Source organism: Yoonia sp. MH D7 (assembly GCF_054439475.1).
The window spans coordinates 1,434,599-1,492,269 of record NZ_JBTJCF010000001.1 but is presented as its reverse complement, the minus strand read 5'-3'; the positions used below and the strand labels follow the sequence as shown (position 1 = coordinate 1,492,269).

Annotated in this window: 46 protein-coding genes and 8 pseudogenes (2 of these 54 running past the window's edge); 36 read left to right on the top strand and 18 right to left on the bottom strand. The window is 52.9% G+C overall.

What is annotated here, in order from left to right; all coding sequences use genetic code 11:
- The 3 genes from tnpC to tnpA form a co-directional block, all read right to left on the bottom strand.
- On the bottom strand, window positions 1–206 hold the beginning of the coding sequence (tnpC, locus tag ACXLHR_RS07285) for an IS66 family transposase (RefSeq protein ID WP_458792488.1). Its footprint begins 1,408 nt before the window's first position; the window shows 206 of its 1,614 coding nt (coding positions 1–206); the start codon lies at window positions 204–206; its stop codon lies beyond the left edge, outside the window.
- Between the two features lie 62 nt (window positions 207–268).
- Entirely contained in the window at window positions 269–616 is a 348-nt protein-coding gene (gene tnpB, locus ACXLHR_RS07280; protein WP_458790695.1) for an IS66 family insertion sequence element accessory protein TnpB, read from the bottom strand.
- Window positions 613–993: an IS66-like element accessory protein TnpA gene (tnpA, locus tag ACXLHR_RS07275; RefSeq protein WP_458790694.1), complete on the bottom strand. Its 381-nt coding sequence runs from the start codon at window positions 991–993 to the stop codon at window positions 613–615. Before tnpA ends, tnpB begins: the two co-directional genes overlap by 4 nt.
- 115 nt (window positions 994–1,108) lie before the next feature.
- Between tnpA and ACXLHR_RS07270 the strand changes: the two are divergent.
- Both ACXLHR_RS07270 and ACXLHR_RS07265 read left to right on the top strand, forming a co-directional pair.
- Window positions 1,109–2,255, top strand: a pseudogene (locus ACXLHR_RS07270) (IS3 family transposase).
- A gap of 6 nt (window positions 2,256–2,261) precedes the next feature.
- A pseudogene (locus tag ACXLHR_RS07265) lies at window positions 2,262–3,071 on the top strand (IS3 family transposase); the annotation flags it as partial.
- Between the two features lie 540 nt (window positions 3,072–3,611).
- Here ACXLHR_RS07265 and ACXLHR_RS07260 read toward each other — a convergent pair.
- Together ACXLHR_RS07260 and ACXLHR_RS07255 are read right to left on the bottom strand one after the other, a co-directional pair.
- Window positions 3,612–3,816: pseudogene (locus ACXLHR_RS07260) on the bottom strand (hypothetical protein); the annotation flags it as partial.
- Window positions 3,762–4,246: pseudogene (locus ACXLHR_RS07255) on the bottom strand (RlmF-related methyltransferase). The pseudogenes ACXLHR_RS07260 and ACXLHR_RS07255, both read right to left, overlap by 55 nt.
- 305 nt (window positions 4,247–4,551) lie before the next feature.
- Here ACXLHR_RS07255 and ACXLHR_RS07250 point away from each other — a divergent pair.
- The 4 genes from ACXLHR_RS07250 (at window position 4,552) to ACXLHR_RS07235 (ending at window position 7,583) form a co-directional block, all read left to right on the top strand.
- Window positions 4,552–5,334, top strand: coding sequence for a transporter substrate-binding domain-containing protein (locus ACXLHR_RS07250; RefSeq protein ID WP_458790819.1), 783 nt, complete (start codon window positions 4,552–4,554; stop codon window positions 5,332–5,334).
- 137 nt (window positions 5,335–5,471) lie between these two features.
- Window positions 5,472–6,119, top strand: coding sequence for an amino acid ABC transporter permease (locus tag ACXLHR_RS07245; protein ID WP_458790818.1), 648 nt, complete (start codon window positions 5,472–5,474; stop codon window positions 6,117–6,119).
- A gap of 16 nt (window positions 6,120–6,135) precedes the next feature.
- Window positions 6,136–6,792, top strand: a complete 657-nt coding sequence (locus ACXLHR_RS07240) for an amino acid ABC transporter permease (protein WP_458790817.1) — start codon at window positions 6,136–6,138, stop codon at window positions 6,790–6,792.
- A gap of 17 nt (window positions 6,793–6,809) precedes the next feature.
- Complete coding sequence (locus ACXLHR_RS07235) at window positions 6,810–7,583, top strand: amino acid ABC transporter ATP-binding protein (protein WP_458790816.1); 774 nt, start codon at window positions 6,810–6,812, stop codon at window positions 7,581–7,583.
- Between the two features lie 5 nt (window positions 7,584–7,588).
- On the opposite strand, the gene ACXLHR_RS07230 is transcribed toward ACXLHR_RS07235, so the two are convergent.
- Window positions 7,589–8,557 (bottom strand): LysR family transcriptional regulator, encoded by a 969-nt coding sequence (locus ACXLHR_RS07230; RefSeq protein WP_458790815.1) that lies wholly within the window; start codon window positions 8,555–8,557, stop codon window positions 7,589–7,591.
- A gap of 123 nt (window positions 8,558–8,680) precedes the next feature.
- On the opposite strand from ACXLHR_RS07230, the gene ACXLHR_RS07225 reads away from it, so the two are divergent.
- The 6 genes and pseudogenes from ACXLHR_RS07225 to ACXLHR_RS07200 all read left to right on the top strand — a co-directional run.
- Complete coding sequence (locus ACXLHR_RS07225) at window positions 8,681–10,018, top strand: aminotransferase family protein (RefSeq protein WP_458790814.1); 1,338 nt, start codon at window positions 8,681–8,683, stop codon at window positions 10,016–10,018.
- 1 nt (window position 10,019) lies between these two features.
- On the top strand, window positions 10,020–10,946 hold the full coding sequence (locus tag ACXLHR_RS07220) for a beta-keto acid cleavage family enzyme (protein WP_458790813.1): 927 nt from the start codon (window positions 10,020–10,022) through the stop codon (window positions 10,944–10,946).
- A gap of 55 nt (window positions 10,947–11,001) precedes the next feature.
- Window positions 11,002–12,027, top strand: coding sequence for a histone deacetylase family protein (locus ACXLHR_RS07215; protein WP_458790812.1), 1,026 nt, complete (start codon window positions 11,002–11,004; stop codon window positions 12,025–12,027).
- 43 nt (window positions 12,028–12,070) lie between these two features.
- On the top strand, window positions 12,071–13,189 hold the full coding sequence (locus ACXLHR_RS07210) for an amidohydrolase (protein WP_458790811.1): 1,119 nt from the start codon (window positions 12,071–12,073) through the stop codon (window positions 13,187–13,189).
- A complete protein-coding gene (alr, locus tag ACXLHR_RS07205) occupies window positions 13,179–14,315 on the top strand; it encodes an alanine racemase (RefSeq protein ID WP_458790810.1) in 1,137 nt (378 codons plus the stop codon). Before ACXLHR_RS07210 ends, alr begins: the two co-directional genes overlap by 11 nt.
- A 211-nt stretch (window positions 14,316–14,526) precedes the next feature.
- Window positions 14,527–15,341, top strand: a pseudogene (locus tag ACXLHR_RS07200) (IS3 family transposase); the annotation flags it as partial.
- 261 nt (window positions 15,342–15,602) lie between these two features.
- Here ACXLHR_RS07200 and ACXLHR_RS07195 read toward each other — a convergent pair.
- Window positions 15,603–16,835: an IS110 family RNA-guided transposase gene (locus ACXLHR_RS07195; protein ID WP_458790809.1), complete on the bottom strand. Its 1,233-nt coding sequence runs from the start codon at window positions 16,833–16,835 to the stop codon at window positions 15,603–15,605.
- 133 nt (window positions 16,836–16,968) lie between these two features.
- Here ACXLHR_RS07195 and ACXLHR_RS07190 point away from each other — a divergent pair.
- The 4 genes and pseudogenes from ACXLHR_RS07190 to ACXLHR_RS07175 all read left to right on the top strand — a co-directional run.
- Window positions 16,969–17,169: pseudogene (locus ACXLHR_RS07190) on the top strand (integrase core domain-containing protein); the annotation flags it as partial.
- A 203-nt stretch (window positions 17,170–17,372) separates the two neighbouring features.
- Window positions 17,373–18,311 (top strand): IS110 family RNA-guided transposase, encoded by a 939-nt coding sequence (locus ACXLHR_RS07185; protein WP_458789636.1) that lies wholly within the window; start codon window positions 17,373–17,375, stop codon window positions 18,309–18,311.
- Between the two features lie 699 nt (window positions 18,312–19,010).
- Window positions 19,011–19,160, top strand: a complete 150-nt coding sequence (locus ACXLHR_RS07180; RefSeq protein WP_458790808.1) for a hypothetical protein — start codon at window positions 19,011–19,013, stop codon at window positions 19,158–19,160.
- Between the two features lie 368 nt (window positions 19,161–19,528).
- Window positions 19,529–20,362 carry an SH3 domain-containing protein gene (locus ACXLHR_RS07175; RefSeq protein ID WP_458790807.1) on the top strand — a complete coding sequence of 278 codons (834 nt, stop codon included), beginning with the start codon at window positions 19,529–19,531 and terminating at the stop codon, window positions 20,360–20,362.
- A gap of 380 nt (window positions 20,363–20,742) precedes the next feature.
- Here ACXLHR_RS07175 and ACXLHR_RS07170 read toward each other — a convergent pair whose 3' ends face one another.
- The 6 genes from ACXLHR_RS07170 to ACXLHR_RS07145 all read right to left on the bottom strand — a co-directional run bounded on the left by ACXLHR_RS07170 (window position 20,743) and on the right by ACXLHR_RS07145 (window position 26,485).
- A complete protein-coding gene (locus ACXLHR_RS07170) occupies window positions 20,743–22,224 on the bottom strand; it encodes a tripartite tricarboxylate transporter permease (protein WP_458790806.1) in 1,482 nt (493 codons plus the stop codon).
- Window positions 22,221–22,667 carry a tripartite tricarboxylate transporter TctB family protein gene (locus ACXLHR_RS07165; protein WP_458790805.1) on the bottom strand — a complete coding sequence of 149 codons (447 nt, stop codon included), beginning with the start codon at window positions 22,665–22,667 and terminating at the stop codon, window positions 22,221–22,223. Before ACXLHR_RS07165 ends, ACXLHR_RS07170 begins: the two co-directional genes overlap by 4 nt.
- Window positions 22,668–22,670: 3 nt before the next feature.
- Window positions 22,671–23,651 carry a Bug family tripartite tricarboxylate transporter substrate binding protein gene (locus ACXLHR_RS07160; RefSeq protein WP_458790804.1) on the bottom strand — a complete coding sequence of 327 codons (981 nt, stop codon included), beginning with the start codon at window positions 23,649–23,651 and terminating at the stop codon, window positions 22,671–22,673.
- 371 nt (window positions 23,652–24,022) lie between these two features.
- Complete coding sequence (locus tag ACXLHR_RS07155; RefSeq protein WP_458790803.1) at window positions 24,023–24,832, bottom strand: carbohydrate ABC transporter permease; 810 nt, start codon at window positions 24,830–24,832, stop codon at window positions 24,023–24,025.
- The gene (locus ACXLHR_RS07150) at window positions 24,829–25,695 is read right to left on the bottom strand and encodes a carbohydrate ABC transporter permease (RefSeq protein ID WP_458790802.1); all 867 of its coding nucleotides are present in this window, start codon (window positions 25,693–25,695) and stop codon (window positions 24,829–24,831) included. The genes ACXLHR_RS07155 and ACXLHR_RS07150 overlap by 4 nt, the downstream gene beginning before the upstream one ends.
- 31 nt (window positions 25,696–25,726) lie before the next feature.
- Window positions 25,727–26,485, bottom strand: a complete 759-nt coding sequence (locus ACXLHR_RS07145; RefSeq protein ID WP_458792496.1) for a DeoR/GlpR family DNA-binding transcription regulator — start codon at window positions 26,483–26,485, stop codon at window positions 25,727–25,729.
- A gap of 255 nt (window positions 26,486–26,740) precedes the next feature.
- Between ACXLHR_RS07145 and glpD the strand changes: the two genes are divergently transcribed.
- The 9 genes from glpD to ACXLHR_RS07100 all read left to right on the top strand — a co-directional run bounded on the left by glpD (window position 26,741) and on the right by ACXLHR_RS07100 (window position 37,666).
- Entirely contained in the window at window positions 26,741–28,351 is a 1,611-nt protein-coding gene (glpD, locus tag ACXLHR_RS07140; protein ID WP_458790801.1) for a glycerol-3-phosphate dehydrogenase, read from the top strand.
- Between the two features lie 40 nt (window positions 28,352–28,391).
- A complete protein-coding gene (locus tag ACXLHR_RS07135; protein WP_458790800.1) occupies window positions 28,392–29,483 on the top strand; it encodes an ABC transporter ATP-binding protein in 1,092 nt (363 codons plus the stop codon).
- A gap of 12 nt (window positions 29,484–29,495) precedes the next feature.
- Entirely contained in the window at window positions 29,496–30,575 is a 1,080-nt protein-coding gene (locus ACXLHR_RS07130) for an ABC transporter ATP-binding protein (RefSeq protein WP_458790799.1), read from the top strand.
- Between the two features lie 39 nt (window positions 30,576–30,614).
- A complete protein-coding gene (locus tag ACXLHR_RS07125) occupies window positions 30,615–31,487 on the top strand; it encodes a carbohydrate ABC transporter permease (protein WP_458790798.1) in 873 nt (290 codons plus the stop codon).
- Entirely contained in the window at window positions 31,487–32,335 is an 849-nt protein-coding gene (locus ACXLHR_RS07120; RefSeq protein WP_458790797.1) for a carbohydrate ABC transporter permease, read from the top strand. Before ACXLHR_RS07125 ends, ACXLHR_RS07120 begins: the two co-directional genes overlap by 1 nt.
- Window positions 32,336–32,357: 22 nt before the next feature.
- Entirely contained in the window at window positions 32,358–32,630 is a 273-nt protein-coding gene (locus tag ACXLHR_RS07115) for a DUF2160 domain-containing protein (protein WP_458790796.1), read from the top strand.
- A gap of 75 nt (window positions 32,631–32,705) precedes the next feature.
- The gene (locus ACXLHR_RS07110; RefSeq protein ID WP_458790795.1) at window positions 32,706–34,427 is read left to right on the top strand and encodes an ABC transporter substrate-binding protein; all 1,722 of its coding nucleotides are present in this window, start codon (window positions 32,706–32,708) and stop codon (window positions 34,425–34,427) included.
- A gap of 129 nt (window positions 34,428–34,556) precedes the next feature.
- Window positions 34,557–36,044, top strand: a complete 1,488-nt coding sequence (glpK, locus tag ACXLHR_RS07105) for a glycerol kinase GlpK (protein WP_458790794.1) — start codon at window positions 34,557–34,559, stop codon at window positions 36,042–36,044.
- Window positions 36,045–36,523: 479 nt separating this feature from the next.
- On the top strand, window positions 36,524–37,666 hold the full coding sequence (locus ACXLHR_RS07100) for an iron-containing alcohol dehydrogenase (protein ID WP_458790793.1): 1,143 nt from the start codon (window positions 36,524–36,526) through the stop codon (window positions 37,664–37,666).
- 285 nt (window positions 37,667–37,951) lie between these two features.
- Here ACXLHR_RS07100 and ACXLHR_RS07095 read toward each other — a convergent pair whose 3' ends face one another.
- Together ACXLHR_RS07095 and ACXLHR_RS07090 are read right to left on the bottom strand one after the other, a co-directional pair.
- Window positions 37,952–38,899 carry a mechanosensitive ion channel family protein gene (locus ACXLHR_RS07095; RefSeq protein WP_458790792.1) on the bottom strand — a complete coding sequence of 316 codons (948 nt, stop codon included), beginning with the start codon at window positions 38,897–38,899 and terminating at the stop codon, window positions 37,952–37,954.
- Window positions 38,900–39,141: 242 nt separating this feature from the next.
- Window positions 39,142–39,456, bottom strand: a complete 315-nt coding sequence (locus ACXLHR_RS07090; RefSeq protein ID WP_458790791.1) for a DUF1127 domain-containing protein — start codon at window positions 39,454–39,456, stop codon at window positions 39,142–39,144.
- Between the two features lie 534 nt (window positions 39,457–39,990).
- Here ACXLHR_RS07090 and ACXLHR_RS07085 point away from each other — a divergent pair.
- A pseudogene (locus tag ACXLHR_RS07085) lies at window positions 39,991–41,087 on the top strand (IS3 family transposase).
- 275 nt (window positions 41,088–41,362) lie between these two features.
- Here ACXLHR_RS07085 and rnk read toward each other — a convergent pair.
- Window positions 41,363–41,794: a nucleoside diphosphate kinase regulator gene (gene rnk, locus ACXLHR_RS07080; protein ID WP_458790790.1), complete on the bottom strand. Its 432-nt coding sequence runs from the start codon at window positions 41,792–41,794 to the stop codon at window positions 41,363–41,365.
- Between the two features lie 688 nt (window positions 41,795–42,482).
- Between rnk and ACXLHR_RS07075 the strand changes: the two genes are divergently transcribed.
- From ACXLHR_RS07075 to ACXLHR_RS07060, 4 genes are all read left to right on the top strand, one after another.
- Window positions 42,483–42,800, top strand: a complete 318-nt coding sequence (locus tag ACXLHR_RS07075) for a DUF1127 domain-containing protein (protein ID WP_458792495.1) — start codon at window positions 42,483–42,485, stop codon at window positions 42,798–42,800.
- A 530-nt stretch (window positions 42,801–43,330) separates the two neighbouring features.
- Entirely contained in the window at window positions 43,331–44,065 is a 735-nt protein-coding gene (locus ACXLHR_RS07070) for a 16S rRNA pseudouridine(516) synthase (protein ID WP_458790789.1), read from the top strand.
- An 845-nt stretch (window positions 44,066–44,910) separates the two neighbouring features.
- Complete coding sequence (locus ACXLHR_RS07065; RefSeq protein ID WP_458790788.1) at window positions 44,911–46,389, top strand: HYR domain-containing protein; 1,479 nt, start codon at window positions 44,911–44,913, stop codon at window positions 46,387–46,389.
- Window positions 46,390–46,533: 144 nt separating this feature from the next.
- Window positions 46,534–47,373: a hypothetical protein gene (locus ACXLHR_RS07060; RefSeq protein ID WP_458790787.1), complete on the top strand. Its 840-nt coding sequence runs from the start codon at window positions 46,534–46,536 to the stop codon at window positions 47,371–47,373.
- A 420-nt stretch (window positions 47,374–47,793) separates the two neighbouring features.
- On the opposite strand, the pseudogene ACXLHR_RS07055 reads toward ACXLHR_RS07060, so the two are convergent.
- Window positions 47,794–48,840: pseudogene (locus ACXLHR_RS07055) on the bottom strand (IS110 family RNA-guided transposase).
- A gap of 690 nt (window positions 48,841–49,530) precedes the next feature.
- Between ACXLHR_RS07055 and ACXLHR_RS07050 the strand changes: the two are divergent.
- From ACXLHR_RS07050 to ACXLHR_RS07025, 6 genes are all read left to right on the top strand, one after another.
- A complete protein-coding gene (locus tag ACXLHR_RS07050) occupies window positions 49,531–50,835 on the top strand; it encodes an extracellular solute-binding protein (RefSeq protein ID WP_458790786.1) in 1,305 nt (434 codons plus the stop codon).
- A gap of 67 nt (window positions 50,836–50,902) precedes the next feature.
- Window positions 50,903–51,784: an ABC transporter permease subunit gene (locus ACXLHR_RS07045; protein WP_458790785.1), complete on the top strand. Its 882-nt coding sequence runs from the start codon at window positions 50,903–50,905 to the stop codon at window positions 51,782–51,784.
- 8 nt (window positions 51,785–51,792) lie between these two features.
- Window positions 51,793–52,665 carry an ABC transporter permease subunit gene (locus ACXLHR_RS07040; RefSeq protein WP_458790784.1) on the top strand — a complete coding sequence of 291 codons (873 nt, stop codon included), beginning with the start codon at window positions 51,793–51,795 and terminating at the stop codon, window positions 52,663–52,665.
- 11 nt (window positions 52,666–52,676) lie between these two features.
- A complete protein-coding gene (locus ACXLHR_RS07035) occupies window positions 52,677–53,720 on the top strand; it encodes an ABC transporter ATP-binding protein (protein ID WP_458790783.1) in 1,044 nt (347 codons plus the stop codon).
- Complete coding sequence (locus ACXLHR_RS07030; RefSeq protein ID WP_458790782.1) at window positions 53,717–54,709, top strand: endonuclease/exonuclease/phosphatase family protein; 993 nt, start codon at window positions 53,717–53,719, stop codon at window positions 54,707–54,709. The genes ACXLHR_RS07035 and ACXLHR_RS07030 overlap by 4 nt, the downstream gene beginning before the upstream one ends.
- 78 nt (window positions 54,710–54,787) lie before the next feature.
- Window positions 54,788–56,938: an esterase-like activity of phytase family protein gene (locus ACXLHR_RS07025; RefSeq protein WP_458790781.1), complete on the top strand. Its 2,151-nt coding sequence runs from the start codon at window positions 54,788–54,790 to the stop codon at window positions 56,936–56,938.
- 255 nt (window positions 56,939–57,193) lie between these two features.
- On the opposite strand, the gene rlmF is transcribed toward ACXLHR_RS07025, so the two are convergent.
- Window positions 57,194–57,671: the 3' portion of a 23S rRNA (adenine(1618)-N(6))-methyltransferase RlmF gene (rlmF, locus tag ACXLHR_RS07020; RefSeq protein WP_458790780.1), read on the bottom strand. 449 nt of this gene lie beyond the right edge of the window; the window shows 478 of its 927 coding nt (coding positions 450–927); its start codon lies off the right edge, out of view — the gene reads right to left on this strand; it ends in the stop codon at window positions 57,194–57,196.

Here is a 57,671-nt window from a genome sequence, read left to right as displayed (position 1 = left end):
AACTGTTCAATCTCGCGCTCGATCTTTTCCGAAGATTTACCAAAAGCCAATTTCTGCAACTTGGCGATCCGCAAACGTAGCGCCTGAACAAGCTGGTCATGCACACGCAAGGTGGCCGATATTTTGGCATTCTCCACCTGCAAAGCAGCGATCATTGCCTTCAAAACGGCAGGGTCATCAGGGAGGTTTTGCACATCAATGGACATGCGCAAAACTACCATAGCAAGGGTATAGACGCCATAAAGACAACGCTAATCAGGCGAATAATTCACCCGACGCGAGCCGGTGGTGCGCCCCAGTCTGGCCTGCGCCAATCCATACCCTCCCACAGCATCGCAAGTTGCGCAGAGGTCAGCCGCGCCGCACCTTCTGTAGCCGTCGGCCAAGGAAAGCGACCGCGTTCAAGCACTTTGTAATAGAGGCAAAAGCCTGGGCCATCCCAGAACAGGAGCTTGATCCGGTCGCCACGCCGCCCACGGAATGCAAACACTGCACCCCCAGTGGGCTTCTGACGTAAAACTTCCTGCGTAAGTGCTGCCAAACCAGCAATGCCCTTCCTCATGTCCGTGACACCACACGCAAGATACACCCGAACGCCAGTCCCTGGGCCGATCATGCCGCTTCTACCGCTCGGACCAGCTGCGTCAGCGCCGCCGCATCCATGCTGCTATCAAAGCGTAGGCTGCGCCCGCCACGTAAACGCACTTCGACAGGCGTGGACTCCGATGGGCTGGACACCAGATCAGAGAGGGTGGGAACGCTGGGTTCAGACAAAACATTCAAAGGCATAAAAAGCGCCCCATTATCCGGGGACCACAGCCCCTTCTTCTTTAGGTCATGGCGCCAAGCATAGACCTGCTGCCGCGTCACATCGTGACGCTGTGCAACCTGTGTAACTGACGCGCCATCAACCCCAACTGACATGACAATCTCGAGCTTGTCGTCATCATGCCAGAAGCGCCGCCGCTCCATCCCAAGAATTTCACCACGCATACCAAATCCCACCTAAGACACGTCGTTAACGACGCCGTTAAACACGTACCTTAGATCAACAAGTTGAAATTCGGCAGGCGGTGGCAATGGAGCGGTTACGTTCAAACAGGACGCTGTGGCGCAGGTTGTTGAGCGTGGATATGCGGTCAGCGAAGTCGCCGAGCGGCTGGGGATAAGCACCAAGTCGCTGTACACTTGGAAGGCGCAATTTGCGAAGTCGCCACGTGTCAGATCGGAGGTTGCGGAGCAGGCTGCTGAGATCAGACGGTTGAAGCGAGAGCTGGCCCGCGTCACCGAGGAACGCACAATCTTAAAAAAGGGCGCAAATTGTCCGCCATTGGTCCGAGGACAATGCCGCGCGCGTACTTCGCGCGAGAGTCTCAGTGAGGTACGCGTTTATTGAGGCTCATCGTGCGGAGTTTTCGGTGCGGTCGATGTGTCGTGTGCTGGCTGTGCATTTCAGCGGGTTCTATGCATGGCTTAAAGAACCGTTAAGCGTACGCGCGCTTGAAGATGCGCGGCAGACAGAGCTGATCCACCAAGCATGGACAGATAGCGGGAAGGTCTATGGCTATCGGAAGCTGGCCGATGATCTACGTGATGCTGGCGAGACCTGCTCCGAGAACCGTGTGGCACGATTGGCTAGCTTTGCGGGCATCACAGCACAGATCGGATACAAGCGTCGGCCTGGTCGCTATGGCGGCAAACCTGCTGTTGTCGCTGACAACACGCTGGACAGACAGTTTGAGGTTGCGGCACCTGACGCGGCTTGGGTGACCGACATTACCTATATCAGAACCCATGAAGGCTGGTCATATCTCGCTGTGGTCATCGATCTGTTTTCACGACGTGACGTTGGTTGGTCGATGCAATCTCGCATGACAACTGACCTGGCCTTGCTAGCCTTGTTGGCTGCTGTTTGGCGGCGCAAACCAAAGCAAAAAGTCATGATCCATTCAGACCAAGGTTCATAGTTCACTGGCAAAGAGTGGCAGTCGTTCCTTAGCAAACACAATCTGGTTGCCAGCATGAGCAGACGTGGGAATTGTCATGACAACGCGGTCGCAGAAAGCTTCTTCCAGCTTTTGAAGCGGGAGCGCATTAGGCGGCGAACATACCTCACACGCGACGCCGCAAGGCAGGATGTGTTCGATTACATCGAGATGTTTTACAACCCTACACGCAAGCACACGAACAACGGCATGCTGTCACCGGTTGACTATGAAATGAAACAGCAGAAAATGAACGAGGCAGGCGTCTAGGAAGTTAGGGGCACCTCAGCCATGAAGGCAGTCGCGCGGGGTCGTGTCAGTGTCGCGTTGGCGTGCCGTGCGTTCGAGATTAGCGAGACTTGCTATCGTTACAGCCCTGCATTGAGTGGCGAGAACAAAGAGATCGCGGATTGGCTTGAACGCTTGACGGCCAACAAGCGGAACTGGGGCTTCGGCCTGTGCTTTTTGTACCTGCGCAACGTCCAGGGCTGTGGGTGGAACCACAAGCGCGTCTATCGGATCTACTGCGAGCTGGAACTGAACCTGCGGATCAAACCTAAGAAACGTTTGAAGCGAGACAACCCAGAACCACTGGCCGTGCCTGAGCAGCCAAATGAAACATGGTCCATGGACTTCATGGCGGATCAGCTTGCGGACGGTCGGTCGATCAGGACGTTGAACGTGCTGGACGACTTTAATCGCGAGGGATTGTGTATCGAGGTCAACTTCTCGCTGCCTGCTGAGAGGGTTGTCAGAAGCTTGAACCAGATCATTGAATGGCGCGGTCAGCCGCAGACAATTCGTGTAGATAATGGCCCGGAATATGTCAGTGGCAAATTGATGGAATGGGCTGAAAAGCGCAATGTTCGGCTGGAATACATCCAGCCCGGCAAGCCCCAGCAGAACGCCTATATCGAACGCTACAACCGCACGGTTCTGGGTGAGTGGTTGGGGCAATACATCTTTGAAACCATCGAGGAGGCGCAGGACCAAGCAACTGAATGGCTATCGACTTACAACAACGAGCGACCCAACATGGGCATCGGCGGCATCACACCCGCCATGAAACTGAAAACAGCCGCATGAATTCTACGGCTGGACCCCATTAAAAATGGGGGGATTACCTTGTCACGGTGGAACAACATTGGACAGCTACGTGACGAAATCAAAGCAAATTTCAAATCGACTTGCGACATGGCTTAGGCAAGCAGAGCTTACTCCTGAAGGTATAGCCCCAAATCATGCATGGCGGCATAGGTTTAAGATGCAGTGCATTGAACTTGGGGTTTCGGATAGGATCATGGACGCCATACAAAGGGCATGCAGGACGCACAGCTGGCTATGGCGATGTGACGCTAGTGGCGAAGCTGGGCGCTATTCGGAAATTACCCCATTTAATTTTAGAGTGTAAAAAATTAATTTTTGCAGGTTTGTGGATAATGGTGGTTAGAGTTAGATCAGTGCCTCAGAGATATTATTGTATTTGCGGTTGCTTCTCCTTCCAGCACATTGATGTTTTGCGCAGAGTTCATCATTCGAGCTGTGAGCAAGAGTAGTTTGACCTTCATCCTGCCGCCAGATTTGATCCGGCAGTCTTTCCATTTGAAGGCTACGGCGTCTGCATCGGCTCAGATAGGCCACCACGGCTTCGTGCGCGCCGAAGGGTTCTTTGGCATAAACCACCCAGTTGGTTTTGCTCAGCGGTGCAAGATATGTCGCGAAGGCATCGGGGGGGCAGGTTAGTCATTGCCGAGCCCCACGAATGTAGCACCGATGTCATGCCGATCTTTGCACCAAGATGTTTGGGTTCGGCTGCAATAGTCTGCAACGTCTAGGCCGACGCCTTAAAAAGAAAACCATAGTCCTACTCCTTATTTTGATACGCGATGTCAGCGATCTGTGGGCAGCGTAAACGAGGCTCGCACCGGTGCCGATATCTAACATTTTGATGTGCGCCCCATGTAGGATGTCTTGTTTATTGCTCTCAGCAAGCAAGTCCGCGAGATAGTGGATGTAGTCGACACGACGGAAATTGGTGGGAACAGATAGCCACTAGGGGCATCCCAAAAATCAACGTCATAATGTGGTTTTAGCAAAGCCCGATTTAGCATTCGGACAGCGCTCACGTCTTGCAAGTTGATCGTCGTTTGGCCGCGTGGGCTACTGATCGTGAAAGCTTCAAGTTCAGGTGTTTGTGCCACTAAACGGTGAGTTGATTTTTGGCCCTCATGCACAAATTGTAAAATTGGGAGCGGGTCCATATCCTTCGCTGACACCTTAAGTGCCCGGTATTAAGTGTTTGGTAACTCTCGGCCCAAAACCGTCACGGAACCTAAAAGAGTATAGCTGTGGTGCTGCGTTCCAAGGGAGATATCCAAGCAATAGGCTTTTCACCGCTTTTTTTGACCTGCTATCGCCGCTGAGTTCGGCAATATTGCATTCAAGCTATAGATTGAATGAATAGTAATAATATCCATTATCTATTTGTGCGATAACCTGCGCTGTGCGAGCATTTCAATAGTATCATGCAGGAAATACCCTGCACATGAGTCTATTGGAGAATATGATGACAACGCGCAGAACACTTTTACGGTCGGTTTTGGTCGCAGGCATTGCTACTGCCAGCCTTGGTTCAGCAAACATCGCAGCCGCAGATGAGCTTGCAGGTATTCAAGAGCGGGGCGTGCTTCGCATCGCGATGACGGGCGCGTATCCTCCATTCAACTTTGTGAATGACGCCAACGAAGTCGTAGGCTTTGACCCGTCCATTGGTATCGAGATTGCCAAACGCATGGGGCTCGAGGTGGAAATCATAACCACCGCTTGGGATGGTATTATCGGTGGTCTTCTTGCCAATAAATACGACGCGATTGTTGGCTCAATGTCGATCACCGCAGAACGTGACGAGGTTCTTGATTTCGTAGGCCCGTATTACACGACCAAACGCGCGATTTTTGCCAAGCCTGACAACGGCTTCACCTCTGGCGCGCAGCTGGCTGATGCCAGAGTTGGCCTCACACTAGGTGAAACGCACGAGGCTTGGGCGCGTGAACTTGGTTACGATGTGCATACATACAAGGGCCTGCCAGAGCTTCTTTTGGAGCTTGAAAACGGCCGCGTCGACGTGATCGTAAACGATAATATTGCGGCGATACTTGCTATGCAGGAAACTGGTCAACAATATGTTATAATTGATGACGTTGAAACCGAAGAGTTCGGCGCAGGTATTGCGATCCGCGAAAACAATCCAGAGCTCGGCGCCGCAATGCAGGCTGCACTTGACGAGATGATGGCCGACGGCACTTATCTTGAGATTGCCGATAAATGGGTTGGCGGCGACATCCGTTAAAATATCACTTTGTTGCCCCGCCTTCTACCTGTATCAGAGAACTGAGCAGGACGGCGGGGCAATTTTATTCCATGCTCGTCAATAGCTTACATAAATAAATAAAATAGATGTGAGTAAATACAGGAGAAAAGCCGAACGTGGATATTGAACTGATGCAGAAGGTCTTTCCGTTCTTCTTGGAAGCTGCCTGGATTACCGTTTTGTTATCGGTGCTGACGACTATTCTGGGGTTAATTCTCGGGGCTGTTGGCGCCTCTGCGCGCTTGTCGCGTTTTGCCCTCATTCGTTTTCTGGGCGCCGCCTACGTCAGCGTATTTCGAGGCACACCGGCCTTGATCCAACTTTTCATCCTCTATTTCGGCGGTCCTCAAATCGGCATTCAGTTGGATGCATTTCAGGCTGGGGTCATCGGGCTCGGCATCAATGCAGGTGCCTATATGACGGAAACCATGCGCGGTGCGATTATTGCCATCGACAAAGGGCAAATCGAGGCCGCACGCACGGTTGGCCTAAGCCGCTTTCAGACGATGCGCTATGTTGTGTTACCGCAAGCGATGCGCCTCATGATCCGGCCTCTTGGGGTGAATATCAACGCCATGATTAAGGCGACTGCACTGGTTGCGGCGATCTCGGTGGTGGAACTGACCTATACGGCGCAGCGCTTTATCGGATCAACCTACAAGCCGTTCGAGATGTTTCTGATCGCGGGCATTCTTTACATGATCATTATCTATATCACCGGCCAAGCTGTGTCTTGGCTCGATCGCAAAGCGCGCATTAGTTAACAGCCGAGAGGGTTCTATGGGACTGGATTTTACAGTTATACCGCAATATCTCGATATCATCCTTTGGGGTGCGCTCTGGACGATCCTCATCACGCTTGGGGCGGCCGCCGTCAGTTTCATTGGCGGGATGTTTTTGGCGGTCATCGCGCTATATGCGCCAAAGCTGGTCCGCCTTGTGTTTCGCGCATTTGCGTTTCTATTCATGGGCACGCCCCTGCTGTTACAGTTGTTTTTGATCTATTTCGGCCTTGTGCAAGTGGGCATCGACGTCCCCGCAGTTATGGCAGGGATCATCGGGCTTGGCCTGCACTTCGCCGTTTATAATTCCGAGCTGTTTCAAACGGGTATTCTGGCGGTGGACAAAGGACAGATTGAAGCGGCCCGAACTGTTGGACTGAGCCGGATGCAGGCGCTGCGAAAAGTTGTGGTGCCGCAAGCCATTCGCGATGTCATTCCACCCATTGGCAACAACATGATCGCCCTTTTGAAAGATAGCGCGCTGGTCTCTGTCATCGGGGTGTCTGAACTTACGCTTTCAGCACAGCGCGCCATTGGCAGCACATACCGGCCATTCGAGTTTTACGTTCTGGTGGCCGTCATTTACTATATTATCAACCTCTTCATGGAAGCGGCGCAACGTCGCGTTGAACGACGCGTTCAGGCTTCACGATGAATGATCAAGGGGATCACATGACCGATCAAAAGCCATTTGTAGATATCCGGCATGCGCAGAAAAGCTACGGTGCATTAGAGGTTCTTAAGGATATCAATCTTCAGGTTCATAAAGGGCAGATCGTGGCAATTATCGGCCCTTCCGGGTCCGGAAAAAGCACGCTCTTGCGCGCAATCAATGATCTGGATCCCTTGACTGGTGGCGAAATTTGGCTGGAGGATAAGCAGATCAACAAAAAACTGCCCCACCGCCAATATGAAAAGCACATCAACTTGGTGCGTCAAGAAATTGGCATGGTGTTTCAACATTTCAACTTGTTTCCACATCTGACCGTGCGTGGAAATGTGACGCTTGCCCCAAAGATGCTGAAGAAGCTTTCGGATGCTGACGCCAACAAACTCGCCGAAGAGCAGCTTGATAAGGTCGGCATGTTGGAGCGGATAGATTATTACCCGTCGCAGCTTTCGGGCGGACAAAAGCAACGTGTCGCAATTGCGCGCGCACTGGCGATGAACCCTAAAGTGATGCTGTTTGATGAAGCCACGTCTGCCCTCGATCCGGAACTGGTGGAAGAGGTGAACCTCGTGATGAAAAAGCTGGCCGAAGAGCATATGACCATGATCATCGTGACCCATGAAATGAGCTTTGCCGAGAGTGTTTGTGATCGGGTTTTGTTTATGGACCAAGGAGTAGTGGTCGAAGAAGGTCCCCCTGAAGTTATGTTTCGCAATCCGACAAATGATCGAACGAAAGAGTTTTTACGCAAACACCTCGCGGGACAGCGCCGCTAGACCTCTCAGGAATAGGTGCGTTCCTCTAATGGCGTCGTCTCGATTGCTGTGAGCAAATCTCTGAGCAAAAACTCTTCGGCGCGGTTTTTGTTGGCGCGGTCGTTCCATACCAAATGAACATCAATCGCAGGAAGCCCGTCATAGGGCGGGACCTGCCATAGTTGGCCATCTTTGACATCACGTGCAGCCACATGCATGGGCAAGGGACCGACACCGAGCCCCGCAACAACCATGCGGCGGACTTCCTCCAGATGGCTCGAAACACCGGTGACCTTTTGCTCTAATGCTGCGCGCGCGCGCAACAAGGTCACGGGCTTGAGGACATCCTCCAAATGGTCGGTTTCAAAGCTTACCGAGCCATGTCCGGCCAAATCTTCCAGCTTCAAGTCTTCGCGACCAAACATCGGATGCGGCGGACCACAAAACAACCCGAAGAACTCGCGATATACCTGACGATATTCAATGCTGGGTGATTGCGTCCCTACAAGGCAGATCGCGAATGACGCGCGTTTTGCAACAACCGCAGCTATGGCCTTTGCGCTCGATTGCACTTCAATATCAATGGTCACCTTCGGGTTGGATGCGTGGAATTCTGCGAGCACCCTGTCAATCAATTTGCACGACACATGGCTGGCCACCGAAATCTGGATATGGCCCCTCACATCATCGGTCATCTCACGCATCAAGGTCGAAAGGCGCAGCACTGATCCGTGAATTTCAAGCGCCTCGCGATACAAAATGCGCCCCGCATCAGTTAGCACATATTGCCCGGGCGACCGAATGATCAACTTACGTCCAATGGTGCTTTCCAACCGCTTGAGTGCTGTGGAAACCGTGGGTTGCTTAAGGCGAAGCTTACTTGCGGCATCGGTCACTGATCGGCTTTCAGCGAGCACAACAAAGGTTCTCAGTAGGTTCCAATCCAGTTCGCGGGCAATGCGTTCTGGTTCAAATTGCGTCGTTTTGCGGGTCATAGGGAATTCCTATACTTGGAATTGAAGCTATTTATTTGATTAATAATAGCGTTTCTTCCATGGTTTAAGCAAGGCGTGCCGAGGCCATTCTTGCACGCAAAGCTTTTGCGTTCAGGAGCACAGATGAGCAACCTTTTCTATCAGTCAGGCAATAAGCGACCCATGCTGGACCGTGCGCGCGGCGTCTATATGTGGGATCAGGACGGCAAGCGGTATCTGGATGGATCGTCAGGCGCGATGGTGTGCAATATAGGCCATTCCAACCCGCGGGTTCTCGCGGCGATGCAGTGCCAGATGGAGAAATCGACCTTTGGCTACCGATTGCATTTTGAGACCGAAGCATCAGAGGCGCTTGCGGCAAAGCTGGCGGGATTAGCGCCTGACGGTCTGAACAAGGTGTTTTTTGTTTCAGGAGGGTCCGAGGCTGTTGAAAGCGCTATGAAACTGGCGCGCCAATATGCGATTGCGACCGATAACACCTCTCGCTGGAAAGTGATTTCGCGCAGCCCAAGCTATCATGGGTGCACCCTTGGCGCGCTGGCGGTTACGGGCTTCGCCAGCTTAACCACCCCCTTCGCGCCGATGATGCAGGAGATGCCGAAAATTCCGGCACCCCGTGCGTATCTTGACGGGCTTGACCCGAATGATCCAGCAACCGGCGCCCATTATGCGAATATGCTGGAGGCGCAAATTCTGCGTGAAGGTGCTGAAAACGTGCTGGCCTTTCTCGTCGAGCCGATTGGCGGGGCCTCAACTGGCGCGCTGGTGCCGCCATTGGGCTACATGGAACGTATTCGCGCGATTTGTGACCAATATGGCGTGCTGTTAATCCTCGATGAGGTGATGACAGGTGCGGGCAGGACAGGCGCGTTTTTGGCCAGCGAGCACTGGGCTGCGCGCCCTGATATTATTGCGATGTCCAAGGGGCTTGGGGCAGGCTATGTGCCGCTTGGTGCCGTTATCGCAGATGAAAAAATCGTGAACGCTGTGATGGACAAAGGCGGATTTGCACATGGGTTTACCTATGCCGGCAATCCGCTTGCTTGCGCCGCAGGTTTGGCCGTGGTGGAAGAAATCGAAGCGCAGGGCCTCTGCGACAATGCCGCACTGATGGGTGAAAAGCTGATCTCAAGGTTGAATGGCCTGATGCAAAAGCATGAAATTATCGGCGATGTGCGCGGAAAAGGTCTGCTCACTGCGTTTGAATTTATGGCGGACCGCGACAGCAAAGAACCACTGCCACCGCATCTGAATGCGCATCAAAAATTTGTCGATATGGCTTATGATCGTGGGCTGATCGTCTATTCACGGCGAACGCGGGATGGGGTCGCCGGTGATCATATTCTGGTTTGCCCACCTCTCATTGTCGATAACGATCACATCGACGAAATCATCACGGGGCTGGATGCCACCTTGGTCGAATTCACGCGATATATTCACATGCAAATGAAGGCGGGTTAATATGTCTGCAATTCTCATTACATGCGCCATTACGGGGTCAATCCATACGCCCTCTATGTCGCCATATCTTCCGATCACGCCTGATGAAATAACGGAACATGGGATAGGTGCAGCCGAAGCTGGTGCTGCCATTTTGCACCTTCATGCGCGCAATCCCAAAACGGGCCAACCGTCGTCGGACGCTGCAGATTTCATGGCGTTCTTGCCAAGGTTAAACCAAGCGACCGATGCGATTTTGAATATCTCCACGGGCGGCAGCGCGGTAATGACCCTCGATCAGCGGCTGGCCGCCCCCAAACACGCCGAGCCCGAAATGTGCAGCCTGAATATGGGTACCATGAATTTCGCGCTCTATCAGGCGGCGGAACGAATTTCAGAATGGAAATTCGACTGGGAAAAGCCATTCCTGGAAGAGTCTGATGACTTGGTCTTCAAGAACACGCCCCGCGATATGGTCCGTATCTTGACCGAAATGGGCAGAGATCGCGGTGCGCGGTTCGAGTTTGAATGCTACGATATCAGCCACCTTTATATGTTGAAACATTTTGTCGATCGCGGGCTCGTAAAGGGGCCGCTGTTTATCCAGTTTGTGTTCGGTGTCTTGGGCGGCATGGGGCCAGACCCCGAGAACCTGATGCATATGAAGGTCATCGCCGACAAGCTGTTTGGCGACGATTATATGTTCTCGGTGCTGGCAGCAGGCCGACATCAGATGCCACTGATCACCATGTCGGCCGCGATGGGCGGACACGTGCGGGTCGGACTTGAAGATAGCCTGATGATTGCGCGCGGGCAGTTGGCCAAAACCAACGCAGAGCAGGTTCAGAAAATCCGGCGTATTGTCGAAGATCTTGGTCGTGAGGTCGCAACGCCGACTGAAGCGCGCAAAATGCTGGGCCTCAAGGGCGCGGACCGCACGACGATTTAGGAAGGGCGCGGACCGCGCCACGATTCAAGCTTAGCACCACACGTAAAGGATGACGATGAAAGCCGTATTTGACGACCGACAATGGGCGCATGATCCCAAACATTTCATGGCGAACGGAAATATCCTGCCCAATCCAGAGCAACCGCGCCGTATTGAAGTCCTGCGTGCAGGCGCCGAGGCTGCGGGTTGCGTTTTTCAGTCCCCCATTGATGCAGGCCTCGGCCCGATCGCGGCGTTACATTCCCCTCAATATCTGACGTTTTTGAAAAATATCTATAAGCGATGGCAATGGATCGACGGCGCCGGCGACGAGGTGATCCCAAACATTCACCCCGCACGCCGCACAGACGGATATCCAAAATCCGCAACTGGCCAATCCGGCTTTCATCAGGCCGATACTGCCTGCCCAATCGCCAAAGGCACATGGGAGGCGGCCTATTGGTCCGCACAGTCGGCCATTACTGGCGCGGATTTGATAGCCGGCGGCGAACAAGGTGCTTATGTGCTTTCGCGTCCGCCAGGACATCATGCATTTGGTGATTTGGCCGGTGGGTTTTGCTTTCATAACAACGCAGGCATAGCGGCAGAGCGGTTACGGCACAGCGGATTACGCCCCGCAATTCTGGACGTAGATGTGCACCACGGCAATGGCACACAAGGCATCTTTTATGACCGCAATTATGTGCTCACGGTTTCCATTCATGCGGACCCAGAACGGTTTTACCCGTTCTTCTGGGGCTACGGTCAAGAAAATGGCGAAGGGCTCGGGTTAGGTTATAACCTCAATCTGCCACTGGCGCGCGGCACAGGTGACGAGGTGTTTTTGAAAACACTTGATACAGCGCTGGCACAGGTTTCAATTTTTGGCGCAGATGTGCTGGTCGTGGCACTTGGGTTGGATGCCTCAGTTGATGATCCGTTCCAAGGATTTGCTGTCACGCAGGACGGGTTCGCCGCCATTGGCGCGGCGGTTGCCAGTCTGAAAATCCCTGTGCTGTTTGTGCAAGAAGGTGGATATCTCTCTGATACGCTTGGGATCAATCTGACCCGCGTTCTTGCAGGTTATCAGGAAGCAGTGTGAACAAATGATATCCATAACAAATGAACAGACGGCTTATCTTACGATGCTGCGGCACGATTTGCACCGCCAACCAGAAATCTCTGGTGAAGAAGCGAAGACCGCCGCCAGAATTGTCCAAGAGCTGACACGCGCAGGTGCTGACCAGATTTGGCAAAACCTGGGTGGTTACGGTGTCGCGGCCGAGTTTCGTGGCGCAAAGCCTGGGCCAACCGTGCTGATCCGGTGTGAACTCGACGGATTACCAATCGCAGAGGAATCGACGCTCCCCTATCGCTCTGAGGTCGAAGGCAAGGGCCATCTTTGTGGTCATGACGGACATATGTGCATGGTGATGGGGGTCGCGCTGGGATTGGCAAAGCGGCCTGCGCGTGGGCGGGTAATCTTGCTGTTTCAGCCGGCTGAGGAGACGGGATTTGGGGCGCAGGCGGTGATCGATGATCCAAGGTGGCCAGTGATCCGCCCGGATTATGCATTCGCCTACCATAACGTGCCCGGTCGTCCTTTGGGTGAGATTGGATTGCGCGAAGGCCCCGCCAATTGTGCGTCTCGGGGTATGCAAATTTTACTGCACGGAAAAAGCTCCCATGCAGCTGCGCCCGAAGATGGCGTTTCACCCGGTGCCGCAATCGCCCACTTGATGCAACATCTTCCTGCGCTGAATTTCGGCACAATATTAGATAGTGATTTTGGCCTCAGCACACTCACGCATGTGCGGCTCGGCGCGCCAACGTTTGGCATTGCGCCGGGCGAAGGTGAACTGCGCGTTACTCTGCGCAGCATGACTGATAAAGGTATGGAGAGTTTGGTTGCTGAAACACAGACCATCGTCGAAACTATTGACGAGCGGCTTGCGGTTTCCGTCCACTGGCATGATGTATTCTCAACGGTTGTTAATGATGCAGGGGCAACTGACATCGCTCGCCAAGCGGTCCGTCTGCAAGAGCTTAGCATTCACGAAATGGATCACCCGATGCGTTGGTCCGAAGATTTCGGTCGTTTCGGTCTGGATGGCGCAAGTGCAACCATGATGTTTTTGGGAGCAGGTGCAACCCAACCTCAATTACACAATCCTGATTACGATTTTCCCGATGCTCTGTTGCCGCTCGGCGCAGGTCTTTTCTTGACTATTATCGACCAAATTCTGTCAGCGCATGCGGGATAAACAACTCTCCACCGATATCGTGCACGCCTCTTGGTGCGAGGTTTTTCCCGCGCGGATCGCTTACAATCTTAAACTTGCACTTGGCCTTCTGCCGAAAGGGGCCCAACTATTGGCTGTATTGAAGGCCGACGCCTACGGACATGGTATTGACAGGGTCGTGCCTATATTATGCGGGTTGGGTGTTCAGCATGTGGGCATCACGTCCAACTCCGAAGCAAGGGCCGTCCGTATGGCGGGCTTTACAGGGACGATAATGCGGATTCGCACAGCCACAGGCCACGAAATAAGGGGAGCCTTGCCCGATCAGATCCAAGAGCAGGTAAGCTCGCTCTATACGGCGCGAATCGTAAAAGAATTGATGCGCGAAGGTGCTCAAATTAAGGGACTCCATCTCACGATCAATGCAGGGGGCATGGCACGCGACGGGCTTGAGCTGGCAACCAAGGAAGGACAGGAAACTTGTCTTGAAATCCTAGACCTTATCGGCCCTCAAGTCGTGGGAATTTGTAGTCATTTCCCATCGAATACCCCGCACGACCTCGCCGCAAGCAACGCGCAATTTCAAAAGGATGTGAATTGGATCTTTGCCCATAGCACATTGCACCGCACAGATGTGAAGGTGCATGCGGGAAGCTCGCTTAGTCTCGTGTCAGAACAAGAGGTGACGACAGAGTTATTTCGCTGCGGCGCAATCTTATATGGAATTCTAAGGCCAGACCTCGGCTTCCAGCCTACAATGGAATTGAAGTCGCGGGTGACCAATCTAGCAACTTATCCCAAAGACAGCACCATTGGATATGATCGCGCAACCATTCTCCAAGAGGAGAGGCGTATAGCCAATATTTCGATTGGATACGCAAACGGGATAAGGCGTGAATTTTTCCACCAAAGTGCAGTGTTGATCCGAGGTCAAAGAGTGCCAATTCTGGGTAAAATATCTATGAACACCATAACGGCAGACGTCACAGATGTGCCCAATATCATTGTCGGGGACGAAGCCGTTGTGTTTGGCCAGCAAGAAGCCGCGCGCATTGATAACAAGTCGATGGAGCATCAGGCCAATACGATCATGGCTGATGTTTTTGCCGACTGGGGTCTAAGAAACCACCGTTTTTATGTCGAGTAGATCCGTTCTGATTAGGTTTCTCTTACAAAACCTATCGAATATCGAGCGTGGTAGGAACTTATCAATTGTCCGGTATTGTGCGACTTCGCACCCACAGCGAACGGCTCCTTTCCGCCCATGGTGCCGAAAGGTTATTCTAATGGTAATCCTCCCCAAAACTAAGGGGATGCGGAAGTAGAATTTTCTCGGCAAGATATCTGAGGAGATTTTGATGAAGATGACGAGATATAGCGAACCCCAAATCCTTGCGATCCTGCGCCAAGCCGAAGGCGGTGTGCCTGTCTCTGAGCTGTGCCGCGAGCACGGCATGAGCAACGCGTCATTCTACAAATGGAGGTCGAAGTATGGCGGGATGGACGCATCGATGATTAGCCAGATGAAGGCCCTTGAAGACGAGAACCGGCGTCTCAAGAAGATGTATGCCGAGATGAGCATGCAAGCTGAGTTACTGAAGGAAGCCCTTGGAAAAAAGTGATCCGGCCAGCCCTGCGTCGGGGTCTGGCCGAGAAAGCTGTGGCGCGACACGGTGTCAGCATTGCGCTGGCCTGCCGCACCTTTGGCGTGAGTGAGACCTGCTATCGTTACAGCCCGCTCTTGAGCGACGAGAACGAAGAGGTCGCCGATCTGCTGGTTGGGCTAACGACCGCCCGGAAGACGTGGGGGTTTGGGCTATGTTTCCTGCATCTACGCAATGTGCAGGGCCATCCGTGGAACCACAAACGCGTTTACCGCATCTACTGCGAACTGGAACTGAACTTGCGGATCAAACCTCGGAAACGGTTAAAGCGGGACAAACCCGATGCGCTGGCAGTGCCGGACGCACCAAACGTGACCTGGTCGATGGACTTCATGGCGGATCGCCTCGGGGATGGCCGGGCGTTTCGGCTTTTGAACGTGCTGGATGATTTTAACCGCGAGGGTTTGGGCATCGAGGTTGATTTTTCTTTGCCAGCCGAACGGGTTATTCGCAGCCTCAACCGGATCATCGAATGGCGCGGCAAACCAGAAACTATTCGGGTTGATAACGTCCTATGCGCGGAATATTTGGCTGATTTGGCATCAGGTCATTGTCGTGTCGAGGCGTCTCAACACGTTCAAAGCATGGCTTAGTTCGGCTTTTTGGTCAACGACAGTCTCTCCCATAACAAACACAGAGTACGCTTTTGCGGCTCTCACCGTCCTTAAGACGAGATCATCGGGTCGCTAACACAGAAGGCCTGAACATTATCTACGAGGTCAGTTGCCTGCCTCCACGGCCCTTACAGAGAAAGGTCCTTCTGCGATCGATCACCCCTCAAAGAAGGGGCGATAGGGTTCGCCATGTTTAATGATCCCATGAACAGTACGGGCCATCTTGGCGGCGATTGCGGTATACGCTTTGCGGCGCAAATGTTTGTTGTGGCGGTCCTTCGCGATGTAGCGTTCGAACTTGTCTCGAAAGCTGTTGGTCCGCTGCAGAATGGCGACCTGGCCTGCCATCCAAAGGGTCCGGCGCAGTCGGGCATTACCATATTTTGACAGTTTGGTTTGGCCCCGGAATGTGCCCGATTGGATCGTCGCGAGGTCCATTCCACAGAACTTTAAGAACTGTCGGTGATGTGCGAACCGGCGCAGGTCACCTGCTTCCGCCAGAATGGTCAGGGCGTTAATCGGACCTATCCCAGGGACCGATGTCAGCAATTGATAGTCAGGCAGATCTTTGAGAAGCGCCACGGCACGATTCTCAATCTGATTGCGTTGCGCGATGAGACTGCGACCTTCACCGAGGACCAAACGGAACATGCCGATCGCGTCAGAATCGGGAGCAACAGGCAGCCCCACAGATGCTTTGGCGGTCTCATAAATGTCAGCAAGCAAACGTTCTTTTGCAACCTTGCGGCCTACAACGTCCCAGGCGTCAGCGGTAAATGCGTCCTTGCTCATGGCTGAGATAAAGTGTGGTGATGGATAGCGCTCAAGGAATGCAAAGAACCAGTCGCTGCGCGAGCTGCGGTGAAAACGGTCGGCTTCGGGGAAATACAGCGGCAGGTAATGTGTCAGTACGCGGTGCCACAGTTCTGTCTTTGACTTGGACACGATGTCATGGGTTTTAGACAGCTCTTGGATGTCGTTCGTTCCACACACCAGTGGGTCGTGATAAAACTGCTCATTCCCGATCTCCATCATGTGAAGGATGACCTGAGCGTCCTTGGGGTCGTTCTTGTCCCAGCTGTTATGCAGAGCTTCCCGGGTACGCGCCAAAGCCACTGACGACACCAACTTCACCTCAAAGCCTGCGGTTGCGAGGTGATAAGCAAAGGCGCGGTGGTAATTACCAGTCGCCTCAAAAGCTGCGCGCACTGGACGGCCATAACTGGCCAATGATGTGATCAACCGCTGGAAGTCCTCCATTTGGTTGAGGACAGTCAAACGGCGGCGGCGCTTTTTGCCTGGGATGGCTATCAAAACTTCATGCCGTGCTTTGGCGATGTCGATGGCCACTAAAACTGGTGCATCTTGTGCAATAACAATCTCGGTCATAGTCGGTCTCCTTTGCAGTGTGGTTTGTTGCAAAAACCACTGTAGGGACCTGAGGCGAGGCTATGACCACCTGCTGCGCTATTTGGGGGCTGCGCAGGCGGTCATAGCCTCTCAACCAGCATCATTCCGAAGGTGTTATGGCCCAGAATATATCAGTGGCAAGCTGTTAGAATGGGCTGAAAAACAAGGTATTAGCATCCAGCATATCCAACCCGGAAAGCCGCAGCAGAACGCTTACATCGAGCGCTACAATCGCACGGTCAGGCATGAATGGTTGGACCAACACATCATTGAAAACATCGAGGAGGCGCAAGACTTCGCCACACAATGGCTTGTCTTATAATGAACTTGGCTCCTGCTTTATAATGGGGCCACTGCCCGCCACGTCATTTGTGACAGGCAGTGGCGGCGGTTGGATCGTAAATGGCTGGGTCATGATGGACCGCTCCAGAGTTTGATCAACCGCCGTCTTCCCCAAAGGCCTGAACGGATACGCGTGCAACAAGTCACGTATGACAAGCATAGGATATGGAGAATATGACAGATCATAACATTGGCGTGGACATTTCTAAATCCCATCTGGACGTGTTTCGATTGGAAGACGACATGGCTAAACGCTTCGATAATTCAATCACAGGCTTCCGTGCTCTTATCAGATGGTTGGGCAAGGCGACCCGTGTAGCGAGGGTCGTTTACGAGCCGACAGGATCGTATCACAAAGCCTTTGAAGCGACACTTGGGAAGGTGTTACCATTGGTCAAGGTAAATCCTTTGCAGGCGCGCCGTTTTGCGCAGGCCCATGGTACGAGAGCTAAGACTGATGCAGTCGATGCTCGAATGTTGGCGCTTATGGGCGCGGCATTTAATCTTGAACCACAAGTGCCTCTCCCGAAAGAAGCAATTGACCTCAAAGACTTGCATGTTGCGCGGGCTGGGTTGGTCAAGGATCGCACCAGATTGCGCAACCGTGCTCAAATTCAGGGGTTATCTCTCCTGAAACGCCAAACCAAAGCGCGTCTCACGCTAGTGGAACGCCAGATCGTTGAGTTGGACGCCGAGATAGCAGCGCTGATCCAGGCGCGGGAGAGCACCGCACGTACGCATGATATTTTGCGTTCCATGCCCGGTGTCGGCGCTGTTTCTGCTGCCGCAATATTGACCCTGATGCCCGAACTCGGCACGCTAGATCGCAAACAAGTGGCCAGCCTGGCTGGTCTCGCCCCCATCACACGCCAGTCTGGATTATGGCAGGGCAAAGCGTCCATCGGAAGCGGGCGCAAGCCCTTGCGCGATGCCCTTTACATGCCCGCATTAGTCGCCATGCGCTGGAACCCAGACCTCAAAGCAAAATACGAACACCTACGAGACGTGGGAAAACCCGCCAAGGTCGCAATTGTCGCTATAATGCGGAAGCTAATCGAAATCGCAAATGCACTTGTCAAAGCTAATCGCAAATGGACACCAAAAACCGCTTGATCAAGACGGATACTCTCGACTTACAACAATGACCGCCCGAATATGGGCATCGGCGGCATCACACCCGCACAGAAACTAAAAATGGCCGCGTAAGTTCTACAGCCGCACCCCGTTAAAAATGGGGGGATTACCTAATCAGCGGGAAATTTGCGGATGAAGTGAGTGTCGCCGAAGTCCGCATTGCGGACTAGGATGTAACCCTTATCGTGTGATGGATAGCTGACCATCTGGACCCGGCAATGTTCAACCTTATTTGCATGTAGCAAATGGCAGCAAACCCCAAACTGGAGATTTTAAAACATGTTGCCCCAAAGCTCATCTTCCCGCGGCTATTTTAGCATCGCCAGTCCACGGCATTATTTAGGGACTGTAAGAAAACTCACAGGGCGATGAGCTAAGATGGTCACGTGTATGATCTTTACCTACGTTGAACTAAATCAGTTTTGCCAATGATTTAATACCAAGGAATGGCGTCACACACGGGTAAATCCAGATTGGGCTAATTCCAAAGCGATGTGGATAATAATGGGTTTTCGGTGTGATCGGCTCGTAGCCGTCTGTAGTTGTGATTTGAAATGCTCGTCCAGCTCTGACTTGAAAGGAAGACAGCACTGAGGCCATCAGCACCCAAGCTCAACCCAAGATGATCTCGTTATAACTGACGTATTAGAAACACGTCATAATCGGGAGAAATTGATCATGGCTAGGGTCTTCGGCGAGATCATTGGTACGGTTGTATCTGAACGGGAAATCGGCTGGTTGGAGGTGCTGCGTGATGCGTCTGGCAACGCTGATCCAGCGGTTACGACGCGAGCGCGGGCAGCTGTTCGTGCAATCTTGGGGAAATGAGGACCCAACAATGAACGCGATTGCACTAAAACCACTGACGGCGAATGAACGGCAGTGGATTGAGACGTTGTGCGTGATGACTGACGATAGAGTTCCTGAGCTAAGTTTGCGTGCGCGTGTCAGGCTGGGGCGAAGTGTTCCAGTTCCAGCCTGTGATATTGTTTCGGCGTGATGGCCCGCTATGGCGTGGCCGACCGTGGAGATCGGTTGCTGTGGGCGTGACTGTATAAACTAGGATACGAGGCAGGTGGGAGCACGCCCGAATAAAACAAAGGCTTACTTTTCCGTTTCTGGTGATAGTCTATGGTTTGGCAAGTGTCGCAGGTGACATGAATAGTCGCTGTGACCATTTTGGGAGGTAAAACATTATGACACTAGATAAACGCATCAAGCATCAAGCGAAGCTGGTTTTCATGGCTTCTATTATGTCTTTCGTTGGTGCTACGGCACATGCTGAGATCGATGGCCATGGCCCTGATGCCTGGCGCGGCAACGGAGTTTCGTCCAATGACACTCTTAACGTGCGGATGGGGCCGGGCACCAGCTATCCGGTGATCGAGCGTTTTGCTCATAACGAGCGAAATTTGGAGCAGATTACCTGCGTGCCTTTTTATAATGCCGGCCATTATAGTGCGTTAACCCAAGCACAGATCGCGGCGCTGCCACAACGCTGGTGTCTGATGCGTACCGCAGGAATGGATAAGGCTGGATGGGTGGCGCAACGGTTCATCACGCCAGATCAATCGGGCGAGGGGCAAGCCCAATCTCAGAGCTTTAGCGCGCCGCAGGGCAATGCGCTGCAGTCTGATCAGGTCGGTTTGGATCATGTTGTTGAGGGCGCCCGTAATCTGGTTGAGGAGCTTTACTATCACCAGATAGAGACCGATGCCTCGGGTGGACCCGGTCCTCTGGATCCCGTGAACGCGAACATGTATTTCACGGACGATATTGTCGCATGGCTCAACTCGGGCAACGTTCAGGCGCATCCTTTGTTCGGGGCGCAGGATTTTGACGGGACGGTTCAGTCTCCGACACCCGATCCCGACCAGCCGATGTTCCGCGGTATGGTGACAATCAATGTTGATTTTACAAACTTTGGTCAGCAACAACGTGCGGTATTTCATCTGCGTGCCGACACTACCAAACCCGGCGCACCCTTGCGGATCTTCAATGTTGAGCATGACGGCTGGTCCTACCCATAAAGCAGCGGAGAACAAGGATATGACATTTATGCCTTCCCTGAACCAAATAACCAGCTTTGTGGCTGATGCCGGAGGATGAACTCCGACAGGTCAGACGTGTAGGCTGGATCGATGTTGCTGTCATTCGGGTCCGAGATATTAGGTGTGGGACTATGACGGGTCACAACGACCGTTGAGCCATCGAACGGCCCAGTTAAGGCCCTCTCAGGCCAGCGGAGATGGTCTTGATGAACGCGTAGCGTCATTTGTCCGTGCAACGCTGGCGCTAGATGTTCAAAACAGTTTTGACAATCGACTAACAGCGTAACAGTGTTTTTCGTTCGGGTTGGGAGCTGACGCCTTAATCAGAGCGGGATTATCAAGTGGTGCCGTCATGGTGTTTATCTGTGCCGCAGGGCTTGCACGATCGACATTGCGATGAGTGCAATGATCATCACGACAAAGATTGCCGATATCGGGCGCTCCAAAAAGACCATTGGATCACCGCGCGAAATTAAGAGGGCGCGCCGCAGGTTGGTCTCGATCAAGGGTCCGAGAACAAACCCCAACAGCAAAAGTGCCGGATTAAACCGTGCCAGTGAAAGTGCATAGCCAATCGCGCCGATAAGGGCCACGGCGAAGATGTCAAAGCTGGCGCCGCGCAATGAATAAACGCCAAGGCAGACGAAAATAAGGATTGCCGGATAGAGCCAGCGGAACGGGATACGCAGCATCGCCACCCAGATACCGATCAGCGGCAGGTTGAGGATCAGCAACAAAAGATTGCCGATGCCGAAACTGGCGATCAGGCCCCAGAACATATCGGGCCGTGCCTCTAGCATCAGAGGTCCGGGTTGCACCCCGTGGATAATTAGTGCGCCCAGCATCAACGCCATGATCGGATCGCCGGGGATGCCGAGTGTGAGGGTTGGCACAAATGCGCTGATAGCTGCGGCGTTGTTGGCGGCCTCGGGGGCTGCGACACCTTCGATTGCACCGTTGCCAAATTTTTCCGGTGTGCGCGAGACGCGACGTTCAACGGCGTAAGCGAGGAAGGATGAAATTGTGGAGCCTGTGCCCGGAAGTGCGCCGAAGAAACTGCCGAGACTTGCGCCGCGTAGGGCAGGGAAGGGGATGCGCCTCAACTCTGCGCGGCTTGGCAGCAGTTCGCGCAGTGCGATGCGGTGCGGCACGCCTGCACGTTCGGCGACTTGGATGTTCGCGATCACCTCGGCCACGCCAAACAGTCCCATCGCGAGTGCCACGAGGTTGATGCCGTCCATCAGATCGGTTTGACCGAAAATGAACCGTTGCGCGCCTGAATTCACGTCGGTGCCTACGGTGCCGAGGATCAGCCCTAGCACGACCATAGCAAAGCCTTTCGTCGCGTTGGTTGCCCCGATAGTCGATGCAGCGACAAGACCGAGGATCATCATCGCGGCATAGTCGGCGGCCCCAAACGAGGTCGCTGCGCGCGATAGGACGCCTGACAGCAGGATCAAAACAAGGATGCCAAACATCGAACCGAGAAAACTGGAGGTCATTGAAGTGAATAGCGCCACGCCCGCGCGGCCTTGCTGGGCCATTGGATAGCCATCAAGTGTGGTGACTGCGGATTGTGGTGTGCCCGGCAGGCGCAGCAGGATGGACGCCACGGAGCCGCCGTATTGTGATCCGTAGTAAACGCCTGACAGCATGATTAACGCCGCTTCGGGGCTAAGATAATAGGTGATTGGCAGCAAAAGAGAGATCGTCGCCATCGCTCCGATACCGGGCAGGACGCCGACGAAAGTGCCCAAGACCACGCCGAACACGCAGTAGATCAGCACCTCGGGTTGCAAGGACACCTGTAAGCCGTGTAGGAACCCTTCCCAGCCAGTCATCGTGTATTTGGCCAAAGCGGGATCGTCATTTTCAAGCCGAAGTGAAATATCAGGACAGATATTGCGGTGACGGTAAGGGCCAGCACCAGACGCCAGATGATCCGGCGATCAGGGGCTGCAATCGAGGCGATCAGGACGGTTGCCATTGTGACTGGCACAAGTCCTAAGCGTTCTAAACCGATCGCAAAGACGAGGATTGCCGTTAGCACAGTGGCAGCCTCTTTCCACGCGATGCTGGCAACGTGTCCCGACCGCGCCCACGCGGGGACGGCGACCATTAGGCCAAGCACGGCCAGCACAGCGCCGAGGAGTGCGGGGAAAAAACCCGGTCCCATGCGGCGGAGCGAGCCGATATCGTAATGTGCTGCCGCATATAGTGCGACGAAAAGGCCGGTGGCGGCGAGCAGCACGCCACCGGCAAGATCATAGACATCGCGCTTCATGATTTAGGACTTTGCGTCAATCCGGTCGAGCACCGAACCCCAGATTGCGGTATCCTCGGTTATCCGCTGTTGCAGCTCTTCCGGCGTGCCGCCGACGGCCTGCCAACCCATGTCCAAGAGCCGCGTTTTCACAGCCGTGTCTTGCAGGATTGCGTTGATATCGGTGTTCAGTTTTTGCGTGATCGCTGCACTGGTGCCTGCGGGCGCGATAAATGCGTTCCACAATTCGGCCCTGAAATCATCAGGAAGTCCGCCTTGACCTGCCATCACGGGCACACCCGGTGCCTGATCGAAGGGCGCAAGTGAGGTGATGCCTAGGATTTTTAATGTACCTGCTTCAACGTGTTGCATCGCGGCGGAGGGGGCCATGAAACCAGAGTCGATTTCGCCGCCGATAATGGCTGTCGTGACCTCGGCGTAGGAGGTGTAAGGAATGTGTAGCATGTCCACATTGGCGCGGTCCGAGAACAGCTCTGCGGTCAGATGTGCGCCAGAGCCTTGGCCGACAGAACCGTAGGTCAGGGCCTCAGCCTCGACGCCAGCGGCGGCGATGAAGCCTGCAACGTCTTCAGATGCGAAGTCAGCGGCCACCACAAGCACCAGCGGCGATGTCGCGATCAGCACAACGGGGATGATGTCAGCCGCGACATCGTAGCCAAGATCAGGCATTAGCCGTGGCGCGGTGGTCATCGGGCCGTTGATCGTTGTTCCAAAAGCGTAATCGGTATCTTTTGCGTTCAGCATTTGCTGGATGCCAATCACGCCACCAGCGCCCGGTTTGTTTTCGATGACAATCGGCTGGCCCAGTGCGGTGGCGAGCGGTTCAGTGATGATCCGCGCCAGCAAATCAGGCGATGAGCCAGCGGGGAATCCTACGAACGCATGCAGCGGCTTGCTTGGCCAAACGGCGTCTTGTGCCAGAACTGGCGTTGCGAGGATCAGAGCGGTAGCGCCCAAAAGGGCCGCGCGGCGCGTGATGTTCATGATTGTCTCCTCGGGGTGTCATTTTGCATTAGTAAATGTCTTGAACCTATAGATTGCGGAAAAGATTGCCTTTGGCAAGACGGTGTTAGTGGTTGTGCTCCTGACACTTCCGGAACAGTCTCAGGTTTGGTTGAGACCAAGCCGTAACAATTTGGTGAAATTTGTTTGCGTTGGCTCAAAAACGTCAACAAACTTGTTTACTTAGGACAACAATCTGACAGGTAGACGTAAAGGACTTAGCTTCAAAACGTAAACAATCGTGACATCAAATGTCACGAAATTCGAAGGCGCTCCAAGCGAATGAGGACCTAGAAGCTATGATCAAATACCTGAAATCATTGTTTTTGTCGGCTTAGAACCGCGAAATTGTTTCAAACTCGGCCAATCCTAAAGCCCCTAGACAGGTGATTGCGCATCGTAAACAGCAATGCGGCGCCGGGTAAGATTGATGCGACAGTTACCGCCATTACCAATCCAATATCGGTCTGGAAACCAAAGAGTGCATTGATTGCCATGCTGATCGGTTTGCCATTGGTGGTGGTCAAGATACGCGCGAAAACCACCTCAACCCATGAGAACATAAAGCAAAAGAACGCGGTGACTGCGATTCCTGAGGAAATCTGTGGCATGAGGAATTTCCAAATAAACCGTGGGCGTGAATAGCCGTCGAGAAATGCGGTTTCATCCATTTCTTTGGGAACGCCCGAAATGAAGCCTTGTAAGATCCAGATTGAGATTGGCAGATTAAACAAACAATGTGCCAACCCAATTCCAAAGACCGAGTTCACAATACCTAGGCTGGAAAAGAGCTGGAATATTGGCAAAGTGAGCACCACAGGCGGCGTGATCCGAAATGCGATGAAGGCTAGGAAGAGATGTTTGTCGCCAACGAACGACATGCGGGAGAAAGCATATGCCGCTGGTATCGCCACGGGGATGGTGATCGCTATGTTGATCAGCACATAGGCAATTGAATTGAGGAAAGCCGAGCGCAAATTAGGGTTGCTCCAGATACCCGCGTAATTTGAAAGCGTAAAGGTGCCTACATCGGTGGTGGGGGATGGCAAGGTGGCCGTGAAGCTGATCATGGTCATTTGGATCAGTGGTAAGCATGCAAAGGCAATGAAGCTGAGTAAGAGGGTTCGCTTTACCACAGGCAAATATTTCAACGGGCGCTTCATGCTCTGTCTGCGCGATCAAGCCTGACTTGGGCTTTGCTAAAGGTCCATGCGACAGTCAAGACGATCAGGAAATAGATCACGGAGCGCGCGGCGGAGGGGCCATAGTTGAAGGCCTTGATCTCTTCGCCAAGATCAACGGCGAGGAACATGGTCGCAGCATTTGGTCCGCCCGCGTTGATCGGAAATGCCTCGGTGTAGATCATGAATGAATCCATGAACCGCAACAGGATTGCCATGAGGAGCACGTTATAAAGTTTGGGCAGTTGAATGAAGCGAAACACCTGCCAGGGGCCTGCGCTATCGATTGCTGCGGCCTGATAATGGGCGGCTGGAATTGTGGTGAGCGCACTGTAGCACAGGATCACCACAAGACTGGTCCAATGCCAGACGTCCATTGCGATGATCACCGCCCAAGTATGCGTAACGGATAACTTCCAATCGGCAGGCCAGCCAAGTTGAGGGAAGAGCCACCCCAGAATGCCAGTGTCTGGATTAAGCAGGCTGAGCCAGAGTGAAGGGATCATGTTCCACGGCACAAGGAGCGGCAGGGCTATGATGGCAAGTGTGATGCCGACCCAGAATCTTCGTCGGGGAATGCAAAGAGCAATCGCGATGCCAAGTGGAATTTGGATGGCGAGGATCAGGACCGAGAATAAAGTGCTGCGGCCAAAGCTAGCCCAGAAGCGACCAGAGCCAATGATTTCTGTATACCAGTCGGTTCCGACCCAGAAACGCGTATCGAGAATAAAGATTTCGAAGAAGGAATAGTTGATCACTGTGATGAGGGGGATCAGCCCGATGAGCCCAATCACAAGTGTTGCGGGTAAGACGAAAATCCAACCTGTGTTGTCGCGATTTTTCAAACGAGCGCCTCCAACTACGATTTCTACCTGATCAGACAATAATCACGTCGGTCCCCCAGTTGGTGCAGTTGGAAATAAGATCCTTGGACAGGCTGCTGTCGGTGAAGAGCATGGTGACATCGCTCAGAGAGCAGATCGTGAGCGGTGCTTTGCGTTCGAATTTAATATGATCCGCGACGACCATGACCTTTCGAGATCTTTTGATAGCGGTGCTGCTGACCATGATTTCCTGGCCATCAAAATCAAGCAGGTCACCATCGGGATCGATTGCAGAGCAGCCAAGGACAGAATAATCAAACTTGAATTGCTTTACCATCTCCACGGTCAAGCCGCCGACAATGCCGCCGTCTGCGCGTCGCAGGACGCCGCCAGCTAAGATGATTTCACAGCTGTGATTTGCAGCCAGAATATTCGCGATGTTCAAATTGTTGGTCACGACGAGCAGGTTTTCGTGGTCAAGCAGTTCATGCGCCACGGCTTCGGTGGTGGTTCCGATGTTCATAAAAACCGAGGCCCCGTTGGGGATTTCCTGCGCACATCTGACAGCAATCGCCTTTTTGCCAGCCTCGTTTAACTTGCGGCGTTCTTCATATTGAATATTGATGACGCCCGAAGGGACAACTGCGCCCCCGTGCACGCGTTTCAGTCGCCCACTATCTGCCAGATCGGACAGATCGCGACGTATGGTTTGGACGGTCACGTCATAGAGTTCTGCAAGGCCGTCAACCGTGACTTTCCCGTCTTTACGGGCCATTTCGAGTATCTCTTGTTGTCTGAAGTTCGAGACCATGGCTTCCTCATTTGCATTACCGTAACGCACGCCAAGGCTGCGGTGTCCGTTTTCCAGTAATAACCAACAGCGTTAACTAAACGTCAAGTGTTCGATTCGCGTCAAAATGCTAGAAATCGCATTGTTGGGGGCGTGTCGAAAATAAAAACGTCTCACTTTCAGTGTGTTAGTCACAAACGAAAGAAAGCGAACATTCGTTATTGCTTTAGTTTCTAATTCAGTGTTGTTTGACTTTATGTCGCAAGCCGGAAGGCTATGGCGGAATTTGAATGCGGGGAGGCTTCAGTGGACCAACGTGAAAGTCACGACATCGTCGACCTTTTTGTCATTGGTGGCGGCATCAATGGATGCGGTATTGCCCGTGACGCGGTCGGCCGCGGGCTCAGCGTTGAGTTGGCTGAAATGAATGATTTAGCCTCGGCCACGTCCTCTGCGTCGACCAAGCTTTTCCACGGCGGTTTGCGCTATCTGGAATATTGGGAAGTCCGTCTTGTGCGTGAGGCGTTGATCGAACGCGAGACGCTGTTGCGGGCAATGCCGCATATTTCATGGCCGATGCGGTTCGTGTTACCCTACCATGAAGACATGCGCTTTGACGGCGATACGCCGACGTCGAAGGTTTTGAACATTGTGATGCCGTGGATGAAGGGGCGTAGGCCTGCATGGCTCATTCGCTTTGGCTTGTTCCTGTATGACAATCTTGGTGGACGCAAGATTTTGAAGGGGACAACCTCTTTGAACTTGAGTGGAACCCCTGAGGGGGCACCGCTTGAGAGCCGTTTTCAGAAAGCCTTTGAATATTCCGATTGCTGGATCGAAGATAGCCGGCTGGTCGCCCTCAATGCCCGCGACGCCGTGGCTCGTGGCGCCAAGATCAATGTCCGCACGAAGGTTACGTCCGCAGAACAGATTGACGGAATATGGCATGTGGGCCTAGAGCCAAAAGGTGGCTCTCCGCGCGTCGTGAAGGCACGTATGTTGGTGAATGCTGGTGGCCCTTGGGTCGAAAATATCATCCGCAACACCGTGCGGATCAATTCCACCGAAGGTGTGCGGCTTGTGCGTGGCAGTCACATCGTGACCCGCAAACTTTATGACCATGATAAATGCTATTTCTTTCAGGGTGAAGACGGGCGGATTATCTTTACGATCCCTTACGAGACCGATTTTACATTGATCGGCACGACCGATGCCGACCATACAGATGTTAACCAAAAGCCCGTTTGCACGCCCGAAGAGCAGGATTATCTTTTGGCGTTCGCGTCCAAATATCTAAAAGAAGACGTGACAAAGGATGATGTCGTCTGGACCTACTCTGGCGTGCGGCCGCTCTATAATGACGGCGCAAGCTCGGCTACTGCTGCAACCCGCGATTATGTATTGAAGGTTGATCAGTCGGCTGGCGCGCCGATCCTGAATGTCTTTGGCGGTAAAATCACGACATATCGCAAGCTCGCTGAAACTGCTTTGGAAAAGATCACGCCATTCTTTCCAAAAGCAGGCAAGCCTTGGACCTCTGGCGTGCCTTTACCAGGTGGTGATTTCCCAGTCGACGGGGTTGCCGCACTGACGCAGCGTCTGGCCGCGAAGTATCCATTTCTGAGCGCCGCTTGGGTCACGCGTTTGGTCAAGGCTTATGGTCTGGACGCATTTGAAGTGCTGGGAGACGCGAAGGCTGAGGCCGATCTTGGTCAAAACTTCGGGGCGAATTTGACTGAGCGGGAAGTGAACTGGCTGGTTGAAAACGAATTTGCGCGCACTGCGGAAGATATCGTTTGGCGTCGCTCAAAACTAGGTCTTCGTCTGACGACACAAGAAATTGACGTGCTTGACGCATGGTTGGCAAAAGCGCCTGCTACGTCGTGATAGCAGGACGCAGCGTAAGCTGCGAAAAGGGGAGAGAGAAATGTCACTTGTTTTAGAGGGCGTGTCGAAGGTCATGAATGGCCAGACACATATTTACCCCACTGATTTGGAGTTGCAGTCGGGCACAATGAACGTGTTGCTTGGGCCAACGTCGTCCGGGAAGACGTCATTGATGCGTCTGATGGCGGGACTTGATGTGCCTAATACAGGTAAGGTGATCTGGGGCGGAAAAGACGTCACTGGCATGCGTGTGCAAGATCGCGGTGTCGCGATGGTGTATCAGCAATTCATTAATTATCCGTCGATGACCGTTTACGAGAATATTGCCAGTCCGATGCGATTGTTGAAGCAATCCGCCGATCAGATTGATGCTGCCGTGAAAAAGGCAGCTGACCTGATGAAGCTCACCCCGTTTCTGGATCGCAAGCCGCTTGCTCTTTCTGGTGGTCAGCAACAGCGTTGTGCGCTTGCGCGGGCGTTGGTGAAGGATGCGGGCCTTGTGTTGCTAGATGAGCCTTTGGCAAACCTCGACTATAAATTGCGCGAAGAATTGCGCGCAGAGATCCCGAAGATTTTCGAAGAAGCGGGTTCAATCTTTGTTTATGCGACCACGGAGCCTGAAGAGGCGCTGTTACTAGGCGGGAATACGGCCACGATTTGGGAAGGCCGTATCACGCAATTTGACAAGACCCCGATCGTTTATCGCCAGCCAGTGAATGCGACGACCGCGCGCGTATTTTCTGATCCACCGATGAACTTTTTGAAGTTTGAGAAGGCAGGAAATCAGCTTCGTTTTGGTGACGGGCAGGTGACCAGTGCTACCTCTGGTGCTTTTGCAGGGCTTGGCGATGGCAACTTTGTAGCGGGCTTTCGTCCGAACCACCTAAAGTTGAACAAGGAAGCGCCCGACGCGCTAGAGTTTACGGGTAAGTTGACCGTCACAGAGATTACAGGGTCGGAGACATTTATCCACCTTAGGCATCACGGCGAAAACTGGGTGGGCTTGGTGCATGGCGTTAAGAATTTGAAGATCGGTGCGCCGCTCAGTGTCTATCTCGACCAAGCTCACGTTTATATCTTTGCGCAAGACGGCACCTCTGTCGCCGCTGCGTCTTATGCTGCTGCAGCTTGAGGGAACGGAACAATGGCAAAAATTACCCTCGAAAATCTGGCACATTCCTACCTGCCGAACCCAAAGCATGAAGACGACTATGCGCTTAAAGAGTTAAATCACGATTGGGTGGATGGCGAGGCCTATGCCCTGCTTGGGTCATCCGGGTGCGGAAAATCCACGTTGCTCAACATCATTTCTGGCCTGTTGCACCCCAGTCAGGGGCGCATTCTGTTCAACGATAAGGACGTCACAAACGCGCCCACGACGCAGCGCAATATTGCGCAGGTTTTCCAGTTTCCCGTGGTCTATGACACGATGACCGTGCGCGATAACTTGGCGTTTCCACTGCGCAACCGTGGTGCTGACCCCGCCTATATCAAAGACCGCGTGCAGCAGATTGCCGCGATGATTGGGATGGAAGATAGCCTGAACCACAAGGCGCGTGGTTTGACGGCAGATGCCAAGCAAAAGATCTCGCTTGGTCGTGGCATGGTGCGTGAAGATGTGAATGCGTTGTTGTTTGACGAGCCGCTGACGGTGATTGATCCGCATATGAAGTGGGAACTACGAACACAGCTCAAATCGCTACACCATGAGTTTGGCCACACGATGATTTACGTGACCCATGACCAGACTGAGGCGCTGACCTTTGCGGATAAAGTGGTTGTTATGTATGATGGTCGCGTGGTGCAAATGGGCACGCCGCAAGAATTGTTCGAGACCCCTGAGCATACGTTTGTCGGTTACTTCATCGGCTCGCCGGGCATGAATGTGCTGGCCGCAGACGTGCAGGGCGATACCGCTGTCATTGGCGGGACACAAATCGCGCTTGGCAAAGGTTTTGGTCAGCCTGCGGGGAGTGTTGAAATAGGTGTGCGGCCCGAATTCACCTCGCTGAGTGCGGGTGATGCGGGATTGCCCGTGACAATCAAGCGGGTTGAAGATGTCGGTCGCCACAAGATCGTGCGCGCTGATTTCCAAGGCACGGAGATTAATATTTTGGCCGCTGAAGGCGAAAATATATCGCCCGATATGAACCGCGTTGTGTTCGATACCGCTGGCATCAACGTCTATTCCAATAGCTGGCGCGTCGCGCCTGAGGTGGCGTGATGACACACGTAATCTGTACCCCCTCAAAAGGAGTCCGCCATGAATAAGACAGTCAATCAAAAGGCCTGGTTCCTCATTCTACCAGTGCTTGTGCTCGTCGCGTTTTCGGCGGTTATTCCGTTGATGACGGTCGTGAATTATTCTGTCCAAGATACGTTTGGGCAAAACAGGTTTTTCTGGGCTGGTCTCGACTGGTTTAGGGAAATGATGGCATCCGAGCGTATGTGGGATGCTTTGGGTCGCCAGATCGCGTTTTCGGTCATCATCTTGGCGATTGAAATTCCACTCGGTATCTTTGTGGCGCTGAATATGCCGAAAAAAGGGTTCTGGGCCTCGACTTGTCTGATCCTGATGTCGCTGCCTTTGCTTATTCCTTGGAATGTGGTCGGCACGATTTGGCAGATTTTCGGGCGCGTTGATATTGGTTTGCTTGGCTATACGCTGGCCGCGCTGGGTATCGATTATAACTATACGCAAGATTTCTATGCGGCATGGGCGACTGTGATTGTGATGGATGTTTGGCACTGGACATCGTTGGTCGCATTGCTGGCTTATGCAGGTCTGCAATCTATCCCCGATGCCTATTACCAAGCGGCAAAGATCGACCAAGCCAGCCGTTGGAAAGTGTTCCGCTTTATCGAACTGCCCAAGATAATGGGCGTGCTGATGATCGCGATCCTGCTCCGCTTTATGGATAGTTTCATGATCTACACCGAGCCCTTTGTGGTGACAGGTGGCGGGCCCGGAAACTCGACGACTTTCCTGTCGATTGACTTGGTCAAGATGGCGCTCGGACAGTTCGACCTTGGTCCTGCGGCCGCCTTCTCGATTATGTATTACCTTGTGATCTTGCTGATTTCATACGTCTTCTACACTGTGATGACGAACCTCGATAAAAGGGATGGCCACTGATGTCTGACTTTACAAACACAGCCACGAAGCGCAGCTTTGCCCTACCAAAGATCAAGGGCAATGCAATCGTGATGGGTCTATACCTGTTGTTCCTTCTCTTGCCGATCTATTGGCTTTTGAACATGAGCCTGAAGACCAATTCGGAGATTTTGAACAGCTTCACCCTTTGGCCCAGCGACCTGACGTTCGACAACTATATCACGATCTTGACGGACCCGTCGTGGTATACAGGATATCTGAATTCGATGACATATGTCATCATGAACATGGTTATCTCGTTGGTTGTTGCCTTGCCTGCGGCCTATGCCTTTAGCCGCTATTCCTTTATGGGCGACAAGCATTTGTTCTTTTGGTTGCTGACCAACCGGATGGCGCCACCTGCGGTTTTCGCTCTGCCGTTCTTTCAGCTTTATAGTTCTGTCGGGTTGTTCGACACACATATTGCTGTGGCCTTGGCCCATGCGTTGTTCAATGTGCCGCTGGCAGTGTGGATCTTGGAAGGATTCATGCGCGGTGTGCCCAAGGAAATCGACGAGACGGCCTATATCGATGGCTATTCTTTTCCCAGGTTCTTCATCCGCATTTTCACACCACTGGTAGCGTCAGGTATCGGGGTGACAGCGTTCTTCTTGTTCATGTTTTCATGGGTAGAGCTGCTGCTGAGCCGGACGTTAACATCTGTGAACGCCAAGCCAATCGCCGCCACTATGACACGCACTGTTGGTGCCGCTGGGATTGACTGGGGGGTTCTCGCTGCTGCGGGTGTTCTCACAATCATTCCGGGTGCTTTGGTGATCTATTTTGTTCGCAACTACATCGCCAAGGGCTTTGCCTTGGGCCGCGTGTAAGAAGAGAAAGAGGAGAAAAACAATGGAATGGATGGCATGGACTTGGCCGACCGCCGCTTTCTTTGGGGTAATCGCCGTGACGTTGATCGCGTTTACGATCCTCGCAATCAAGTTTCCCGAGGTGCCGCGCAACGGTGCCCTTGGGATTGAAACAACGCGCGGTGACAGATTGTTCATCACGCTGCTTGGCTCGGCCTTTATCAATTTGGCCTGGCTTGGAATGTTCACCGCCCCCCAATGGGGTGCGTTGATCGTATGTCTGTTTTACGCCATCGCGGTTTTCCGCTGGGTGTAATGGCTGGCATTTGGGGGCGGTCTGGTTTGCAAGATCAGGACTGTCTTTACTGTTCTATTTTAGGGAGGAACAACAATGAACTTGCGACTTAAAGGAACGACGGCGTTAAGCCTTGCGGCGTGTATGGTTGCCGCACCGGCCTTCGCCGATATGGATGCCGCTAAGGCATTCCTTGACACAGAGATCGGTGATCTTTCAAGCTTGTCACGTGCTGACCAAGAAGCCGAGCTTCAGTTTTTTATTGATGCGGCGAAGCCATACGCAGGCATGTCGATCAATGTTGTATCTGAAACCATCGGGACACATGAATATGAGTCCACGGTTCTGGCGCCGGCATTCGAGGCCATCACCGGCATCAAAATCACCCATGACCTGATCGGTGAAGGCGACGTTGTTGAAAAGCTGCAAACGCAAATGCAGTCGGGCGAGAACATCTATGACGCCTATATCAACGATAGTGACCTGATCGGGACGCATTGGCGTTACAAGCAGGCGCGCAATCTGACCGACTGGATGGCTGGTGAAGGTGCATCTGTAACCAACCCCAACCTTGATCTGGAAGACTTTATCGGCATTTCGTTTACGACTGGCCCTGATGGTAAAGTTTATCAGTTGCCAGACCAGCAGTTCGCGAACCTCTATTGGTTCCGTGCCGATTGGTTCGATGACGCGCAGAACAAAGCGGACTTCCAAGAGAAGTATGGCTATGAGCTGGGCGTGCCTGTGAACTGGTCCGCTTACGAGGACATCGCTGAATTCTTCACCGGCCGTGACTTGTCGCGTATGGGTGTTGAAGGCGATGTCTTTGGTAACATGGACTACGGTAAGAAAGATCCGTCTTTGGGTTGGCGTTACACCGATGCGTGGCTTTCCATGGCGGGTGCGGGCGACGTAGGCGAGCCGAACGGTCTGCCAGTTGACGAATGGGGTATCCGCGTTAACGAAAAATCACAGCCAGTTGGGTCGTGCATGGCGCGCGGCGGTGCGACCAATGGTCCAGCAGCTGTATATGCTGTGACGAAGGCAATCGAGTGGTTGAATAAATACTCTCCACCGACAGCCGCAGGGATGACATTCTCTGAAGCGGGTCCAGTGCCTGCACAGGGGAATGTTGCACAGCAGATGTTCTGGTATACAACGTTCACCGCAGCATCGGTAGAGCCTGGTTTGCCTGTGATGAACGAAGACGGCACGCCAAAGTGGCGCATGGCACCATCGCCACACGGTGCATATTGGACCGAAGGCACAAAGATCGGCTACCAAGACGCCGGTTCATGGACGCTGATGGAATCGACACCTGTGGATCGTGCGCAAGCTGCGTGGCTTTATGCGCAGTTCGTGACATCCAAGACAGTGGACGTGAAGAAAAGCCATGTTGGTCTGACATTCATTCGTGAATCAACGATCCAGCACGAAAGCTTTACCGAGCGTGCACCAAAACTGGGTGGTCTGATCGAATTCTACCGTTCGCCAGCGCGGGTTCAGTGGTCGCCAACCGGCACCAACGTTCCTGACTATCCTAAACTGGCACAATTGTGGTGGCAGAACATCGGCGACGCAATGTCCGGTGCAAAGACACCACAAGAGGCACTTGATGCGCTGTGCGAAGATCAGGAAAAAGTTCTGATCCGTCTGGAGCGGTCCGGTGTTCAGGGTGAACTTGGCCCGGTTATGAACGAAGAAAGCGATCCGTCGTTCTGGTTGGACCAACCTGGTTCGCCAAAGCCAAAGCTTGAGAACGAAGACGAGACACCTGAGACAATCTCGTATGACGAGCTGATCAAATCTTGGCAGTAAGCTAAACATCCGGGGCCACATTGCTGGCCCCGGGTACCCTGACATCCACTTAATTTTCAAAGACTGTCGAATGATCCTCAGCTTCGCGGGGTCTTGGCATTCTTGTATCCTAAATCATCGAGGCCTCACATGACCCACATTCTCGCAATTGATCAAGGCACGACATCAACCCGTGCGATGGTGTTTGATAGCGCGATGGATGTTGTGGCCAGCGAACACAAAGAGTTCGCACAGCATTTTCCAAATTCTGGCTGGGTCGAACACGATCCGCTTGATTTGTGGCAGACCACGCTTGTTACCTGCAAAGACGCTTTGAGGAATGCGGGTATCTCGGCGGGCCAAATTTCTGCAATGGGCATCACTAATCAACGTGAAACCACGATTGTTTGGGATAAAACTACCGGCGAGCCCATTTATAATGCAATCGTCTGGCAAGATAGACGCACGGCCGATCAGTGTCGCGCTTTGCGCGATGCTGGCCATGAAGTGATGATCAACGAGCGCACAGGCCTTTTAGTTGATCCGTATTTTTCGGGCACCAAGCTGGGTTGGATTCTGGACCATGTTGAGGGGGCACGGGCCCGCGCCACCAAAGGTGAATTGCTGTTTGGCACAGTCGATAGTTTTTTGATTTGGAAGTTAACTGGCGGTGCTGTTCATGTGACCGACGCGACGAATGCCGCGCGCACGATGCTTTATGATATCCGCAAGGGGCGCTGGAGCAAAACCATCTGTGATCTGCTCGATATCCCGATGCAGATGCTGCCCGAGGTGAAAGATTGTGCAGATGATTTCGGTCACAGCGACGCGGCCATCTTTGGTGCGCCAATCCCGATTTGCGGCGTTGCGGGCGATCAGCAAGCGGCTGCGGTGGGGCAGGCCTGTTTCGAACCGGGGATGATGAAATCGACATATGGGACGGGCTGTTTTGCGCTCTTGAACACAGGCGAGATACCCGTCGTGTCGAAAAATCGCCTACTGACCACGATTGCCTATCAGTTGGACGGTAAGCCAACTTACGCGTTGGAAGGTTCGATTTTCGTGGCGGGCGCTGTTGTGCAATGGTTACGTGACGGCCTTCATATCATCAGCGACGCGGCCGAGACACAAGCGCTGGCAGCCCAAGCCGACCCGCATCAGCATGTTGTGATTGTTCCAGCTTTTGTGGGAATGGGCGCACCTTATTGGAATGCCGAATGCCGTGGCGCCGCCTTTGGACTGACACGCGGCACGGGACCTGCTGAAATGGCGAAAGCCGCGCTGGAGAGTGTCGGGTATCAGACGCGTGATTTGCTAGAAGCTATGTCTGCCGATTGGCAAGCGACGGGCGTGCAACCGACCTTGCGGGTTGATGGCGGCATGTCGGCAAGCGATTGGGCGATGCAATTTCTGTCCGATATTATTGGCGCTCCCGTAGATCGCCCCAAAATCCGCGAAACGACGGCTCTTGGTGTCGCTTGGCTCGCGGGCATGCATGTTGGCCTCTATCCAGATCAAGCGACTTTCGCCATGCAATGGGCCTGCGAAACCGAATTTACACCGCAAATAGAAGAGGCCACGCGTGAGCACAAATACGCGTCTTGGAAAAAGGCCGTCCAGGCCACTTTGAGTTTTTGAGGACGTAATACCACTGGTATGACCCTGCTGCGCTATCGGACGCTAAGCGCCATTAGACCCTAACTTCATTTTTCTGCTTTAAGATATCGCGAGTTCATGTCGCATCATCGCGGACGAAGTGGGCGATGGTGCGTTTGAGAGGATTTGTGCAAACAGCCCGCACCTTGCGGAGCTCGTGGCAGAAGACGTCGAGGATGTTACATGGTGAAGGATCCCGAGGCGGGGGGCTATCTGATCTATTTCGACCCTTTTTGATGGCTCGTCGAATTTGGATGTTAACTAGTCCGTTGGCTCATTTTAGCGGTGATGGAGGTTCAATCGGACGGGGACCGCAATGTCCTGAATGAAGGGCTTCATCAGGTATGCGTAGCATACGCGATTTATGGCCAGGGCCGGTAAAATTTATCCGGTCCCATTGCACAGATGGCAAATCGCTACATTTCTGCCAATATGGCACTCGCATCATAAGGCAATAATCTATGTTTTCATTCTCGAGCCCCCAAACTATCCATTTTGGACGCGGTCAAAGCCAACAGGCTGCAACTATTGCCAAGGGGTTTGGAGATCACATCTTGTTGGTTCATGGGGCCAATGCCAAGCGGGCAGAATGGCTGGTGACGTCTTGCCGTGATGCAGGACTCACAATAAAAACAATGACTTGCCAGAATGAACCGTCGTTGCCAGACATCGAGCGAGCGTTGGCGAGGATGCACGATTTCCGCCCAGCAGTCGTGATCGGGCTTGGTGGCGGGTCGGTCATTGACTTTGCCAAGGCGCTGGCCGCCCTGATCCCCTGTGCGGGGCCCGCCCTAAGTTATCTCGAGGTCGTGGGAGATGGCCGCCCATTGGACGCCGCGCCAATTCCGATGATTGCAATACCGACCACAGCGGGCACTGGTGCAGAAGTGACGAAGAACGCGGTGATTTCGGTGCCTGAACGTGGCCTTAAGGTCAGCTTACGCGACCCACGCATGATCCCGCAGCTTGCCATTGTTGACGCGGGCCTCATGCAGGGCGCGCCGCAACATGTGACACTTGCCGCTGCGTTGGATGCTGTCACCCAAGTGATCGAGCCTTATCTGTCGATCAAATCTAATCCGATGACTGACGCGATTTGTCGTGCGGCTATTCCGGTTGGTTTGCGCGAGCTGCGTAATCTGGTTGAAAATGACGCGCCGGACGCGTGGGACGCGATGGCTTGGGTCAGCACTTGTGGTGGTTTGGCTTTGACCAATGCGGGACTGGGTGCTGTTCATGGTTTTGCAGGCGTCATCGGCGGCAAAACTAATGCGCCCCACGGTGAAATTTGCGGAACATTGCTGCCTGCAGTGCTAGAAAGTCATTTGCGCAAAGCAGAGGAACATACCGACATTTACGACCGGTTAATGTGGGTAGTGGGGCAAATTGACACCAACTTTGCCACGGGTCGTCACGGTGGCGGGCTTGCCGATCTTAGGCAGTGGTCGACCACGCTGGGCCTGCGCAGCCTCAAGCATTTGGGACTGTCTTCGGACGACTATGGAGCGGTCGCAGAGGCCGCTGTTAATGCGTCTTCGATGAAAGGGAACCCGTTTTCGCTAACTCATGTGGACCTGATCGAGATATTAAGAGCGGCAAGTTAAACTCACAAACTGCATTTGCCATTTTCCCAGAGAACGATCTTCTTGTTCTCGAAAGCAGACTTTAGCCGCTCTATGAATGACCGCTTTCGCGAGACCGGCCTTGAGCTAGTTTTAGGGCAGCCCAGAATGCAGTAAGGGTCCTGCGGTGCCTCCAGTGACCCGTGTGCCGCTTGCTTCAGCTGGCTCGCTGACCTTCATTGTGGCGCCTCAAAACAATCATCAACAAGATCCCTCTGACGTTTCCGTTCATTTTTGCAATTAGTAATGATTGAAGGCGTAACGCCATTAGGAGGTTGGCCAATCGCGGGATGCTTCTGTCTTTGCAAGAGGCACGGAGAGGTCAGTCTCATCGGTGTCATGCGCTGCGCGGACCAACTGTATTCTGCGATATGGGGCGATGCTTCCGGCGCGGCGGAGTGCGTCATCGATCAGGCTGTAAACTTCATCGCGACAATCCACGGCATGTTCAAACCGCGGCACCCAGTAACGCACCGTATAGCTGATGCCACCCTCGTCGTATGATCGCACGCGGATGTCCGGCGGGGGATCCTGTTGGGTCAACTTACACTCTCGCAAGGCCTCCGACATGATCTCCCGCGCTTTCCCAATCGACAGGCCGTGGTCGAGCGTGATGTTAAGCTGCGCGCGGAAATTTTTCTTGGGTGCCGAATAGTTTGTGATGCGTTGGCGCGAGATCTGGCTGTTGGGCAGGATCAGATAGGTGCCATCGACAGTCAACAAACGTGTTGTGCGCCAGCCGATCTCGATTGCTTTACCCTGTGCTAGTGTATCGATGTCGATCCAGTCGCCGATGCGGAACGGTGCTTCGATCGTAAGTGCGATACCTGATAAGGTGTCAGCTACAACGTTGCGGATTGCAAAGCCCAAGAGCGCAAGAATGATGGTCGAGCCAGCGAAAGCACCAAGCGCACCTTGCCCCATGTAAAGTGATCCGATCGACACAAAGGCTGCCGTGAAGAAAAATGCAGTAATCAAGTCTTTAAGCAAGCGAGGATAGGGCCGGGTTCCGCCAATCTGATCCAGGATCATTGCCGTAACACGGCTCGCCACCCACGCAGCAGCCAAGTAGATGGTTGCCGTCGAAAACAGAGAGAACTCTTCGCTACTCGCCAAAAAAGCAGGCAATTCAGATTGATAGAAAACAAGGCCAACACTGACGACAAGAGCAACGGCGGGAAAGAAAAGGCGGCTCAAATGGTGTTTGATATTCAAGGAAGAATTCCTTTTGTTTTCGGAGGCTATAGCCTCCAATGCGTTGGATTGCTCTATCGCCTGAAACGTTGCAGCGTCGAATGCGGTGGACCAAAGCGAGTTAAAAAGGCGGGTTCCATTCATGGGCTTGGGAACCTCGCAGCGAGCCAGAAAAGACGATTGGTGAATCGGTCATTTTTCGAGCGAGGTGAGCGGTTGCGCCATCCAAATTCGATGACGCAACCAGCTTACCTCTTCAAGCGCTATGAAGCATGCTTAAGCCTGCTTTGACCGTGAAACCGTTCATTGGGTGCGGGTGTAGGTGCCGAAATCTTTGAGTCGACACCACAAAGATTGTCAGCAAAGCGTTTGATATGGCGGCGCGGAATGCCGATGAGTTTGAGTGTGTGGTCATCCAGTGCATTCAGTGTCGCAATCATCTTGCGATGTTTCCATTTTTCCCAACCGATACGCATCCAGCTCTGAAACCGCCTATTCCTTTCAGGTCGGTTCGGGTTCTTTGATAAAACGTTAGCTTGGTAAAGCAAAAATCCATTGCTGAACAAGATGGGGTTCATATCATCCTCCATTTATATGAGTGAAAACCGCAACAATTTTTCTGCATCTAAATGCCTATGCGTGGTGGGAAACCGCGTCGCACAGGTGTGCATATCATATTGTCAAATAATACAGATCAATCAATCTGTGAGACCCCGAGGCGTAGAACGGCATAGTCATCCGCTTCGCCCGGGGTTACCTGCGGTTCAGTGTCTGTCCTGCGAAGGGCAGGGACCTCATATGAATGCGGATCATCATCATGCTTTTCATATGGGCTGTCTAGCCTGCGCTTTCAACGCTGGGCGGGCGATATCGCCTTATTATTAAGGCTATTGCGACCAACGAGCCATTTAAGTCACGGAAAGACCGCGACAGCGAAATCCCGCGAGTAGGCGCTGCCGACCTGCTAACGATTATCTGGAGCCTGTTGATTTAGGCCATCGACGTAACGCAACTGACAGGCCATGCGAAGGTAAGCAGGTCAGCGCCGTTGACCTGAGCCCCTAAAATTCCTCCAGATTTGTGTAGAGGCCGCCCAACAAAAGGACGGACAAATGAAAGCACGATTTACGGATGAACAGATCATAGCGATGATCAAGGAACAGGAAGCTGGTGAGAAGACCGCTGATGTATGACGGCGGCACGGGATCAGTTCGGCGACGTTTTACAAATACAAATCGAAGTATGGCGGCATGGAACCGTCTGACGCGAAGCGGCTGAGAGCCTTGGAAGACGAGAACGGTAAGTTGAAGAAGCTATTGGCGGAGCAGATGTTGGACAATGCCATGCTGCGAGACATCAATTCAAAAAAATGGTGACGCCCGTTGGGAAGCGGAAAGCTGTGGTGCATTTGATGGAAGTCCATCAGGTCAGCCAGCGACGGGCGTGTGATGTGCTACAGATTGATCGATCAACGGTGCGGTATCTGTCGCGCCGTGGCGATGATGCGAAGCTGCGAGATGCAATCAAACGCGTGTCTCGTGAACGGCGGCGGTTTGGTTGCCGCCGTGTCCATGTGAGGATTGCGCGGGATGGCTTTGAGGTGAACCACAAGAAAGTGAGGCGCATCTACCGTGAAGAGAAGCTTCAGGTGCGCCGTAGAGGCGGCAGGAAGCGTGCTTTGGGCACAAGGAAGCCAATGGTGCTGCCGGATGGCCCTAACCAGCGATGGAGCCTGGATTTCGTGTCGGATGCACTGACAGACGGTCGCCGTTTTCGCATTCTGGCCGTCGTCGATGACTTCAGCCGTGAGGATTTGGTATTGGTCGCGGATACATCATTGTCAGGTCAACGCGTTTCCAGAGAACTGGACCACATAATCTCTGAGCGTGGCATGCCAAAGACGATTGTGTCCGGCAATGGCACCGAGTTCACCAGCATGGCGATCCTTAAATGGGTTCAGGATACAGGCATTGACTGGCACTATATCGCGCCAGGAAAGCCCCAGCAGAACCGCTTTATCGAAAGCTTCAACGGCAAATTACGGGACGAATGCCTCAATGAAACGCTGTTTGGCACATTAGGTGAGGCCCGCGAAACGCTCGAAGACTGGCAGGAGGATTACAATTGGCGCAGGCCACATTCAGCATTAGGCAACCTGACGCCAATGGAATTCTTGCAGAGAAAGACGATGGACAAAATGGCCGCCTGAGGTCACAGATTTAACCCCAAGGACTCCGCGCAAAGCTGGAGGGAACTTGGGGCTCAGGTCAGCGTGATGCCGATAGATTGCGCTTTTTACTCGCCGAAAAGCACAGTGATATGTGGCTTTAACAGGATCCGTTCCATGCCTGAAATTGCGAAAACATTTGGCCAGACGAGGCGGCGGGGATGATGTTTGATGGCTATTTCAGGCGCTTCTTCTGTGGCTCTGATTGTTCAAGTCTTTAGATGAGGCAGGACGTCCTGCCTCATCGCTTTCTTGATTTACGAGTTTGCCGTGGGCTGTATCACCTCAAGGACCGTTAACATGCGATGCTGGTCGTCTCGTGTATCCCAGTAAAAAACTGCCCCTTCCGACAGCCCCAATAGCGCAACACCGATAGGTGTCATGACCGAAACACAAAGCTGTGTGATGTCGGCCTCTTCGGGGTAGACCAGCGTTACCGTTTTTTCCTGGCCGCTTGCTTCGTCGCGATAGCTCACGGTGCTGCCCATCGTCACAACATTCTCGCGAACTTTGGCCGAAGCTACGATACGGGCGCGGCCGATCTCTTCATGGAGGCGGTCTGCCAGCGCGGGCTGACGTAGCATCATGCTGTCGGCCAGCCCCTCAAGGTGGGTCAGGTCATCGGCATTGATAACAACTTTCGGGTTACGCTTGGGTGCCTTTTGGGTGGCAGCGGGGGAAGTAGACATAGATGAACTCCTTATGGTGAAAGACAGGTTCAGAAATGGTGGAAAGAACGAGATGCGCGAATGGTCGAGGAATGCCTGACGAACGTGGCCGTCTCTCAGGGCTGGATACGTTGAACGTAATTATCCACTGGCGGATTAATGCCAGAACCACTCTTCAAGACTGAAAGAAAACCCGGAAGGTACAAACGACGCGAATGCGCCTAGACCACCCGGGGAAGCGGGCGGTTTAGCAGTAGAAACCGGAAATGATCAGCATGCACCATCATGCTGATAGAGCTAGGTATCTACTGATCAATAGTCAATCTCGATAACTAAACACAGATTTCATACTGTTTTAGTGACCTTTATGGCCCATTGACTGGCGCGTTTGCGCCGAAGGGACATAGACCTACGCAACACGATTGAAAGCATCGATGCGGTGTCCCATATGAGGAGTATGCTGATGTTTAGCTTCCATATGAGGTTCCTGCTTTTCGCAGGAAATCGACTAAACCGCCGTTAGCCCCGGGCGGGGTTGGCCTACTTGTGCCACTTTGCGCTTCGGGGTTTTTTCAGATCGCTTTGATCTATTCGAGACGACGGAGGCATCTGCCCCGCCGATTTTGAATTGCGACTGACCGCATTCTAAAAATTCGGCACAGCAGAGACTAATGTTACGGCTTCAGTAACCTCAGATTTGGAGGATGATATGCATTCCTTTTTCACACATCGAAACAACATGTCTCAATTTAGCGACCAAGACGCTGCGAACAACAATAGCGGAATGGCGCGACCTCGCGTTTGGCGACGCTGGCTTCGCGCGGCTGTCAACAATTGGAAGAGGCGCAAGATGGTTGCGGAGCTGCAATCCATGGAGGATCGCCTGCTTAAAGACATCGGCATAGAGCGCAGTGACATCCAGCGAATTGGTGGCGGTTTTGATGATCGCAGGCATGGCATGGTTCTATTGGCAAAGCCTTCACGTATCGCCAGTGATGACCAAAATGCGCTTAAGCTGGTAGCCTAACGGTCGTCAAACTCAATAGTGGCGCCATCCCGTTCCGGTGGCGCAGCACATACGAAAAGACCAATGCGTTAAGAAGGAAACAATATAATGATGTTATGCAGAGCTGACTTTGAAGAATTACTCCCACACCTGTTCAAAGCTGTGGATCATGCCGTGAGCGAGGAAAGTGTTTCCCCAACTCATGAATGTATTTCACGCTGGAAAGACGATGGTGGGAGCGTTTCGGCGACGCCGTCCCGCGAACACGCTCGGGCAACCGTCGTTCCTATGTCCACAGGCCGCACTGCGCAGATAACGGAACTGCATCTGACGCAGACTTGAGAGAGTAATCAGGATCATTAAGTCGGATATCTTACAGGAAACTCCTATCTAAATCAAAACATCTACATTCGTCACTTTGTGAAAAGCAGCTAATCTAACCAATTGGTAATGCAACGAACAGCCTTGATCAGCAGGCGCAACGAGTCGCTTCATCAGGGCCATATTTTTCAGAGATTTGGCGATTAGCTCGCAGAGGTAGCAGAAAAGTAATGGCTAAGGCATCAACCACCCGCGTGGATAAGCTCCTCTCCTCTATGGGATATGGCTCGCGCAGCGAAATCAAGCAGATGGCAAAGAATGGCAGTATCACTCATGATGCTGCCGAGATCCGGGACGTTTCCAAACGCATCCTTGTCACTGCAGATTTGCCGACACGCATGGAGGTCAACGGTGAAGCGCTTGATCCTGTCGCTGGCATGGTTATCCTTTTAAACAAGCCAGTGGGTATGACATGTTCACACAAGGAGGTTGGCGCGCTGGTTTATGAACTGCTACCCGATCGCTGGAGGCGGCGCATCCCGCCCATTTCAACCATCGGCCGTTTGGACAAACAGACATCCGGCCTTTTGTTACTGACCGACGATGGCAAGCTTCTACACCATGTCAGCAGCCCTAAAAGTTTCACTAGAAAGACTTATCGCGCCAAGTTGGCCCGCCCGCTTGATGGCACCGAGGGCGAGTTGTTTGCGTCGGGCCAATTGGTTTTGGAGCGCGACCCAAGACCGCTGGCTCCGGCCAAACTGGAGATTATTTCGGAAACCGAAGCACTATTGCATGTTACTGAAGGTCGTTATCATCAGGTGCGCCGCATGTTTGCAGCCGCCGGCAATCACGTGGAGAACCTACACCGTGAACGTTTGGGTAATCTTTCACTGCCGGATGGCATGGCTTCAGGTCAATGGTCGCTGCTAAGCAAAGAGAGGATCGCGTTGATCTTTCAATAGACCAAATACAGTGTGATCTTAGAGCAATTGAACGGGGCATGTCCCATCATGGCGTCCGGCGCGCGCACCTATCAAGCGCAGTATAGTAAAAGTAGCCGCAACCGTCTTACTGGACATGAAGATTTTGTCCGCAACTTGATCCTTAGCTGCTGCTGCCCAACTGCAAATTGTGCGAAGGGCCGGTTTTCTCACCTCGTGCGCACGCAGCAAAGATTTGACACTTCCGGTATGGGCCCACTGCGACCATCAGATCGTCTTAAGCATTTGTGACTTTGACCTCTTTTTAAACGGTTGCCTTCGCCAGATGACTCAGAGCACGCGCATTTGAAGTGAGTGTCGCCGAAGTCCGCATGGTGGTTTATGATGTGGTAGTCCGTAGTTGTCATTTGAGATGCAAGTTCAGTTCTGACTGGATAGGACGGCAGCGCTTAAGTCATCAGCACCCAAGATCAGCTTGCGTAAATGACGTATCAGAAACACGTCATTGTCCAATTGGCGTTTCGGGCAAAGGTGTTGATGGTTTGATCGATATTTTATGGCGGAGTTTGACGCAGATTTTTACCGTTATGATAGTTATGCAACAGCGATTAAGTCGTTGGTTTCGGAGCTTTTTTATCAATTGCCTAATTTTCACCATTGGATAGACATTACTTTGAGCATTTAGCTTTCTAGCAGACCCACAACCTCGATTTCGCTTTAAGCGGCCCTGAATAGTTGCTGACATTCGTCTGTGCTCCTCGCGACCTTAAAACGTGAGCTCACAGAGGGAAGCTGGTTTTTACTTGGTGAGAAAGTCTGATGATGGGGCGTTGCGAGGTTATTAGTTGGTTGGTGGAGTGCTGAACATGCATACATTTTTTTTGAATTTTTCTCGTCTGATTGCCATTGCGGCGATTTACCTCTTGAGTGCAGTTTTTGCGGGACCAGCTTTTGCGCAAGCCCTTGCTGATGGGAGCTACCGGATAGACGGAGACATCGATGATCCCGCTGATCGTGCTCCGTTTATCGGAACTTTCACTGTCTCCGGGGGCACCATCGCCACGTTGAGTGTCAAATTTGCGGATTCTATATTAATTCCCGCCACTGGGTCGACTTACACCGGAACGACAATTGTGATTGAAAGCGCGACGGCGATTTCTGGCACGCTGAACGGTGCGCCAGACGAATACCTAACCCTTAAAAGTGATGGTAGGTTTGATTGTGGTGGTGGAATTTTCAATGGGTCTGATGCCTGCCGACTGACCCGTTTGGCATATGGGACCGAACCGAATGAAAAAACAGGTAGCTACACCATTTCGCTGATCAACACTGCGCCAACGGACAACATTGCACCAATCATCGCGGTGCCTGCGGATCAAGCCGCAAATGCAGATGCGGGTGCCAGTACGGCTTCGCTGGATATCACTGGTTTGGGCGCTGTGACCGACAACGTCGATACGGGGCTGGCGATCACCTATCAGGTTGGGTCTACGGTGCTTACGGGCGCTTATGACTTCCCGATTGGCGCGACTGTTGTGACCATGGACGCGGCTGATACGGCGGGTAATGATGCGGCACAGGTGAGCTTTACCGTGACGGTCAGTGATGCGGGAGCACCTGTTTTGACTGCACCTGCGGATCAAGTTGCCACGACCGACGCGGGTGCTAATACGGCTTCGCTGGATGTCACTGGATTGGGAACTGTGAGTGACAACGTCGATACGGGGCTTGCGATCACCTATCAGGTTGGGACGACGCTGCTTACGGGCGCTTATGATTTCCCGATTGGCGCGACGGTTGTGACCATGGACGCGGCTGATACGGCGGGCAATGATGCGACACAGGTGAGCTTTACCGTGACCATCAGTGATGCGGGAGCACCTGTTTTGACTGCACCTGCGGATCAAGTTGCCACGACCGATGCGGGTGCCAATACGGCTTCGCTGGATGTCACTGGTTTGGGCGCTGTGACCGACAACTTCGATACGGGGCTTGCGATCACCAATCAGGTTGGGACGACGGTGCTTACGGGCGCTTATGATTTCCTGATTGGCGCGACGGTTGTGACCATGGACGCGGCTGATACTGCGGGCAATGATGCGACACAGGTGAGCTTTACCGTGACCGTCATACAGACAGTGACCGACACCACGGCACCTGCTGTTGCGACGTCGACAACGATCACAACCAATCCGGACGGCTCAATCACTGTTACGGGGATGGCAGAGCCAAATGCGATAGTCGAGATCACCTTCCCAGACGGAAGTGTGGCCCGTGCCGGACTTTCTGCTACTGGCAGCTTTTCGGTCACGTCAGGCGCAGCTCAGTTAAGTGGTAATGTTTAAATCGTTATTATTGACGCAGCAGGCAATCGCTCTGAAGTGTTGAGCCTCAGCTTTGTCGTGGCACCCACAGTAGAGCAAATGCAGGAACAGATTGCGGGTTATATGCGGAATCGGGCAAGTCAGACGATTGCGGCACAACCTGACTTGATCGGGTTTCTGTCGGGTGCAGCCACAAGTAACTTCAACGCCGATGTGACCCAAAGCAACGGTGACTTCGCCTTTGCCACATCAGGTGACCAGCCAGTGTGGGCAACGTTGCAGGGTAGTTGGTCTAAGTTTGGCGCAGCCGAGAGCACCTATTTCTTTGGCGCAGTCGGAGCTCATACGAAGGTGTCGCAAGATGCTTTGGTGGGTATGTTGTTTGAGTTTGATAAGTTTACCCAAACAGATGGGGCGTCATCAACTCAAGGTGATGGCTATCTTGTTGGACCTTATTTTGTGGTCAAATTGCCCGAGCAGCCCTTGTTCTTTGAGGGCAGATTGCTAACTGGTAAAACTGAAAATAGCCTGAGCGTCGAAGGCGCAGCGGCTGAAACCTTTGTCACGCAGCGGACATTGGCGTCGCTCAAGGTGGCTGGTCAGATCAATTATGGAGAATTGGTTCTTACGCCAAGTCTGATAGCCACTCATCTGTGGGATACGCAGGATGCCTTTGCAAATATCCAAGGCAATATTGTCGGTGAGCAGGGCATCGAAATGAATGAAGTTGCAGCAGGCCTTAATTTTGCCCAACCTGTTTCTTTGTCGAGTGGCGAACTGTTGTTAACGGGTGGTATCTCAAGCATTCTGTCGAGTAGCAACGGAACGGGCTTTGCCGCCTCAGATACGGCTATCACAGATGGTACGCGATCACGGGTATCACTTGGGGCAAGCTTCACAATGTCAAACGGAACGATTCTGAGCGCTGGGTCATTCTATGACGGGATCGGCATGAATGATTATGAGAGCTACGGGATTGATCTCGGAATCCAAATGCAGTTCTAAAACGGCCTCCTTTTGCTGGTTTAATAACAAGGGGCCCAGGGGAACCTGCGCCCTTTGTTCATTTGCTGAGACCTGATCGTCATAAACCCGTCAACTCCAACACAACCGTGCCGCATAATCCCAAGATAGCCGCTCTGGTAAAGCTGCGCTGCACCGATCGCCAGTGTCACGAAGGTCCTGTGTGGATGGCTCTTGCATAGCAAGACATATTTGATCCGATTTGTGCATTAGTCAGAAGCAGTCATGTGTCCGGCCTGTTTGCGCGGTTTTGACCGCTGGCCCTGATGGGTTCCGCAAACCAAGTCCCTTACAGCTTAGCGGGCTATGTTGCCCGGGACCTTCGACGGGGTGTCTTGGTTTTGGCCGCAGACTTATGCACCATCATCTCGCGGGTCTTGCTAACTCGTTGTTCTTCCTCCTTTAGACCGTGTGCGGTGTATATGGTTCGTTGCGGGTCAGAACGGCCCAGACGATCCGAGCGGTCTTGTTGGCCATGGCGACAGTCGCCAAGCGTGCGGGTTTTCGCTCCAGCAGCGATATCAGCCACTTACTTGCGCGCTCCGGGTGCGATTTGGTCTGTCGGACAAGCGATGTCATGCCAACGACCAACAATGATCGTAAATATTGATCGCCCATTTTAGTAATACGCCCGAGCTTCTCTTTGCCGCCGCTGGATTTGTTCGCGGGCGTCAGTCCCAGCGTCACGCCAAAGGCGTGCTTTCAGCACGACGCTGCAAACTCGCGGCCATTGCTGAACTGATGGCCATCACCAATGCTGGCGATGATTGCCGAGGCGGTCACAGCGCCAACACCGGGAATAGTGCGCAACAAACGGACCCGCGCATCTTCTTTGGCGACCAACTTGAGCCGGTTTTCATACCATCGGATCCGCGTGTGAAGCGCCATGAGATGTTCGCAAAGGTTATGGATCACCTCATTGGCGATCTCGGGCAAGTCCAGTACTTCACCCATCAAAATATCCTCAGCAAACCCAATGACCCGCGCGAGGCCCCTCGCGATGTAAACCCCGAACTCAGCGACCATGCCACGCAAGCCATTGATCAGCTGTGTGCGTTGGCGCATGAGCAGACTCCGTGCGCGATGGAGCGACAACAAAGCTTGTTGTTCAACGGTTTTTATCGCAACAAACCTCATCGTAGGACGCGTTACCGCTTCACAAATGGCTTCGGCATCAATGGCGTCAGACTTTCCGCGTTTAACATATGGTTTGACATAAATCGGTGGGATCAGCCGGACATCATGGCCCAACGCTGTTAGCTCGCGCCCCCAATGATGCGCACTGCTACAAGCCTCCATACCAATCAGGCAGGGTGCAAGCTTGGAGAAAAACGGTAACAACTGTGCCCGTCTCAAAGGCCTGTTGAAGGCGACCTCTTCGTCTTTAGTGATCCCGTGAACTTGAAAAATGTTCTTGGCCAAATCTAGGCCGATTGTGGTAACTTCCATGGGGTGGCTCCTCTCTATGCAGATTTCGACACCTGCAGTATAGCGCATTACGACGCCGGTTGGAGCAAGAGCCATCCACCCCATCAGCAATGGGCGGTGAGTGCTGTCTGTCAGTAAAGGGCGGGGATGAGAGGTTCTGTGTGGTTTGCAATAAGGGCCGCTATGCGGGACAAAACCGACATTGCAATATTTCAGCTACAGAGCCTTATTTAATGCCGCGCATGCGGCGAAATGGTGCGAGATGGTAATAAGAAAAGCTTCGTCGAGATATCCGACTCGTTCGATGTCGTTGGATCGACGTCGAAAAGGCTTTGAACCAAGTGTATTTCCAAAATGGTTAAATAGCGAATAGGCGATGTCTGCAGATGATGATGTGCGGGTGAGATCGTGGTGCATATCAATCCAAATGTTGAGAAAACAGAGGTGTTTCTCGCCGAAAAGAGGCATGCCAGTTAGGTGAAACGGAACAGCACAAAAATGTGCGCGAATGCGTTAACTTACACATAGCTGTTACAATCATTCACTATGAAAACGCCATGCGGTTACGCGCATGTCGGGTGTTCACCTGACTTGAAATCGAAACATCCCGTGGGTCCAGTGAGATCCGCTTCCAATAGGGCGTAGGCAATGCTGCCTGCGCCGCCAATAGGTTTTGTCCAAAAAGGGCGAAACACGACCGGAGAACTTTCTATGAATCGTCTTTCAATTCTTTCAGCGGCCACCCTGTCCATGATGGCCAGCGCGGCAGTGGCTCAGACAGATATCACGTGGTGGCATGCCATGGGTGGCGCGCTTGGCGATACGGTCAATCAGATCGCAACAGACTTTAATGCGAGCCAGTCTGATTACGTCATCACGCCTGCGTTCAAGGGCACATACGAAGAAGCGTTGACGGCGGGCATCGCGGCATTCCGCGCAGGCGAACAGCCTAACATTTTGCAGGTGTTTGACGCAGGCGCGGCAACGGTGATTGGCGCCAAGGGTGCGACGATCCCTGTGCAGGATTTGTTGACTGAGAATGGTGTCGATTTCGATATCAACAATTACATCTCTGGCGTGCGGTATTTCTTTGCTGATAGCGATGATAAAATGATCGGCATGCCGTTCAACTCATCCTCGCCGATCATGTATTACAACCAGCAAGCCATGGAAACTGCTGGTGTTGAAGCGCCAAAAACGTGGGAAGAGTTTGAAACCGTGACCGCCCCTGCGTTGGCTGATGCGGGGTATATTCCGCTTGCGCAATCCCATTCGCCTTGGATTTTCGCGGAAAACTTCATGTCGCGTCATGATCTTCCATTTGCGACCAACGACAACGGCTATTCAGGCACCGATACGGAAATTTTGATCAACTCACCAGAGGTCAAGATGCATTGGTCCAAGGTGAAAGACTGGCTTGATGCAGGTTATTACGCCTATTACGGCGCAGGCTGGAACGACAACCAAACACCGTTTGAAGAGGGTAAAGTTGCGATTTGGCTCGGCTCTTCCGGCTCATTCGGTGGCCTGTCAAAACTGGGGTTGCCGTTTGATTTCTCTGCGACATATCTGCCTTATTGGGAAGCAGTCACAACAGAACCAAAGCAAACATTCATCGGCGGCGCGGCCTTGTTTGCGATGTCTGGCAAGTCGGACGAAGAGAACAAAGCAACCGCAGCGTTCTTTGAATTCCTGACCTCCCCAGAGGTGCAGTATATGTGGCACCAAGAGACGGGTTATGTGCCAATCACAATCGCAGCCTACGACATGGCAAAAGCGGATGGTTACTATGACCGCGCCCCCGCCGCAGAAGTCGGCATCCAGCAGTTGTCCTTGCCAGCAGGCGAAAACACCAAAGGGTACCGCATGGGGTTCTACGTGCAAATCCGCGACGTGATGAACCGTGAGTTTGGTCGCATCCTTGGCGGCGAAACATCTGTGGATGATGCGTTTGCGACGATCGAAGCGGAGGGCAATGAATTGCTTGCACGCTTTGCACAGACGCAGTCGAATTAAATCCTCACTCTGAAAATTGCCGAGTGGCCGCCGCGAGCGGCCATTCGTGCATGCACAAGGACTGTCCATGAAACGTGCCGCTTTTAACAATCAATGGATGCCGATCCTGCTGCTTGTGCCGCAAATCGGGATCATTGGTGTTTTCTTTTATTGGCCAGCAATCCACGCATTGCGCTCGTCATTCTACCTACAAGACCCGTTCGGATTTAGCGAAACGTTCGTTGGCTTTGCGAACTATCTAACCCTGTTCAACTCTGCCGCTTACGGTCGTGCGGCGATGTTCACGGTGTCTTTCACGCTTTTGGTCACAGGGTTGTCGCTTGGGATCGCGTTGTTACTGGCGGTGAAAGCCGACAAGGTGATCCGTGGCGCCAAAACCTATCGCACGCTTCTGATGTGGGTTTATGCCGTGGCTCCGCCAGTTGCGGGTGTCATCGGGATCATCCTGTTCAACCAAAGCTGGGGACCACTGACGCGTCTGTTTGGCAACCTCGGGTGGGAGTTCACGCTTGGTGTGGATTACTACGATACCGCTTTTGCTATGGTGTTGATTTCAGTCTGGAAACAGATCCCCGTCAACTTCATCTTCTTCTTGTCGGGCCTACAGTCGATACCTAAATCCGTTCGCGAAGCGGCGCTGATCGACAACCGATCTGCAACAAGCCGGTTCTGGGATGTGACGTTTCCGCTCTTGGCACCCACAGGATTTTTCCTGTTGATCACCAACATCACTTATTCGCTGTTTGATACATTTGGCATCATCGACACGGTGGTCAAAGGTGAGCCGGGAAACAACCCAATGACCCTTGTGTACAAGGTTTACGTTGACGGTTTCCGTGGCAACGACATGGGCGGATCATCGGCGCAGTCGGTCATATTAATGGTGCTTGTCTTGGCAATGACCGTGTTTCAATTCCGGCTCGTTGAGCGCCGCATTCACTATACTTGAGGTCTGATATGCAAATCGAGACACATAAAAAACGGCGTATTAAATTTTCGGTGGTGTTGGATCACAGCGTGCTGATCTTGGGGGCGATTTTCATGCTGCTTCCGGTTCTAATGCTGCTGCAAATGACCACGATGCCAGATTTAGTGACGATGAAAACTGGCCCGTCCTTGGCGGTAGGCGACCAGCTTGACGAAAATTTCCGCAAAGCGATCTTTCAAGCCGATGGGTTTTCAGGGGCCAATACCGGTCTGAGGATGCTCTGGAATTCACTGGCCCTCGGGCTTGGATTTGCCTTCGGGAAAATTGTGCTGGGTATGATGGCAGCCTATGCAATCGTCTATTTTCGCATGCGCTTTGCCACATTCGCATTCTGGATCATCTTTACCACGTTGCTGCTCCCGCTCGAAGTGCGCATCCTTCCATCCTACGAAATCGCGCAAAAACTCGGGATGCTGAACACCTACCAAGGCCTTATTATCCCGTTGATAGCCTCTGCCACCGCGACGTTCTTTTTCCGCCAATACTTCCGTTCGATCCCCGAAGAATTGGTGGAAGCCGCGCGGATTGACGGTGCTGGTCCGGTAAAATTCTTCATCGATATTCTGGTGCCATTATCCCAAACCATGATCGCTGCGATGTTCATCATTATGTTCGTCTACGGCTGGAACCAATACCTTTGGCCCACGATGGTCACTACCGAAGAGGGCATGTTCACCCTCGTGCGCGGCATCAAACAAATCACCCAATCGCTCGAAGGCACAAGTTTGCCCGAATACGGCCGTGCAAATATGTTGGCACTCCTCGCCATTTTGCCGCCCGTCCTCATCGTCATATTTTTCCAAAGCTGGTTCGTCAAAGGTTTGACGGAATCGGATAAGTAAGGAACGTTACTATGGCTCAGGTTACGCTGTCCCAAATTTCCAAAGTTTACCCCAACGGCTTCACGGCTGTGAAACCCGCAAGTTTTGACATTCCAGACGGCGAATTTGTCGTGCTGGTCGGCCCGTCAGGCTGCGGGAAGTCGTCGATGCTGCGCATGATTGCAGGGCTAGAAAATATCTCGTCAGGCGATTTGAGTATCGGTGGGCGGCGCGTCAACGATCTTGATCCCGCCGACCGCGACATCGCGATGGTGTTTCAAAACTACGCATTATATCCGCATATGACCGTGCGCAAAAACATCGGTTACGGTTTGAAAAACCGCAAGATTGACAAGGGCGAGATTGACCGCAAAGTGCGCGAAGCTTCGGCGATGTTGAACCTTGACGACTACCTTGATCGCAAGCCGAGCCAATTGTCGGGGGGCCAGCGCCAGCGCGTTGCTATGGGCCGCGCGATTGTGCGTGATCCAGAGCTGTTTTTATTCGACGAACCCTTGTCGAATCTTGATGCTAAGCTGCGCAACCAGATGCGGATCGAGATCAAAGCGCTGCAACGCAGATTGGGTGTTACAGCAGTTTATGTGACACACGATCAGGTTGAGGCCATGACTATGGCTGACCGGATTATTGTGATGAACGAGGGGCGCATAGAGCAGATCGGCACCCCGTCCGAAGTCTATAATACGCCTGCAACGACGTTTGTTGCCTCGTTTATGGGTGCACCGCCGATGAATTTAATGGCGGGTGATGTTGCTGGCGGCCAAGTGCGGATTGGCGCTTTGGGTTTGGGTAACGTGGCAGTAAAGGCGGGCAGGGTGACAGTCGGTATTCGTCCGGAAGATATCGTGCCAGACACGTCGGGCCCGATCGCAATTGAGGTCACATTGGTTGAGGAGCTCGGCGCGCACCGTTTGTTGCATGGTGATTTAGGCGGTGAAAAGATCAGTATTTATGTTGGCAAAGACAATATCATCTCGACGGGTCCGTTGCGTGTCTCATTAAAACCTGACGCGGTGTCGTTGTTTTGTGCAGAGCGGGGTGTGAGGGTCGCATGAAGATTGTTGATGCGCTGCCGCTTGTGACGTCCGACCAACTGGAGGTGATTTTGGCCGCGCCGCGCACGACGTTGGCGCATCAGGCATTGTTAAAAACTTTACCTGCAATGAATGCGGTTCAGGTGGGGCGGGAGGTTGCGGAAAAGCTGCTGCCTGCCGAGATGTCCATCGCTGCGTGGAATGTCGAACGTGGACTTTTCCCCGAGCAGAACGCAGATTTGCTGGCGTCTTTGATGCCTGATGTGGTTTTGCTGTCAGAAGTCGATCACGGTATGGCCCGCACTGCACAGCGCCATACGGCCCAGGAGATGGCAGATGAATTGGGCATGACCTATGCTTTTGGTGTCGAGTTTCACGAGCTTGATCTTGGCGGAACAACCGAGCTGCCATTTTGTAGTGATGATTTCAACGAGCGCGGGTGGCACGGCAATGCGATTTTAAGCGCGGTGCCATTCGAGGCGGTGACGATGGTGCGTCTAGATGACCATGGTCATTGGTTCGCCAGCGATGAGCTTGACGCCGACCCGCAGCAGCCACGTGTCGGCGGGCGCATGGCGTTGATGGCCATTGTGCCGCGCGAAAACGGACCTGTTTGCGTTGTGTCCACGCATTTGGAGAGTAACGCAGACGGGAAACACCGTGCCTTGCAGTTTGACCGTTTAATGGATGCGATCGATGTGTTTGCGCCTGACATGCCTGTGATGATTGGTGGTGATTTGAACACGGGAAATCACCAGCCGCCTGACTTTGACTGGCGCCGCGAGCCCCTGTTCGAGCGTGCCGGCCTGCGTGGTTATCATTGGGATGCCACACCAGAGGGTAATACGACCCGCCGTAGTTTGATCACCCCACACCCGACCCGTGAAATGAAACTGGATTGGTTTTTCACACGCGGATTGAGCTGTGTGCAGCATGCCTTGGTTTCTGCGTTAGGGCCGGATGATTTACCACTGTCGGATCATGATGTGATTTGGTGCAGTGTTTCATAAAACAGTCACCTCATCGTCATGCAACTTTTACGTTCCCCGCATTAGGTCGCGCCAAGCAAACAAATAGGGAACTGCACTATGTCTTTCAAGTTACTTGGCATGACGTCTACACTTGCGATTGTCGCAACATCCGCCGCCGCCGAGATGAATTTTAACCGCATCAGCAGCTTTGCGACATCTGCAAATAATGCCGATCCGCTTGCCACGTCGTCGTCCGAGATCATTAGCGCCTCAGGCGACGGGATGACTTTGGTGTATTCCGACAGCCCACTGGGTGTAATCGGCATGATCGACATTACGGACCCCGACGCGCCGCGACCGAAAGGCAATATTGATGTTGGCGGTGAGCCCACGGCGGTGTCGATGCTGGGGCAGGTTGCGATGGTTGGTGTGAATACATCCGAGAGCTATGTTGTGCCATCTGGTTTGCTGAAGGCGTATGACATCGACACAAAGGCCGAGGTTGCGTCTTGTGACTTGGGCGGCCAGCCAGACAGCACCGCGATTGCACCTGACGGCAGCTTTATCACCATCGCAATCGAGAACGAGCGGGACGAGGATGCGGGTGACGGTCGCACGGGACAATTGCCTGCGGGCTATGTCGTAGTGCTTGATATTGTGGATGGTGTGCCAGCGTGTGAGAGCTTGGTAAAATTTGACGTCACAGGATTGGCGCAGATCTCTCCAGAAGACCCCGAGCCAGAGTTCGTGGATGTGAATGCGGCGGGCGAAATCGTTGTGACAATGCAGGAAAACAACCACATTGTTGTCCTGTCCAAGACGGGTGAAATCCTGAGCCATTTCTCTGCTGGGGCAGTTGATCTGGACCAAATTGACGCCACCGACGAGCGCGCTGCGCTACGATTTACCGAAAGCCAGACAGGCCGCCTGCGCGAACCTGACGGTGTGCAATGGATCGACGGTATGCATTTCGCGATTGCCAATGAGGGCGATATGGACGGCGGTGCGCGCGGCTGGACCATTTTCAATAAAGACGGCACGGAGGTTTTTGAGGCTGGTAACAGTTTTGAACATGCGATTATCCAAACCGGGCACTATCCTGACAAACGGTCAGATGCCAAAGGCGCAGAGCCTGAAGGCATGGAGGTCGCGACGTTTGACGGCACGACCTATGCGTTCATCTTGGCAGAGCGCGCGTCTATCGTTGGGGTGTACGATGTCAGTAACCCTGAAACGCCTCTGCTAAAGCAAATGTTGCCATCAGGTATTGCACCAGAAGGTGCCATCGCGATCCCGTCGCGTGGCTTGTTTGTCACCGCAAATGAGGCCGACTTGATTGAGGATGGCGGCGTGCGTAGCCACGTGATGATTTACGAATATCAAGATGCGGCTGCAACATATCCGCAACTGACCTCTGCTGGTGCAGACGTATTGATTGGGTGGGGTGCGATTTCTGGGATGGTCGCGGGCGACAATGGGATCGTATATGCGGTCAACGATAGTTTCTACGGCTATCAACCGACGATTTTCACAATTGATACCAATGTAACCCCTGCGCAAATCACCACCGCGTTGCCCGTGACACGCGCGGGAATGCCAGCGCAAAAGCTTGACCTTGAGGGGATCACGCTGGACGGCGAGGGCGGTTATTGGGTCGCGTCAGAGGGGCGCACAGATCGCATGATCCCTCACGGTTTGTATCACGTTGATGCAGACGGAGAAATCTCCGAAGAAATCAGTCTGCCTGCGGAATTGCTTGCGGTCGAAAAACGATTTGGCTTTGAGGGGATCACATTGATTGATGGCACGCTTTGGATGGCGGTGCAGCGCGAGTGGGGCGACGATCCTTCGGACCATGTTAAGCTCGTCGCGTATACAATCGACACTGGCGAATGGGGTGCGGTTCACTATCCAAAAACGGGTGCTGATACGGGCTGGACAGGTCTTTCGGAAATCGTGGCACATGACGGCGATGTCTATGTTATCGAGCGCGACAATCAAATCGGTGACGCGGCAAAACTCAAGAAAATCTATCGGGTGTCAGCCGATCAAATGGTCGCGGCACCTTTGGATGGGCCGCTGCCTGTTGTCACCAAGCAAGAGGTCCGCGATTTGATCCCTGATCTTCTTTCAAACAACGGCTATGTGGTGGATAAGGTCGAAGGTCTGGCTATTTTTGAGGACGGATCTGCTTGGGTCAGCACCGATAATGATGGTGTTGATGACAGTTCAGGCGAGACTTTCTTTTGGTCCATAGGTCACATCTAAGCGAGCCGAAAATAACGGGATGCGCTTCAACAGTGGCGCATCCCTGTCTTTTGCAAAACGGTTCTAACTAATTTCCCTCGGCCAAGTAGTCGCCACACTAAACACTTAGGTTAGCGAAAAGACCTTACCTGCCAGATTTTGAGTTGAGTACCCCCATCAATTTGAGAAGGGGACGTTCATAGTGTCACGGGATACTGTGATGATGCGTTTACGGAGCAGGCATTAGCTGAATTGCAAATTTTTAGCAAAGGCCCCCTAGGCCTCAGCATTATTATTGAACAAAGATCTTTGATGCTTCTTCAAGTAAGTCCAAGCAACAAAACGACTGGTTTTTTGCCCTTGTGCCATCTCGATGACTTTATAATCAGCAACTTTGGCTTTTCCCAAAATGCGATAGAGTGGCTGAAGGTTATCCTTTTTCGACACCAACGAGGTAAACCACAGGCACTGTTCCGCGAATTCCATACTCTGTTCAACCATGCGGGCGATAAACTTTATCTCGCCACCCGGACACCAAAGTTCAGCATTCTGGCCGCCAAAGTTGAGTTTTTTTGAATGTCTTTTCCCAAGGCTCGCCCACTTACGTTGGGTGCCTTTATTCGCTTGTTCCATAGACGAATGAAACGGCGGATTACACATGGTTACGTGAAAAATATCGTTGGCTTCAATCACGCCACGAAAGATATTCTCTGGCTCAACTTGTCGTTTGAGGGTGATTTTCAATGCGTTGAGT

Bases quoted from the DNA above. Each gene is read 5' to 3' on its own strand.
- ACXLHR_RS07115 (WP_458790796.1), top strand. From the start codon at position 32,358: ATGGAATGGATGGCATGGACTTGGCCGACCGCCGCTTTCTTTGGGGTA.
- tnpB (WP_458790695.1), bottom strand. From the start codon at position 616: ATGATCGGCCCAGGGACTGGCGTTCGGGTGTATCTTGCGTGTGGTGTC.
- ACXLHR_RS07050 (WP_458790786.1), top strand. From the start codon at position 49,531: ATGAATCGTCTTTCAATTCTTTCAGCGGCCACCCTGTCCATGATGGCC.
- ACXLHR_RS07030 (WP_458790782.1), top strand. From the start codon at position 53,717: ATGAAGATTGTTGATGCGCTGCCGCTTGTGACGTCCGACCAACTGGAG.
- ACXLHR_RS07220 (WP_458790813.1), top strand. From the start codon at position 10,020: ATGTCTGCAATTCTCATTACATGCGCCATTACGGGGTCAATCCATACG.
- ACXLHR_RS07195 (WP_458790809.1), bottom strand. From the start codon at position 16,835: ATGACCGAGATTGTTATTGCACAAGATGCACCAGTTTTAGTGGCCATC.
- ACXLHR_RS07250 (WP_458790819.1), top strand. From the start codon at position 4,552: ATGACAACGCGCAGAACACTTTTACGGTCGGTTTTGGTCGCAGGCATT.
- ACXLHR_RS07100 (WP_458790793.1), top strand. From the start codon at position 36,524: ATGTTTTCATTCTCGAGCCCCCAAACTATCCATTTTGGACGCGGTCAA.
- ACXLHR_RS07045 (WP_458790785.1), top strand. From the start codon at position 50,903: ATGAAACGTGCCGCTTTTAACAATCAATGGATGCCGATCCTGCTGCTT.
- ACXLHR_RS07040 (WP_458790784.1), top strand. From the start codon at position 51,793: ATGCAAATCGAGACACATAAAAAACGGCGTATTAAATTTTCGGTGGTG.
- ACXLHR_RS07070 (WP_458790789.1), top strand. From the start codon at position 43,331: ATGGCTAAGGCATCAACCACCCGCGTGGATAAGCTCCTCTCCTCTATG.
- rnk (WP_458790790.1), bottom strand. From the start codon at position 41,794: ATGTCTACTTCCCCCGCTGCCACCCAAAAGGCACCCAAGCGTAACCCG.
- ACXLHR_RS07025 (WP_458790781.1), top strand. From the start codon at position 54,788: ATGTCTTTCAAGTTACTTGGCATGACGTCTACACTTGCGATTGTCGCA.
- ACXLHR_RS07155 (WP_458790803.1), bottom strand. From the start codon at position 24,832: ATGAAGCGCCCGTTGAAATATTTGCCTGTGGTAAAGCGAACCCTCTTA.
- ACXLHR_RS07125 (WP_458790798.1), top strand. From the start codon at position 30,615: ATGAATAAGACAGTCAATCAAAAGGCCTGGTTCCTCATTCTACCAGTG.
- ACXLHR_RS07130 (WP_458790799.1), top strand. From the start codon at position 29,496: ATGGCAAAAATTACCCTCGAAAATCTGGCACATTCCTACCTGCCGAAC.
- ACXLHR_RS07065 (WP_458790788.1), top strand. From the start codon at position 44,911: ATGCATACATTTTTTTTGAATTTTTCTCGTCTGATTGCCATTGCGGCG.
- ACXLHR_RS07210 (WP_458790811.1), top strand. From the start codon at position 12,071: ATGCTGCGGCACGATTTGCACCGCCAACCAGAAATCTCTGGTGAAGAA.
- ACXLHR_RS07145 (WP_458792496.1), bottom strand. From the start codon at position 26,485: ATGGTCTCGAACTTCAGACAACAAGAGATACTCGAAATGGCCCGTAAA.
- ACXLHR_RS07175 (WP_458790807.1), top strand. From the start codon at position 19,529: ATGACACTAGATAAACGCATCAAGCATCAAGCGAAGCTGGTTTTCATG.
- ACXLHR_RS07235 (WP_458790816.1), top strand. From the start codon at position 6,810: ATGACCGATCAAAAGCCATTTGTAGATATCCGGCATGCGCAGAAAAGC.
- ACXLHR_RS07035 (WP_458790783.1), top strand. From the start codon at position 52,677: ATGGCTCAGGTTACGCTGTCCCAAATTTCCAAAGTTTACCCCAACGGC.
- ACXLHR_RS07120 (WP_458790797.1), top strand. From the start codon at position 31,487: ATGTCTGACTTTACAAACACAGCCACGAAGCGCAGCTTTGCCCTACCA.
- ACXLHR_RS07240 (WP_458790817.1), top strand. From the start codon at position 6,136: ATGGGACTGGATTTTACAGTTATACCGCAATATCTCGATATCATCCTT.
- ACXLHR_RS07075 (WP_458792495.1), top strand. From the start codon at position 42,483: ATGCATTCCTTTTTCACACATCGAAACAACATGTCTCAATTTAGCGAC.
- ACXLHR_RS07230 (WP_458790815.1), bottom strand. From the start codon at position 8,557: ATGACCCGCAAAACGACGCAATTTGAACCAGAACGCATTGCCCGCGAA.
- ACXLHR_RS07225 (WP_458790814.1), top strand. From the start codon at position 8,681: ATGAGCAACCTTTTCTATCAGTCAGGCAATAAGCGACCCATGCTGGAC.
- ACXLHR_RS07185 (WP_458789636.1), top strand. From the start codon at position 17,373: ATGACAGATCATAACATTGGCGTGGACATTTCTAAATCCCATCTGGAC.
- ACXLHR_RS07160 (WP_458790804.1), bottom strand. From the start codon at position 23,651: ATGAACATCACGCGCCGCGCGGCCCTTTTGGGCGCTACCGCTCTGATC.
- glpK (WP_458790794.1), top strand. From the start codon at position 34,557: ATGACCCACATTCTCGCAATTGATCAAGGCACGACATCAACCCGTGCG.
- alr (WP_458790810.1), top strand. From the start codon at position 13,179: ATGCGGGATAAACAACTCTCCACCGATATCGTGCACGCCTCTTGGTGC.
- ACXLHR_RS07215 (WP_458790812.1), top strand. From the start codon at position 11,002: ATGAAAGCCGTATTTGACGACCGACAATGGGCGCATGATCCCAAACAT.
- ACXLHR_RS07165 (WP_458790805.1), bottom strand. From the start codon at position 22,667: ATGAAGCGCGATGTCTATGATCTTGCCGGTGGCGTGCTGCTCGCCGCC.
- ACXLHR_RS07135 (WP_458790800.1), top strand. From the start codon at position 28,392: ATGTCACTTGTTTTAGAGGGCGTGTCGAAGGTCATGAATGGCCAGACA.
- ACXLHR_RS07180 (WP_458790808.1), top strand. From the start codon at position 19,011: ATGGCTAGGGTCTTCGGCGAGATCATTGGTACGGTTGTATCTGAACGG.
- ACXLHR_RS07170 (WP_458790806.1), bottom strand. From the start codon at position 22,224: ATGACTGGCTGGGAAGGGTTCCTACACGGCTTACAGGTGTCCTTGCAA.
- ACXLHR_RS07110 (WP_458790795.1), top strand. From the start codon at position 32,706: ATGAACTTGCGACTTAAAGGAACGACGGCGTTAAGCCTTGCGGCGTGT.
- glpD (WP_458790801.1), top strand. From the start codon at position 26,741: ATGGCGGAATTTGAATGCGGGGAGGCTTCAGTGGACCAACGTGAAAGT.
- ACXLHR_RS07090 (WP_458790791.1), bottom strand. From the start codon at position 39,456: ATGAACCCCATCTTGTTCAGCAATGGATTTTTGCTTTACCAAGCTAAC.
- tnpA (WP_458790694.1), bottom strand. From the start codon at position 993: ATGCGTGGTGAAATTCTTGGGATGGAGCGGCGGCGCTTCTGGCATGAT.